Origin of the sequence: Aggregicoccus sp. 17bor-14 (assembly GCF_009659535.1) — a bacterium.
Taxonomy (GTDB): Bacteria; Myxococcota; Myxococcia; order Myxococcales; family Myxococcaceae; genus Aggregicoccus.
The window spans coordinates 444,415-502,085 of the sequence record NZ_VJZZ01000002.1; the positions used below are offsets into that span (position 1 = coordinate 444,415).

40 protein-coding genes and 1 riboswitch are annotated in these 57,671 nt (G+C 74.3%); of the genes, 23 read left to right on the top strand and 17 right to left on the bottom strand.

Going from position 1 to position 57,671, the window contains the following annotated elements; translation table 11 throughout:
• Nucleotides 1–29 precede the first annotated feature (29 nt).
• Both FGE12_RS05820 and FGE12_RS05825 read left to right on the top strand, forming a co-directional pair.
• The gene (locus tag FGE12_RS05820; RefSeq protein ID WP_153865271.1) at nt 30–1,952 is read left to right on the top strand and encodes a clostripain-related cysteine peptidase; all 1,923 of its coding nucleotides are present in this window, start codon (nt 30–32) and stop codon (nt 1,950–1,952) included.
• The gene (locus FGE12_RS05825; protein WP_153865272.1) at nt 1,949–2,746 is read left to right on the top strand and encodes a hypothetical protein; all 798 of its coding nucleotides are present in this window, start codon (nt 1,949–1,951) and stop codon (nt 2,744–2,746) included. Before FGE12_RS05820 ends, FGE12_RS05825 begins: the two co-directional genes overlap by 4 nt.
• A gap of 52 nt (nt 2,747–2,798) precedes the next feature.
• Here FGE12_RS05825 and FGE12_RS05830 read toward each other — a convergent pair whose 3' ends face one another.
• The 9 genes from FGE12_RS05830 to FGE12_RS05870 form a co-directional block, all read right to left on the bottom strand.
• On the bottom strand, nt 2,799–3,500 hold the full coding sequence (locus tag FGE12_RS05830) for a glutathione S-transferase N-terminal domain-containing protein (protein ID WP_153865273.1): 702 nt from the start codon (nt 3,498–3,500) through the stop codon (nt 2,799–2,801).
• Between the two features lie 48 nt (nt 3,501–3,548).
• The gene (locus tag FGE12_RS05835; protein WP_153865275.1) at nt 3,549–5,270 is read right to left on the bottom strand and encodes an AMP-binding protein; all 1,722 of its coding nucleotides are present in this window, start codon (nt 5,268–5,270) and stop codon (nt 3,549–3,551) included.
• A gap of 32 nt (nt 5,271–5,302) precedes the next feature.
• Nucleotides 5,303–7,087, bottom strand: a complete 1,785-nt coding sequence (locus tag FGE12_RS05840; RefSeq protein ID WP_194797618.1) for a tetratricopeptide repeat protein — start codon at nt 7,085–7,087, stop codon at nt 5,303–5,305.
• A complete protein-coding gene (locus tag FGE12_RS05845; RefSeq protein WP_194797619.1) occupies nt 7,084–10,296 on the bottom strand; it encodes a DUF4175 family protein in 3,213 nt (1,070 codons plus the stop codon). The genes FGE12_RS05840 and FGE12_RS05845 overlap by 4 nt, the downstream gene beginning before the upstream one ends.
• 128 nt (nt 10,297–10,424) lie before the next feature.
• Nucleotides 10,425–10,970, bottom strand: a complete 546-nt coding sequence (locus FGE12_RS05850; RefSeq protein ID WP_153865277.1) for a MarR family winged helix-turn-helix transcriptional regulator — start codon at nt 10,968–10,970, stop codon at nt 10,425–10,427.
• A gap of 289 nt (nt 10,971–11,259) precedes the next feature.
• Nucleotides 11,260–11,988 (bottom strand): histone H1-like repetitive region-containing protein, encoded by a 729-nt coding sequence (locus FGE12_RS05855; protein WP_228530587.1) that lies wholly within the window; start codon nt 11,986–11,988, stop codon nt 11,260–11,262.
• 180 nt (nt 11,989–12,168) lie between these two features.
• Nucleotides 12,169–14,256 (bottom strand): ATP-binding protein, encoded by a 2,088-nt coding sequence (locus tag FGE12_RS05860; protein WP_153865278.1) that lies wholly within the window; start codon nt 14,254–14,256, stop codon nt 12,169–12,171.
• A gap of 148 nt (nt 14,257–14,404) precedes the next feature.
• Nucleotides 14,405–14,767 carry a ComEA family DNA-binding protein gene (locus FGE12_RS05865; RefSeq protein ID WP_370458893.1) on the bottom strand — a complete coding sequence of 121 codons (363 nt, stop codon included), beginning with the start codon at nt 14,765–14,767 and terminating at the stop codon, nt 14,405–14,407.
• Nucleotides 14,764–15,003, bottom strand: coding sequence for a hypothetical protein (locus tag FGE12_RS05870; RefSeq protein ID WP_153865524.1), 240 nt, complete (start codon nt 15,001–15,003; stop codon nt 14,764–14,766). Before FGE12_RS05870 ends, FGE12_RS05865 begins: the two co-directional genes overlap by 4 nt.
• Before the next feature lie 357 nt (nt 15,004–15,360).
• Here FGE12_RS05870 and FGE12_RS05875 point away from each other — a divergent pair, with 357 nt between their 5' ends.
• Genes FGE12_RS05875 through FGE12_RS05885 form a run of 3 tightly spaced genes read left to right on the top strand, consistent with a single transcriptional unit; the run spans nt 15,361 to nt 17,744 of the window.
• Complete coding sequence (locus FGE12_RS05875; RefSeq protein WP_153865280.1) at nt 15,361–16,932, top strand: FAD-dependent oxidoreductase; 1,572 nt, start codon at nt 15,361–15,363, stop codon at nt 16,930–16,932.
• Entirely contained in the window at nt 16,929–17,279 is a 351-nt protein-coding gene (locus FGE12_RS05880; RefSeq protein WP_153865282.1) for a hypothetical protein, read from the top strand. Before FGE12_RS05875 ends, FGE12_RS05880 begins: the two co-directional genes overlap by 4 nt.
• A gap of 6 nt (nt 17,280–17,285) precedes the next feature.
• On the top strand, nt 17,286–17,744 hold the full coding sequence (locus tag FGE12_RS05885; protein WP_153865284.1) for a DUF2231 domain-containing protein: 459 nt from the start codon (nt 17,286–17,288) through the stop codon (nt 17,742–17,744).
• A 13-nt stretch (nt 17,745–17,757) separates the two neighbouring features.
• Here FGE12_RS05885 and FGE12_RS05890 read toward each other — a convergent pair whose 3' ends face one another.
• From FGE12_RS05890 to FGE12_RS05900, 3 genes are all read right to left on the bottom strand, one after another.
• Nucleotides 17,758–18,804 carry an ATP-grasp domain-containing protein gene (locus tag FGE12_RS05890; RefSeq protein WP_194797620.1) on the bottom strand — a complete coding sequence of 349 codons (1,047 nt, stop codon included), beginning with the start codon at nt 18,802–18,804 and terminating at the stop codon, nt 17,758–17,760.
• Between the two features lie 129 nt (nt 18,805–18,933).
• Nucleotides 18,934–20,862 (bottom strand): ATP-binding protein, encoded by a 1,929-nt coding sequence (locus FGE12_RS05895; RefSeq protein ID WP_370458899.1) that lies wholly within the window; start codon nt 20,860–20,862, stop codon nt 18,934–18,936.
• Nucleotides 20,863–21,006: 144 nt separating this feature from the next.
• Nucleotides 21,007–23,082 carry an MASE1 domain-containing protein gene (locus tag FGE12_RS05900; RefSeq protein WP_153865290.1) on the bottom strand — a complete coding sequence of 692 codons (2,076 nt, stop codon included), beginning with the start codon at nt 23,080–23,082 and terminating at the stop codon, nt 21,007–21,009.
• 229 nt (nt 23,083–23,311) lie between these two features.
• On the opposite strand from FGE12_RS05900, the gene FGE12_RS05905 reads away from it, so the two are divergent.
• On the top strand, nt 23,312–26,155 hold the full coding sequence (locus FGE12_RS05905; RefSeq protein ID WP_153865292.1) for a LamG-like jellyroll fold domain-containing protein: 2,844 nt from the start codon (nt 23,312–23,314) through the stop codon (nt 26,153–26,155).
• Between the two features lie 39 nt (nt 26,156–26,194).
• Nucleotides 26,195–28,270 (top strand): hypothetical protein, encoded by a 2,076-nt coding sequence (locus tag FGE12_RS05910; RefSeq protein ID WP_153865293.1) that lies wholly within the window; start codon nt 26,195–26,197, stop codon nt 28,268–28,270.
• Here the strand turns inward: FGE12_RS05910 and FGE12_RS05915 are convergent, their stop codons facing one another.
• Complete coding sequence (locus FGE12_RS05915) at nt 28,271–30,667, bottom strand: ABC transporter permease (protein ID WP_153865295.1); 2,397 nt, start codon at nt 30,665–30,667, stop codon at nt 28,271–28,273.
• Nucleotides 30,668–30,860: 193 nt separating this feature from the next.
• On the opposite strand from FGE12_RS05915, the gene FGE12_RS05920 reads away from it, so the two are divergent.
• The 5 genes from FGE12_RS05920 to FGE12_RS05940 are packed head-to-tail and all read left to right on the top strand — an operon-like array spanning nt 30,861 to nt 36,416.
• Nucleotides 30,861–33,101: a TonB-dependent receptor plug domain-containing protein gene (locus FGE12_RS05920; protein WP_153865298.1), complete on the top strand. Its 2,241-nt coding sequence runs from the start codon at nt 30,861–30,863 to the stop codon at nt 33,099–33,101.
• Between the two features lie 8 nt (nt 33,102–33,109).
• Nucleotides 33,110–33,994 (top strand): hemin ABC transporter substrate-binding protein, encoded by an 885-nt coding sequence (locus FGE12_RS05925; RefSeq protein WP_153865300.1) that lies wholly within the window; start codon nt 33,110–33,112, stop codon nt 33,992–33,994.
• Nucleotides 33,972–35,024, top strand: coding sequence for an iron ABC transporter permease (locus FGE12_RS05930; protein WP_153865302.1), 1,053 nt, complete (start codon nt 33,972–33,974; stop codon nt 35,022–35,024). The genes FGE12_RS05925 and FGE12_RS05930 overlap by 23 nt, the downstream gene beginning before the upstream one ends.
• Nucleotides 35,025–35,035: 11 nt before the next feature.
• Nucleotides 35,036–35,812, top strand: coding sequence for a heme ABC transporter ATP-binding protein (locus tag FGE12_RS05935; protein WP_153865304.1), 777 nt, complete (start codon nt 35,036–35,038; stop codon nt 35,810–35,812).
• A 19-nt stretch (nt 35,813–35,831) separates the two neighbouring features.
• A complete protein-coding gene (locus FGE12_RS05940; protein ID WP_153865306.1) occupies nt 35,832–36,416 on the top strand; it encodes a response regulator transcription factor in 585 nt (194 codons plus the stop codon).
• Nucleotides 36,417–36,419: 3 nt separating this feature from the next.
• On the opposite strand, the gene FGE12_RS30870 is transcribed toward FGE12_RS05940, so the two are convergent.
• A complete protein-coding gene (locus FGE12_RS30870; RefSeq protein WP_194797621.1) occupies nt 36,420–37,703 on the bottom strand; it encodes an ATP-binding protein in 1,284 nt (427 codons plus the stop codon).
• A gap of 145 nt (nt 37,704–37,848) precedes the next feature.
• Here FGE12_RS30870 and FGE12_RS05950 point away from each other — a divergent pair, with 145 nt between their 5' ends.
• Nucleotides 37,849–39,312 (top strand): methyl-accepting chemotaxis protein, encoded by a 1,464-nt coding sequence (locus FGE12_RS05950; RefSeq protein WP_153865309.1) that lies wholly within the window; start codon nt 37,849–37,851, stop codon nt 39,310–39,312.
• A 145-nt stretch (nt 39,313–39,457) separates the two neighbouring features.
• On the top strand, nt 39,458–41,842 hold the full coding sequence (locus tag FGE12_RS05955; RefSeq protein ID WP_194797622.1) for an ABC transporter permease: 2,385 nt from the start codon (nt 39,458–39,460) through the stop codon (nt 41,840–41,842).
• 30 nt (nt 41,843–41,872) lie between these two features.
• Here FGE12_RS05955 and FGE12_RS05960 read toward each other — a convergent pair whose 3' ends face one another.
• Complete coding sequence (locus tag FGE12_RS05960) at nt 41,873–42,667, bottom strand: SDR family NAD(P)-dependent oxidoreductase (protein ID WP_153865312.1); 795 nt, start codon at nt 42,665–42,667, stop codon at nt 41,873–41,875.
• A 123-nt stretch (nt 42,668–42,790) separates the two neighbouring features.
• Nucleotides 42,791–43,009: riboswitch (cobalamin riboswitch) on the top strand.
• A gap of 128 nt (nt 43,010–43,137) precedes the next feature.
• On the opposite strand from FGE12_RS05960, the gene FGE12_RS05965 reads away from it, so the two are divergent.
• The 7 genes from FGE12_RS05965 (at nt 43,138) to FGE12_RS05995 (ending at nt 51,535) form a co-directional block, all read left to right on the top strand.
• Nucleotides 43,138–45,114: a TonB-dependent siderophore receptor gene (locus FGE12_RS05965; RefSeq protein ID WP_228530590.1), complete on the top strand. Its 1,977-nt coding sequence runs from the start codon at nt 43,138–43,140 to the stop codon at nt 45,112–45,114.
• The gene (locus FGE12_RS05970; RefSeq protein ID WP_153865314.1) at nt 45,111–46,511 is read left to right on the top strand and encodes a hypothetical protein; all 1,401 of its coding nucleotides are present in this window, start codon (nt 45,111–45,113) and stop codon (nt 46,509–46,511) included. Before FGE12_RS05965 ends, FGE12_RS05970 begins: the two co-directional genes overlap by 4 nt.
• Before the next feature lie 23 nt (nt 46,512–46,534).
• Nucleotides 46,535–47,377 carry an ABC transporter substrate-binding protein gene (locus FGE12_RS05975; protein ID WP_153865316.1) on the top strand — a complete coding sequence of 281 codons (843 nt, stop codon included), beginning with the start codon at nt 46,535–46,537 and terminating at the stop codon, nt 47,375–47,377.
• A 54-nt stretch (nt 47,378–47,431) separates the two neighbouring features.
• Nucleotides 47,432–48,505, top strand: coding sequence for an iron ABC transporter permease (locus FGE12_RS05980; RefSeq protein ID WP_153865318.1), 1,074 nt, complete (start codon nt 47,432–47,434; stop codon nt 48,503–48,505).
• A gap of 114 nt (nt 48,506–48,619) precedes the next feature.
• On the top strand, nt 48,620–49,663 hold the full coding sequence (locus tag FGE12_RS05985; RefSeq protein ID WP_153865319.1) for a substrate-binding domain-containing protein: 1,044 nt from the start codon (nt 48,620–48,622) through the stop codon (nt 49,661–49,663).
• Between the two features lie 70 nt (nt 49,664–49,733).
• Complete coding sequence (locus FGE12_RS05990; protein ID WP_194797623.1) at nt 49,734–50,264, top strand: GNAT family N-acetyltransferase; 531 nt, start codon at nt 49,734–49,736, stop codon at nt 50,262–50,264.
• Between the two features lie 5 nt (nt 50,265–50,269).
• Complete coding sequence (locus tag FGE12_RS05995; protein ID WP_153865323.1) at nt 50,270–51,535, top strand: MFS transporter; 1,266 nt, start codon at nt 50,270–50,272, stop codon at nt 51,533–51,535.
• A 22-nt stretch (nt 51,536–51,557) separates the two neighbouring features.
• Here the strand turns inward: FGE12_RS05995 and FGE12_RS06000 are convergent, their stop codons facing one another.
• Nucleotides 51,558–52,100 (bottom strand): cupin domain-containing protein, encoded by a 543-nt coding sequence (locus FGE12_RS06000; protein ID WP_194797624.1) that lies wholly within the window; start codon nt 52,098–52,100, stop codon nt 51,558–51,560.
• A gap of 175 nt (nt 52,101–52,275) precedes the next feature.
• Here FGE12_RS06000 and FGE12_RS30760 point away from each other — a divergent pair, with 175 nt between their 5' ends.
• Both FGE12_RS30760 and FGE12_RS06010 read left to right on the top strand, forming a co-directional pair.
• Nucleotides 52,276–54,435: a M28 family peptidase gene (locus FGE12_RS30760; protein ID WP_153865326.1), complete on the top strand. Its 2,160-nt coding sequence runs from the start codon at nt 52,276–52,278 to the stop codon at nt 54,433–54,435.
• Nucleotides 54,436–54,511: 76 nt separating this feature from the next.
• A complete protein-coding gene (locus FGE12_RS06010; protein ID WP_153865328.1) occupies nt 54,512–56,926 on the top strand; it encodes a hypothetical protein in 2,415 nt (804 codons plus the stop codon).
• Nucleotides 56,927–56,954: 28 nt separating this feature from the next.
• Here FGE12_RS06010 and FGE12_RS06015 read toward each other — a convergent pair whose 3' ends face one another.
• On the bottom strand, nt 56,955–57,617 hold the full coding sequence (locus tag FGE12_RS06015; RefSeq protein ID WP_153865330.1) for a hypothetical protein: 663 nt from the start codon (nt 57,615–57,617) through the stop codon (nt 56,955–56,957).
• Between the last annotated feature and the right edge of the window lie 54 nt (nt 57,618–57,671).

Genomic DNA, 57,671 nt, shown 5'->3' on the forward strand with positions numbered 1-57,671 from the left:
GAGGGGCGCGGCGGACAAGGGGGCGGGCGATGGGGCGAGGGGTACGCGCGGCGGTGGGGCTCGCGCTGGTGTGTGGGTGGCTCGGCTGCAGCAGCTCGAGCGACTCGGGCGGCGGCTCGCCCCAGCCTGCGCCCGGCGGCGGCAGCACGCGGCAGCACCCGGCCAGCGGGCAGAGCTGGACGGTGCTCGTCTACATGGTCGCGGACAACAACCTCGAGGCGGACGCACTGCGCGACCTCACCGAGATGATGAGCGTGGGCTCCGGCCCGGGCTTCAACCTCGTCGTGCAGGTGGACCGCGCGAAGGGCTTCAGCAACGACGCCATCGGCGGCCTTCCCAACTGGACCACCACCAAGCGGCTGCGCGTGCAGACCGGGGCGCTGGAGGAGCTCGCGGACCTGGGCGAGACGGACATGGCGAGCGCCGCCTCGCTCTCGGACTTCATCTCCTACGGCGTGAAGACCTTCCCGGCGGACCGCGTGGCGCTGCTGATGTGGGACCACGGCGGGGCGTGGACCGCGTTCGGCGTGGACGAGGACGCGCCGGGAGCAGCCGGCGGCACGGACCGCATGGACCTCAACCGGGTGCGCGACGCCATCGCCGCGGGCCGCACCGCGAGCGGGCTGCAGCAGTTCGCGATGCTCGGCTTCGACGCCTGCCTCATGGCCACCTACGAGGTGGCGCGCTCGCTCAGCCCCCACGGCGAGTACCTGCTCGCCTCCGAGGAGCTCGAGCCCGGGCACGGCTGGAACTGGGCCGGGCTCGGCGTCGCGCGGCAGACGCCCTCGACCACGCCCGTCGCGCTCGGCCAGCAGCTCATCGACACCTACCTGCAGCAGGCCCAGGAGGCGAAGACGGATGCGACCATCACGCTCTCGCTCACGGACCTCTACGCGCTGGACCCGCTCATCGAGGCGGTGAAGGGGCTCGCGAACGTGTACCCCGCGCAGGACGCGTTCCTCGCCAGCGAGCTCGGCCGGGGGCGCACCGCGGCGCTGGAGTTCGGCGCCTCGCCCAATCCCGCGCAGTCCTTCCAGATGTTCGACCTGGGCAGCCTCGCCTCGAACATGGCCAACCAGGCCTCCCAGGCCGCGAGCCCGAGCAACGCCATCCAGTCCGCGCTGCGCCAGGCCGTGGTGGCGAAGACGGCCGGCGCGCAGACCTCGGCCGCGACCGGACTCTCCATCTACTTCCCGGGCTCGAAGCAGCTCTACGACCCCGCCTACGACTCCCTCGCCGAGGCCGCCGACTGGCGCGCCTTCCTGCAGCGCTACCTGCAGGGCACGGGTGCCCAGCCCGTCTTCACCAGCGATCAGGCCAACGCCCAGCTGAGCGGCAGCGACGCCACCTTCACCGGGCAGCTCGCCTCGGGCACTGGCGCGCTCGTCACCGAGGCCACGCTCTTCACCGGCTTCGCCCAGGACGACGGCTCCCTGGTGGTGGTGGGCGACCGTCCCGCCGAGGTCTCCGTCGACCAGGTGCAGGGAGGCTGGGACCTCTCCGTGCTGCAGCTGCAGCAGGGGAGGAAGAGCGGCGTCGGCTACCTGAGCCTCTCGCAGGGAGAGGGGAACACCGTTCTCGCCACCATCCCCTTCGCCTACTTCCGCAACGCCAGCGCCCAGGCCCAGCAGGCCCTGCGCGTGCTGGTCATCGACGCGAGCGGCAACGTGACCCAGGACACCTACTACCTCGAGGTGGATGGCGCGCTCGGCGGGCTCTCGCCCGCAGCGGGCTCGGTGCTGATGCCGCTCGTCGCCATCTATGACCCGACCACCGACCAGACCCGCTTCGACGTGCTCGCCACCCGGGGCGCCGCGGACTTCGATGCCACCCAGCCCATCGACCTGCGACTGGTGTCGCTCGCGAGCGGCACGACCGCCTTCGGCGTCCTGCAGGTGCAGGACTACCTCGGCCAGACGAGCAACGCCTCCGGCGTGGTGAGTGCCCCATGAGAAGAGACCTGCTGCTCGTCACGGTGCTGCTCGCGGCCTGCGCCCGCGGGCGTCAGGAGTCCCCCGCTGCGGCGCAGACGCCGCCGCCCGCCGCGGCACAGAGCGCCTCGGATGCGCCGGGGACTTCGGCGAGGGAAGGGGAGGGCGTTGCGCCCGCGGAGGCGCAGTCGACGGAGGCCTCGGGAGGCTCGGGCGCGGCGCGCGATGGCGCGGCGACAGGCGCGCCGGCGGAGGGCGACGACAGACAGGTGGGCGCCGAGGCCTCGCGCGCGATGGCCGATGGCGGTCAGGCGGGCGCTGCGGCCGCCTCTCGCAGCTCGCGTGCGATGGCCGATGGTGGGGCGGGCTCCGTGCACGGGCCCTCGTTGCCCACGGGGCTGGGCGCCGTGCTCGTGCCTCCCTCGACGCCCGGGCAGTCGCGCGTGCGCATCGAGGGGTGCCTCGCCGCTCCGGAAGGCTCCGCGGATGCGGGGACGCAGTTCCCCGTGCCGCCCACGACGCGCTCCACTGCCAGTGCGGAGCCGCCCGTGAGCCTGCGCACCTTGAGCACCGGCGTGCTCGTGGAGCACCGGCTCGATCACGGCTGCTGCCTGAAAGGGCAGGTGACCTCGAAGCTCTCGGGCCACGTCCTCACGCTGACGGAGGCGCTCTCCGGGGCCTCGTGCCGCTGCATGTGCCGCTCCACCGTGCGCGCCGCAGTGGGGCTGAAGCCCGGCGCGTACACCCTGCGCGTCGTCACGGATGACCACGGCGAGCGGCGCACGGCGTACGAGGGGAAGGTGACGGTGAAGTAGACGTTCATCCCTCACCCCGTCCCTCTCCCAGAGGGAGAGGGGACAGCTTCGCCTACTTCTTCAGCGTGTCCGCGGACTGGCCGAAGAGGATCTTCTTCGCCTCGGGCGTCATCAGGCCTCCGGGCTGGCCGAAGCCCTCGCCCTTCGCGTAGGCGCGCTTCGTGGCGGGGCGCTCGCGGATGGCCTCGAACCAGCGCTTCACGTGGGGAAAGCGCTCGAGCGACTGCTGCTGCGCCTCGTGCGGCACCACCCACGGGTAGGCGGCCATGTCCGCGATGGAGTACTCGCCGGCGATGAAGTCGCGGCCCTCGAGCCGGCGGTCCAGCACCGCGTAGAGCCGGGACGTCTCCTTCACGTAGCGCTCGATGGCGTAGGGGATCTTCTCCGGCGCGTAGCGGTTGAAGTGGTGGTTCTGCCCCAACATCGGCCCGAACCCCGCCACCTGCCAGAACAGCCACTCGAGGGTCTGCATCCGGGCGCGCGGCTCGCGCGGCAGGAAGCGCCCCGTCTTCTCCGCGAGGTAGAGCAGGATGGCGCCGGACTCGAACACGCTGAGCGGCCCGCCGCCGCCCGCGGGCTCCGGGTCCACGAGCGCCGGCATCTTGTTGTTCGGCGAGATGCGCAGGAACTCCGGCGCGAACTGCGCCCCCGCGCCGATGTCCACGGGCACGAGCCGGTAGGGCAGCCCTGCCTCCTCGAGGAACATCGTGACCTTGTGACCGTTCGGCGTGGGCCAGTAGTAGACGTCCAGCATGCGTGAGCCTCCTTGGCCGCAGTGACTAACCGCGCCCTCCCGGCCGCGCTACTGGCGCAGCTCGGGGAAGTCGTCGTCGCGGTACTCGCCCTCGGGGCGCGCGTCGGGGTTCTTGTAGAGCTCTGCCTCGCGGCCGCGCAGGTCCACGCGGCGGATCTTCCCGCTGATGGTCTTGGGCAGCTCGGCGAACTCGAGGCGGCGGATGCGCTTGTAGGGCGCGAGCTGCTCGCGCGCGTAGCGCAGGATGGACTTGGCCGTCTCGGCGTTGGGCGCGTGGCCCGGAGCGAGCACCACGTAGGCCTTGGGGACGCTGAGGCGCAGCGGGTCGGGGGAGGGGACCACGGCGGCCTCGGCCACCGCGTCGTGCTCGATGAGCACGCTCTCCAGCTCGAAGGGGCTGATGCGGTAGTCGCTCGCCTTGAACACGTCGTCTGCGCGGCCCACGTAGGTGATGTAGCCCTCCGCATCGCGGCTCGCGACGTCTCCGGTGCGGTAGAAGCCGCCGCGCGTCACCTCCGCGGTGCGCTCCGCGTCGTCGCGGTAGCCGCGCATCAGGGCCACCGGGCGCTTCGAGAGGTCGATGGAGATCTCCCCCTCCTCGCCCACCTTGTCGGTGAGCGGGTCCACCAGCGCGATGGCGTAGCCGGGCAGGGGCCGGCCCATGCTGCCCGCCTTGAGCTTCTGGCCGGGCGGGTTGCCGATCTGCGCGGTGGTCTCCGTCTGCCCGTAGCCGTCGCGCAGCGTGAGGCCCCAGGCCTTCTGCACCTGCTCGATGACCTCGGGGTTGAGCGGCTCGCCGGCGCCCACCACCTCGCGCAAGGCTCCGCGGCGCCCCTCGAGCTTCGCCTGGATGAGCATGCGCCACACGGTGGGCGGCGCGCAGAAGGTGGTGACGCCGCAGCGCTCCATCTGCGCGAGCAGCTTCGGCGCATCGAAGCGCGCGTAGTTGTAGATGAGCACCGTGGCCTCGGCGTTCCAGGGCGCGTACACGTTGCTCCACGCGTGCTTCGCCCAGCCGGGGGACGAGATGTTCAGGTGCACGTCCCCGGGCCTGAGCCCGATCCAGTACATGGTGGAGAGGTGGCCCACCGGGTAGCTCAGGTGCGTGTGCTCCACGAGCTTGGGCTTCGCCGTGGTGCCCGAGGTGAAGTAGAGCAGGAGCGGGTCGTCCCCGCGGGTGATGGTCTCCAGCTGCAGCTGGGTGGAGGCCTGCAGGCTGTCCGCGTAGCTCACCCAGCCGGGCACGGGCGCACCCACCGCGATGCGCTGGTAGCCTCCGGGCACGGCGTCGAACTTGGAGGCGTCCGCCGAGCGCACGATGACGTGGCGCACGCCACCGCGCTCCACGCGGTCCTGCAGATCCGAGGGACCGAGCAGCGGCGTCGCGGGAATGACCACCGCGCCCAGCTTCATCGCGGCGAGCAGGCACTCCCACAGCTCCACCTGGTTGCCCAGCATCAGCACCACGCGGTCGCCGCGCAGCACGCGCCGGTTGTGCAGCCAGTTGGCCACCTGGTTCGAGCGCGCGCTGAGCTCGGCGAAGCTCAGCTTCTGCTCGCTGCCGTCCTCCTCCACGATCCACAGCGCGGTGCGGCTGTTGCCGTGGGCGATGACGTCGAACCAGTCCAGGGCCCAGTTGAAGTCGGTGAGCGGGGGCCACTGGAAGCGCCGGTACGCCTCCGCGTAGTCCTCGCGCAGGCTCAACAGGAGGTCGCGCGCGTCACGAAAGGTCCGGGTCGCACTGCGCCGCTGGGAAGCTCCGTCGCTCATCGCTCTGTCCCCCTGCTGCTGTGGTCCTGCGTCTACTGGCCCCCGTCACGCCCCATGCCGAAGGCGTCCACGTCCTCGCGGCCGCCCTTGCCGGCGGGCTGCGGCTTCGGGGCCGGGGGGCTGGGGCGGGTCTCGGTGCCGGGCACGTCCATGCCGCCCAGCGCGCCCTCGTCCTGCACCAGCGCCTGCGCCACCTTGTCCACCTCCTCGGGCTTGAGGCCGGTGAGCACGCTGCTCGCCTTGCGCGTGCGCTCGGCGAGCGCCTGCTCCCCCAGCGCGCCGTGGATGCGGGTGAGGGCGAGGTGGATCTCCGGGTCGAAGGGGTCCGCCGCGAGCGCCTCGAGGTAGGCGGTGCGCGCCTTCGGGTAGTCCTTGCGGAAGAGCAGGATGCGGCCCAGGTGCACGTTGGTCTGCGGGCTACCCGGGTGCACGCGCAAGGAGCCGCGCAGCACGCGCTCCGCCTCGTCCAGGCGCTTGAGCTCGAGCAGCGTGAGCGCGTACTTGTTGGAGACGCTCTCGTACTTGTCCCCGACGAGGGCGTGCGCGCGCGAGAGCTCCTCGCTCGCCGCCTTCGTGCGGTTGCGCTCGCGCATCAGCTCGCCCAGGTGCGCGAACTGGCGCGCGGGCACCTCGGTCACCTCGGCGAAGTCGCCGAAGGAGATCTCCTTGCCCTTCTGCTTCTTCGCGTCCGCCTTGCCCTCTTCTTTCAGCACCACCTGCTCGCGCGGCAGCAGCTCCTTGGGGAAGGGCTGCTGCTTGATGTGCGCGAGCCAGCCCTTCTCGAACTGCGCGAAGGGCATGCCCATGGCGCTCTCCACCGCCTTCTTGTCCGTCTGCCCGCCCTTGAGCGACGCGATGAGCGCGCGCATCCCGGCGGTGCCCTTCTCGCCGTGCAGGTAGTCGATGGCGAAGAACACCTCGGCGAAGGCCGTGGCCGCGTCCTCCGCGGTGGGCAGCATGGCGATGGAGGGGTGCATCTTCTCGAAGGGGACCAGCGTGTTGCTCTTCACGCGCCGGCCCAGCAGCGCGAGCGTGGAGGGCGTGAGCGCAAGGCCCCCCTCGCCGCGCCAGCGGCTCTCCTGGTACTTCGCGAGCCCCTCGTGCAGCCAGATGGGCACGGTGTTGTGGCTGAGCTGGCTCACCACCAGGTGCACGTACTCGTGCGCGAGCGTGTCCTGCCAGTCGTAGCCGCGCGCCACCGCCTTGGGGCTGGTCACCATCAGCTTGTTGAACTTGCAGATGGCGATGGTGCCGGTGGTCTGGATCTGCTTCAGCGTGAGCGTGCTCACCTTGGAGAGCTCGCGCGCGCTGTTCACCAGCTCCACGCGCACCTTGCCGGGCGGCGCGTAGCCCAGGTCCTGCTGCAGCGCGCGGTGGATGGCCTCCAGCGTCTCGAGCGCGTAGGGCGCGAGGATGGCGTCCTTGCCCGGGGGGTAGAGCAGGATGAAGTGCTCGCTCTCGGCTTTCTGGTGGCCCTTCACGATGTCGCGGGTGTCGCGCGCGAGCCGCAGGTAGCTGCCCGGCTTGTCGTCCACCTTCGCGCCCTCGAGCAGCCCCACCGCCTCGTCGTAGCGCCCCTCCTCGAAGGCGATGCGGCCCTGGAAGTACTTGAGCGGCTCGATGTCCGCGGGCACCAGCTTCTGCAGCGCCTCCAGCTCGCGGCGCGCCGCCGGCACGTCCCAGTCGTCCAGGTACTGCTCCACGCTGGAGAGCCGTGCGCGCACCTCGCCGCGCGGCTCGGGCGTGGAGGAGGCCGGAGGCGCCGCGAGCGCGGAGGTGGCGAGCAGCAGCGCCGAGAGGAGGACAGGCAGTCTCACTTCACCAGCTCCTCGTAGTAGCGCTTCACCTGGTCCTTGTACTTCTCCGGAGCGCCCTGCTTCATCGCGTCGAGCAGGTCCTGGCGGAACTCCTTGGGCGCCTGGTAGGCGTCCGCGTCCGGCAGCTCCACCTTCTCCTGGCTGCTGTCGCGTCCGTTGCCCTGGCGCCGCTGGCCGCCGGCCATGGGCAAGGGCAGCCCCTTGCCCTTGCCGCGCCCGCGCTGGCTCTCCTTCATCGCCTGCTGGAACTGCTTGAGCGCCTCCATCGCGCCCTGCTGCTCGCCGTAGCCCTTCTGCGGGTCCTGGCCGGCCATGCGCTGGGCCGCATCGCCCATCTTCTGACCGATGCCCTCCATCTGCTCGCCGGCCTCCTCGCCGAACAGCGGCGCCATCTGCTCCATCTCCTCCATCTGCTCGCGCAAGGACTGCGCCTTCTCACCCAGCTGCTGCTGCTGCCCGGCGAGCTTCTTGAGCTGATCCTTCTCGCCCGCGCTCAGCTGGCTGCCCGGCGGCGGGAAGAGGCTCTGCAGCTTGCGGCTCACGTCCGAGACGCGCTCGCCCTCCTGGCGCAGCTTCTTCGCCAGGTCCGCGGACTGCTGGCGCACCTCGGGCGGGTTGCCCCACATCACGTCCAGCTCCCGCTGCTGCTGCCCCAGCATGGACAGCTGCTCGGCGGCGCTCTGCGCGCGCTGGGCGGCCTCGGCGGCGAGGTCGAAGTCGTTCGCCTTGAGCGCGTTCTCCACGTTCTGCAGCTCGTTCTGCACCTCCTCGAGGGGGCGCGCGCCGCGGCTGCTCAGCTCGTCCACGCGCCGCTCGGCGTAGCCCTTCTGGGCCTGGGACACGTCCTTGAGCAGCTCGTCCTTGAGCGCCTGGCCCTTCTGCCCCAGCCGGTCGCGGCTGCGCTCGCGCGCGGCGTCTCGCAGCTTGCGGGTCTGCTCGCTGAGCTGCTGCTGCTTCTGGGCGGTCTCGTCCAGGTCCTTCATGAACTTGCCGTACTTCTCGGCGAGCTCCGGGTACTGCTCGCTGCCGAAGTCCTCCCCGGCGTCGTCCAGGCCCTGCATCATCTCGTCCATCTGCTGGCTGAGCTGCTGCAGCTTCGCGAGCGCCTCGTCCGCCTTGCCCTCGCGCATCAGCTTCTCCACGTCGTCGAGCGAGCTGGAGACGTCCTGCTCCTTCATCATCTCCTCGAGCGCCTCGGCGTTGAGGTGCTCGTCGCGGATGCCCTGGCGCAGCTCGCTCATGCGCTGCGCGAGCTCCTGCATGCGCTGGCGCACGCTCTCGATCTGCCGCATGACCTCCGCCTGCGCCGCCTCGCTGGGGCTCGCCTTGAACTGCTCGATGAGGCGGCTGAGCTCGCGCCGCTCGCCGGAGAGGCGCTGGGCGAGCTCCTGGATCTCCTGCAGCCGGGTGCGGTCCAGCAGGCTCTCGAGGTAGAGCACGTCGCGCTCGAGCTCGGTGACCTCCTCGTCCAGCGTGCTCGCGAGCCGGTTGCCGGTGCCCCAGTCGTTGCCGCGCAGCTTCGTGTAGCGCAGGTACAGCTTGCGCAGCTCGGCGGTGGCGCGCACGCGCTGGCCCAGCGACTGGGAGATGTTCTGCAGCGCCGTCACCAGCTCGGCCGGCGCGTCGCGCTCCTTGCCCAGCGCCTGCGAGAGCGCGCGCAGGTCCTCCACCAGGCTCTGCCCGCGCGCATCCACGCTGCTGCCGTTGCCCACGGCCGCCGGGTCCACGCCCTTCTTTGCCCGCTCGGGCGCCTCCAGCCGGTCCGCGAGGTGGTCCACCATGCGGTTCCACAGCTGCTCGGCCTTCTGCAGCGCCTCGCGCCGGTGCTCGCTCGCGCTGTACACGCGCAGGGTCTGGGTGCGGCTCACTCCGCGCTTGGGCCCCTCCACCGCGTCGTTGTCCTTCGCCTCCACGTAGTAGCTGATGCGATCGCCGGGCTGCAGCTTGCGCCCGCCGGGCAGCTGGCCGAGGTCCCACGTGTACTGGCCGCGCGCGCGCCGGGAGTCCTCGCGCGGCAGCGCCACGCGCGTGTCCTCGGGGCGGCCCGGCAGCCGGTACACGAGCGCGAGCCCGCCGGAGAGCCCGTAGTCGTCCGTGGCCTCGTACTTCAGCGTCACCTTCTGGCCGGGGTCCACCTCCAGCTCGGCCGCCGGGGTGAGCAGCGTCACCTGGGGCGGCGCGTCCGCCTCCACATTGAGCGCGATGTCCGGGCCCACCGCGAGCGGCTCCGAGGCGCCGGCCGCGGAGAAGACGAAGTGGTAGTGGCCCGCCTTCTTCGCCACGAAGCTGCCGGTGAGCTCGCGCCCCCCGGAGACCTGGAGCGGCAGCGCCTCGCCGTTGACCACCAGCTCCGCGCGCGCCACCGGCCGGTCGCTGCGCGTCTTCAGCGCGACCTCGGTGCCCGCCGGCGCGCTCACCTCGCCGGTGGTGCCCGGCACGGTGCGCGGCGCGAGCCCGGTGTACGCGGGGTAGCGGTAGGTGAGCTCGATGTCTCCGGTGATGGGCTCCACGGGCGCTGCCTCCGCGCCGGCGGCCCCTTGCGTCTGCAGCGCGCGCGAGAGCCCCGAGCGCACGCGCCCGCCCGCGAGGAGCACGAGCCCGAGCGCGAGCAGCAGCGCTGCCGCGAGCACCAGCCCCGCGCGCCGCGCGGGCTCCGCCTCCACGATGCCCCGCGCGTCCACCCCATCCGCCCGCGCGTCCATCTGCGCGAGGAAGGCGTCCGCGAGCGCCGCCGAGTGCCGCGCAGGCGCCTCGTCCGGGGTGGGCTCCTGTGCCGCCCGCTCGCGCTGCAGCTCCACCGCGGCGAGCACGTCCAGCGAGAGCTCGGGGCGCGCCTCACCCACCCGCCGCGCCGTGCGCGCGTCATCGCCCACCGCGCGCGCCGCGCGCCACAGCCCGAAGAGGGCCGCGAGCCCCAGCGCCGTGAGCGGGGCGAGCGCGAGCAGCGCCCTGCCCCCCGGCAACCACAGCGAGGAGAGCAGCGCCCCGGCGAGCGCGAGCACCAGCCCGGCCGCGAGCCCCAGCAGCGCGCCCTGCAGCCAGAAGATGCGGCGCTGGCGGGCGCGCACCGCCGCGAGCAGCCGCGCCACCCCGCCGGTGCGCGGTGGCACCCGGGCCTGGTTGGCGCCCGCACCCGTGCCCGGGCCGGAGGGCGGCGGGGGCAGGGGCGAGGACTGGGGCGCTGGGCTCTGCGGGGTCTCGAAGTTCACGGGGGCTCACCGCCTCGGTCGCGAGCCAACCCGCGGGCGGGTGGCGTATTTCCTCGTCCCGCGGGCCGCGCGGGGGAGGGCCTCCCCCTGTGTAGCAGCGCGCGGGCGCCGCCGCTGCCGCGCGCGGCCTAGCGGGAGGCGGAGCGGCGCGAGCCCGGGCCGCCGGGGGCCACCGGCTCCACGCCCGGCTCGGGGGCGGTGCTGCCGCCCAGCTCCTCGGCGAGCGCGGTGAGCACCTCCTGGGTGCCCACGATGCGCGCGCGGCTCATGCGCGCGAGCACCCGGGTGACGGCCGCCTCCACCGTGCCGGGCGCCTGCACGTCCAGCGGCCGGCCGGCCGGGGTGAGGTGGAAGAGGGCACGGCGCGCGTCGAGCGGGTCGCTGCGCCGCTCGATGAGCCCGCGCTTCTCCAGCCGCTTGAGCACGCCGGTCAGCGTGCTGGGGTGCACGTGCAGCAGCCCCGCGAGCCGCCCCGCGGAGATGCCGGGAAAGCGCCCCACGAGCCGCACCACGAGGCGCTGCGGCCCGGTGAGCCCCAGCGTCGACTCCATGCGCTTGGAGGTGGACTGCAGCCCGTGGTCCACCGCCCACACGAGGCGCATGAACTCGAGCGCCTCCCCGAGGGAGGGGGGCTGCTCCGCGTCCGCGCCGTTCGAGTTGCCCATCGCCTTCATGGGTTCATTGTCCCTCAAAGCACTGCTTGTTGTCCCAACCTTCTCCGGCGGGCCGTCCGGCCGCCCCTCACCCACGGTGCGCCGGTGAACAGGGGAGAGCGCCCTGTGTCCTGGGGTGGGACAGGCCCCCTGGCGCAGGGGAGGGGGCGAGCGCTCGCGGGCGGAGGGCCCTCGCGGCGCGCGGGGGCCCGTGGGCCCAGGGCGCCGGGCCGGTGAGGGCCGCGTGCCCGCTGTCCATCCCTCACCCCGACCCTCTCCCAGGGGAAGAGGGGACGGCTGCGCCTGGGGCTCAGCGCTTCTTGGCGCCGCGTCCGCCCGCGACCTTCTTCGCCACGCCGCGCACGGCCTTCTTCGCCGCGGCTCCGGCGCGCGCGAGCATCCCGCCGCGCCCAGCCGCGCTCTTCTTCGCGGGGGCCTTCTTCGCTGCGGTCTTCTTTGCCGCGGCCTTCTTCGCAGGCGCCTTCTTCGCCGCGGTCTTCTTCGCCGCAGGCTTCTTCGCCGCGCTCTTCTTCGCAGGCGCCTTCTTTGCGGCGGTCTTCTTCGCAGCGGCCTTCATCGCAGGCGCCTTCTCCGCAGCGCCCTTCTTCGCGGCGGTCTTCTTCGCCGCCGGGGCCTGCTTCGCTGCGCCCTGCGCGTCCGCGGCGGGCCTGCCCGCGGCGGCCGGCCTCGCCTCCGCGGACCGCGCGCCGCCCCCGGTGCTCCCGGTGCGCGGCTCCGCGGCCTCGAGCTCCTGCGCGTCGTCCTCGTCCTCGTGCGCGTCCCGCTCGTCGCGGTCCCCCGCGCCGCCGGTGCTCTCCCCGGCCGCCTCGGCGGCCAGGCGCGCGGCGCGGCGCTCCTGGTAGCGCTGCACGGTCTGGGCGTTGGGCTGGCGGTAGCTCTCGCCGGTGGGCGGGAGGGAGGGCGCCTGCTGCGCCAGCTTCTGGGTGTCCTCGTCGTTGCCCAGCCGCGCCCCCGAGCCCTGCATCCCCAGGGCGGGCTGCTGCTCGTGGAAGGGATACTCGCTGTAGCTGCGACCCATCGAAGCCTCCGGGTGCGGGCGGAGCGTTCCGCCCAGGTCTGTGTTCCACAAGGTGGGGCATCGCGCACCCGGTTGGCGAGCCGCCCGGCGCACTTTCGCGCCCCGCACGCCTCCCTGCTCCCTGGTGCTCAACACTCGGGGGCGCCCGGAGTCGGGCAGGCAGGCAGCCGGGGCGCGGGCCTAGGCGCGCGGGGCGAGCAGCGCGAGCAGCGGCTCGGGCGCGAAGGGCTTGGCGAGGGTGGGGTTGGGCACCCGGTCGAGGAAGTGCTGCACCTCGGCGGTGAGGGCGCCGCCCGTCATGAAGACGAAGGCGCGCTCCTGGCCAAAGCCCTGGCGCGCCACCTGCCCGTGCAGCTCGATGCCCGTCATCCCGGGCATCATCACGTCGCAGAGCACCACGTCGAAGGGCGCCGCCGAGGCCAGCTGCGCGAGCGCCTCGGCGCCGCTGGGCGCGTACGTGACGTGCGCGTGCGGCCCGAGGATGCGGCGCACGAGCGCCCCGACCGCCGGCTCGTCGTCCACCACCAGCAGCCGCTGGGAGCCGGGCGCTGCGGCGGCGGCAGCGGCCGCCGGGAGGCCGGGGAGGGCCGCCTCGGGCGAGGCCGCCGCGTCTTCCGCGGCGGGCGAGGCCGCGGGCAGGGTGACGCGGAAGGTGGTGCCCCGGCCCGGCTCGCTCTGCACCTCGATGCGCCCGCCCAGCGCGCTCACGATGCCGTGGCACACGCTGAGGCCGAGGCCCGTGCCGCTGCCCACCGGCTTCGTGGTGAAGAAGGGGTCGAAGATGCGCGCGAGGTCCGCCTGCGCGATGCCGGTGCCCGTGTCGCTCACCTCCACGCAGGCGCCGCCCTCCACCGCATGGAGCGCGATGCGCACCTCGTGGCGCTCGGGGTGGCCGGGGCTGATGGCCTGCGCCGCGTTGATGAGGAGGTTGAGGAACACCTGGCTGAGGCGCGCCTCGCTGCCCTGCACGCGGGGCGCCTCCGCGTAGGCCTCCACCACGTGGGCGCGGTGGCGCAGCTCGCTGCCGGCCATCTTCACCGCCACGCGCAGCACCTCGCGCAGGTCCACCGGGCGCTCGCGCGCGTCCTGGGGGCGGCTGAAGGTCTTGAGGTCCTGCACGATGAGCCGCACCCGGTCCGCGCCGACGTGCGCCTCGCCCAGCGCCTCGAGCAGCTCCGCGCGCTCGCCCTCCTCCAGCGCCCGCCCCTGCGCGAGCGCCTCGCGCGCGAAGCGCAGGTTGCCCAGCACGAAGGACAGGGGGTTGTTCACCTCGTGCGCGACGCCGGCGGCCAGCATGCCCACCGAGGCGAGCCGGTCCGCGAACAGCAGCTGGGCCTGCGTCTCCTTCAGCTGGCGGAAGCTCTCGCACAGCTGGCGGTTCGCCGCCTCCAGCTCCGCGGTGCGCGCGCGCACCTGCTCCTCGAGCAGCGCGCCCTCGTGCTGCAGCGCCCGCTCCACCGCCTGGCGCTCCGCCTCGCGCGCCCGCACCTCGGCGGCGAGGCTCTCGCGCAGCCCGCGCGCCATGCCGCTGAAGGCGCCCGCGAGCTCCGCGAGCTCGTCGCCGCCCGGCAGGCTCAGCTCGGTGTCCAGCTTTCCCGCGCCCACCCGGCGCGCGCCCGCGAGCAGCACCCGCAGCCCGCGCGCCAGCGGGTACACCACCCCGGCGAAGAGCGCGAGCAGCACCGCGAGCGCCACGAGCGGCCCGAGCGTGGCGAGCAGGCGGCTGAGCTGCACCACGCCCGCGTTGATCGCGGTGCGCTCCGCGCGCGTGCGCTGCTCCTCGCGCTCAGCCTGCGCGAGCCGCGGCTCCACCTTGCGCGCGAAGCCGGCGGCGAGCGCCCCCCACTGCGCCTCGGAGAGCGGCGTGTCGGAGGGCGCTTGCGCGGCCTCGCGCGCGAGCGGCTCCACGTCCTCGCGCAGCCAGCGCTCGCAGGCCTCGCGGATGGCGTGCACGTCCTGCTGCTCCTCCGCGAGCGGCTGCTCGGCCCAGCGCGCCTCCTCGCGCGAGGCGGCCTCCAGCGCCTCCAGCGTCTCGCGCATCTGCTGCTGCAGCCGGGTGAGCCGGGGCGCGAGCGGCCCTTGCGCCGCCAGCAGGCCCGCGGGGGCGGTGCGCAGCCGGGTGTACGCGTCCAGCTGCGCCGCGCCGAGGTTGGCGAGGCTGCGCAGCTGCCGGCCCCGCGCCGCGTGGTGCAGCAGCGCGCCCGCGAGCGCCCCCACCAGCAGGAGCACCGCGGCGGAGAGGTACAGCAGCTTGGAGCGGATCTTCATCGGGAGGGCGTAGGGGCGATGCTATGCCCTGCAGCGGCCGGCCCCAACCCCGGTGCGCGAAGTGGCCGCCTGGCGAGCGGACGGGCCGGCAGGGGCGGGTGTCCGCGCCCCACCGGGGTAGAGACCGCTCCTACCTCTCCCCCCATCCTCAGCGCGCCGCGCCGCGCCCTCCTCCCGCGGGCAGGCGCTCGACCCGGAAGGTGCTGGGCCCCTCGAGGGTGAGGTGGGGCCTGAGCAGGAGGAAGCGCTTCTTGCCGAAGCCCTTCACCTTCACCAGCTCCTCGACACGCCCGAAGCGCCGCTTCTCGCGGTAGGCGACGATGCTCTGCGCCGCCTTCTCGCCCACGCCGGGCAGGGCGTCGAGCTGGGTGGCGCTCGCCTCGTTGAGGTTCACCTGCCCCACGTACTGCACTGCGCGCCGGCGCGACGCGGCCGCGTGCGCGGGGGCCACCGCGAGCAGCGCCGCGCCCACCAGCAGCGCGAGCACCCACAGCCTCAGCCGCGCGCTCACGAGTGCGCCCCCGCCGCCTCGGGCTCCGGCGCGTAGCGCGCGGGCGCGGGCGCGGGCGCATCGCGCCGCTCCGCCGCCTCGCGCACGTGCAGCTTGCCGTCCAGCGGCAGCACGTCCAGCAGCAGGTTGAGCGACCCGTCCTTGTTCACGAACGCGCTGCCTGCGCGCACCCAGATGCTCCCGCCCTTGCCCTCCCGGATGGAGAACACCGCCAACCGCTTTCCCGCCATCAGCATCATCGCCCTCGCCCTTCCCCCATTTGCCCGCCAGGCCCTCATGGCCCGGAGGTCGCCTCGCTCGGCGTCGACCGCCTGAGGTCGGAAGGGACAGGGAGCAGCGCGCGTGCCAGGTGCGCGCCGAGGGGAGGGGCGCGTGCCCGCCGTCCACGCTGGCCCGCGCCGGCGCTGCGCCCGGATGGGCGTCCACGCTCCACGCGCCTCCCGGCGCGCGAGACGCGCCGCGGCTCGAGCCACGGCCCCCCCCCGACTTTTTCCACGTCACGTTTCCGGCCCCCCGCGCCTCCAACACGGGAAGGCGTGGCCTGCCCGGCCCCACGGAGGGGACCGGCGCGCACGCGCCGCGAGGGCTCCACCATGGGTGCAGGCAGCGCAGCGCTGACGGGACCGGACCTCGCCGCCGAGGGCGTGCCGGTGGACTGCGTCATCGAAGGCCAGCCGCTGCTGGGCCACGCGAACGGGGAGCCGGTGCTGCTGCTGCGCGCGGGCGAGGAGCTGTTCGCCGTGAGCGCCACCTGTCCGCACTACGGCGCGCCGCTCGCCGAGGGCCTGCAGGTGGGCGCCACTCTGCGCTGCCCCTGGCACCACGCGGCCTTCGACCTGCGCTCGGGCGCGGTGCTGCGCCCGCCCGCGCTCAACGGCCTGGGCTGCTACGCGCTGGAGCGGGACGCGGGCCGCGTGCGGGTGCTGGGCCGGAAGCCTGCGCAGCGGCCGGTGCCGGCCCCGGGCCCCACGCCGGAGTCCGTCGTCATCATCGGGGCGGGCGCGGCAGGGCACGCGGCGGCGGAGACGCTGCGGCGCGAGGGCTGCGCGGGGCGCGTGGTGCTGGTGGGCGCGGACGAGAGCCCGCCCTACGATCGCCCCAACCTCTCCAAGGACTACCTGGCGGGCAGCGCCCCGGAGGAGTGGATCCCGCTGCGCAGCGGCGAGGACTACGCGAAGGCGGGCATCGAGCTGCGCGTGGGCGTGCGGGCGACCGCGCTGGACACCGCCGCGCGCACCGTCTCGCTCTCGGACGGCACGCAGCTCGGCTACGGCGCGCTGCTGCTCGCCACCGGCGCGGACCCGGTGCAGCTGGACATCCCCGGCGCGCGCCTGCCGCACGTGCACACGCTGCGCACGCTCGCCGACTGCCGCGCCATCATCGCGCGCGCCGCCCGGGCGAGGCGCGCGGTGCTGCTGGGGGCGGGCTTCATCGGGCTCGAGGTGGCTGCGGCGCTGCGCACCCGCGGGCTGGAGGTGGACGTGGTGGCCCCCGGCACAGAGCCCCTGGAGCGCGTGGTGGGCGCGGAGGTGGGCGCCTTCCTGCGCGCGCTGCACGAGTCCCACGGCGTGCGCTTCCATATGGGCAAGCGCGCGGTGGCCATCGACCGCGGGGGCGTGACCCTGAGCGGCGGCGAGGCGCTGCCCGCCGAGCTGGTGGTGGTGGGCGTGGGCGTGCGGCCCTCGCTCGCGCTCGCCGAGTCGGCGGGCCTCGCGCTGGACCGCGGCGTGAAGGTGGACGCGCAGCTGCGCACGAGCGCGCCCGGGGTGTGGGCGGCCGGGGACATCGCGCGCTGGCCCGACCCGCACACCGGCCGCGCGCTGCGCGTGGAGCACTGGGTGGTGGCGCAGCGGCAGGGGCAGGCGGCCGCGCGCAACATCCTCGGCCGCGGCGAGCCCTTCGAGGCGGTGCCCTTCTTCTGGACCCAGCAGTACGACCTCGCGCTCAGCTGCGTGGGCAGCCCCGAGGGCTTCGAGCGCACCGAGCGGCTCGGCAGCCTCGAGGCGCGCGACTGCACCGTGCGCTTCGTGCAGGGCGCGCGCACCCTCGCCGTGCTCACGGTGGGCCGCGACGCCGAGGGCCTGCGCGCCGAGCTCGCGCTGGAGTCCACGCCCCCCGCCGCAGTCCCCATGACTTCCCCCCGCACCCCTGGAGCGCTCCGATGACCCTGCCTGCCGTCCTCTTCGCCCTCGCCGCCCTCGGCGGCGTCTTCATGGCCGCCCTCGTCTTTCGCGGGCGCGCCCACCCGCCCCTGGGCATCGCCGTGGTCCACGGGCTCGCGGCCGCCGCGGGGCTCGTCGTGCTGCTGCTCGCCGTGATGGGAGGCCAGGCGCCGGGGCTGGCCAAGACCGCCCTGGTGCTCTTCGTGCTCGCGGCGCTGGGGGGCTTCGTCCTCTTCGCGATGCACCTGCAGCGCAAGGCGCTGCCCAGGCCGGTCGTCGCAGTGCACGGCCTGGTGGCGGTGGTGGCCTTCGCGGTGCTGCTGGTCGCCATCCTCCGGCCGGGGAGCTAGCGCGCCATGCGCAAGGGCCTGCGCCTCTTCGGTCACCCGGTGCACCCGCCGCTCACGGCCTTCCCGCTGGTGCTGCTCACGCTCGCGCCGGTGGCGGATGCGGCGGGGTGGCTGCGCGCGGAGGCGCTGTTCTGGCAGCTGGGCTTCTGGTGCGTCGTCGGAGGGCTCGTCGCGGCCCTTCCCGCCGCGCTCACCGGCTTCATCGACTACAGCGCCGTGCCCTCCGAGAGCCCCGCCTCGAAGACGGGGCTCTTCCACCTCGGCGCGATGCTCACGGCCGTCAGCCTCTCGGGGCTGAGCCTCGCCTTTCGCGGAGGCCCGGTGCCGGAGCCCGACGCCCGGGCGCTCGCGCTCGGGATGGAGGCGGCCGTCGCCCTGCTCGTCCTCGGCGGCGGCTGGCTGGGCGGCCACCTGGTGTTCCACCACGCGGTGGGCGTGCAGGGCGGCCCCACGCGCGCGCCCTAGTCACCGCGGCGCTTCAGCGCTGGCGGTCGCGCCGCGCCCGCGCGAGCGCGAGCTGCTCCTCGAGGAAGGGCCGCAGCGCGGTGCCCTCCGCGGCGAGCTGCTGCGGGATGAACGAGGCCTTGGTCAGGCCCGGCAGCGTGTTCGTCTCCAGGTACACCGGCCCGCGCGCGCCCACGATGATGTCCGTGCGCGTGTAGCCCTCGCAGCCGAGCGCCTCGTGCGCGGTGACGGCGAGCGCCTGCGCGGCCTGGAACACGTCCGGGGGGACCTCGGCGGGGGTGAGCTCCAGGGTGCCCTTGCCCAGGTACTTGCCCTCGAAGTCGAAGGCGCGGCCCGGGTCCACGCGCACCTCCGAGCAGGGCAGCGCGCGCCGCTTGCCGTCCAGCGAGTCCACCACGCCCACGGTGAGCTCGGTGCCCTGCACGAAGGCCTCCGCGAGGAAGGCCACCTGCGGCGCCTGCGCCGCCACCTCGCGGGCCGCGCGCCCGGCGTCCTCGGGCCCCTTCACGTGGTAGAGCCCCACCGAGGAGCCGCCGCGGATGGGTTTCACCACGAGGCGGCCGTGGCGCGCGAGCAGCCCCTGCAGCGCGGAGAGCATCGCGCCCGCGTCCCCGGTGAGCTCCACCGACTCCACCGTGCGCACGCCGGCCTTCGCCGCGAGCGCCTTCGCCCGCTCCTTGTCGAAGCCCTTCGCGCTCGCCTCCGAGCCCGAGCCGGTGAAGGCGAGGCCGCGGCGCTCCAGCGCGCGCTGCGTGGTGCCGTCCTCGCCCTGCCCGCCGTGCAGCGCGAGGAAGAAGGTCTTCCCCCGCGCCTCGCCCGCGTCCAGCGCCGCGTCGAGGCTGGGCCAGCGCGCAGTCCCGGGCAGCTGCAGGTCCGTCGTGTAGGCGTTCTGGTGCGCGGCGAGGGTCGCGCGGGGGCAGGGCGTCACCGAGCCGTCGGGCGCCTGGAACCAGACCTCGGCCTCCGGCAGCACGGTGGCCACGTTCTGCGCCGAGGCCACGGACACCCGCCGCTCGTCCGAGGTACCGCCGAAGAGGATGATGACGTCGTTCGCGCTCATGCGCCGTCGCATACCGCTTCACTCCGCGGAGCGCCACCGCCGCCGCGCAGCCGGGGCGGCTGCCGTCTGCTGCCGTGCGTGGGGGGAGCAGGCGGGCCCCGGGCCCGGGCCCGAAGCGCCGGCCGAGGCTCAGGCCGCCGCGGCGCCGGCGCGCTCGCCCAGCTGCAGGCGCAGCACGGCGGCCCACAGCGCGTCCGGGGCGATGGGCTTGAGCACCACCGGCTGGGGCTGGCGCTCGAGGAAGCGCCGCGCCTCCTCCGACGTGGCGCCGCCGGTGAGGAAGAGCAGCCGCGCGGCGAGCGCGGGGTCTCGCGCGCGCAGCTCCTCGTAGAGGCGCTGGCCGCCGCCGGCGGGCATCATCAGGTCGCACAGCACCGCATCGGGGCGCGGGCCCTCGCGCAGCCGCGCCAGCGCCTCGTCCACCCCCGCGGCGAGCTCGAGCGTGCACCACTCGCCCAGCGTGCGCTGCAGCGCGCCGCGCACCGAGGCGTCGTCCTCCACCAGCAGCAGCCTCAGCCCCGGGAGCGCGGCGGGCACGGGCCCGCAGGCGGCCGGGGTCTGGGACACCGGCGCGGGCGGCGCCGCGGGCAGCCGCAGCCGCATCACCGTGCCCTGGCCCAGGGTGCTCTCCACCGAGAGCTGTCCGCCCAGCGCGCTCACCAGGCCCGCCGTCACCGAGAGCCCCAGGCCGGTGCCCTGGCCCACCGGCTTGGTGGTGAAGAAGGGGTCGAAGATGCGCTGCTGGGTGCGCGCGTCCATGCCGCAGCCGTCGTCCTGCACCTCGATCTGCACTTGCGCGTCGTCGTCGCCCTGCGCGGCCACGTGTGAGGCGCGCACGTCGATGCGGCCCCGGCCGCGCCCTCCGGCCGCGATGGCGTGGCCCGCGTTGACCACGAGATTGGTGAGCACCTGCTCGAGCAGCTGCGGCGAGCCGCGGGTGTGCAGCGCCTCGGGCACCTCGAAGTGCAGCTGCGCCAGGTCCGGCACCACCGCGCGCACCAGCGCGAGCGTGCGCTGCACGGTGCTGCGCACGTGCGTGCTGCCGCGGGTGCCCGCGTCCTCGGCGTCCGCCGCGCTCGTCGCCCGCCCCGTGTCCAGCAGCTGGCGCACGATGCGCGCGATGCGCTGCATGCCCGCGAGGCTCTCCTCGAGGCACTCGGTCGCATCCCGCGGCAGGCTGCCGGCCGCGAGCCCCGCGCGCAGGTACTCGAGGTTCGCGCTCACGGCGGCGGCCGGGTTGTTCACCTCGTGGGCCACGCCCGCGGACAGCTGCCCCATGGCGGCGAGCCGCTCGGCACGCGCGAGCGCCGAGTGGGCCGCGGACAGCTCGCGGGTGCGCTCCTCCACGCGCCGCTCCAGCTTCGTGCTCAGCTCCTCCAGCGCCCGCGCGCTGGCGATGAAGCGGCGCACGGTGAGCACGCTCATGGTGAGCATCACCACGAGGAAGGCGAGCGGCGCGATGTAGGGCCCGTTCACGTAGCCGAGGAACGAGAGCCCGTCCACCAGCAGCGCGGTGAGCATCGCGCCCAGCCAGGCGAGGTACAGCCGCGCGTCCGCCACGCCCTGGCGCGCCGCGCGCAGGATGTGCACCGCGAGCGCGAGCAGCGAGAGCGCGAAGAAGTAGACCAGCGCCTCGCCGAGGGCCGTGGGCGCCTTGTCCCGGTACACCACGCCCAGCCACGCCACCTCGCGCAGCTGCACCCGCTCGGACACCGCGAGCCCCGGCACCAGCGCGAGCAGCGCCGCCACCCCGTGCAGCGGCAGCAGGACCCGCGTGAGCAGCTGCAGGGAGCGCGAGGGGAAGGAGCGCAGGCCCAGCAGGTACCAGCACGCGAGCCCCGCCGAGGCCGCCGCGAAGGACATGCGCAGCGCAGGCGCGCGCCAGCCCTCGGCCACGTCGATGGTGGGCACCACGTCGCACGCCGAGTACAGCCCGCAGGCGAGCGCGAGCAGGTAGAAGGCGCGCTCGTTGCGCCAGCCGGGCGCCGACGAGAAGGCGATGCCGAAGCACGCCACCGTCAGGCCCATGCACGCGCCCAGCACGCCCACCAGGGCCACGGGGGTCAAGCGCAGACCCTCAAGCGGAGGTCCTCGGGGCGGGGAGCGGCATCTCGGGCGCAAGTCTGCCCTCAGCCCGCCCGCGTGCCCAGGGGGCCCCCCTGCGCGGGGCCCCGGAGGGAGGTGGGACGGGATGTGGGGAGATCAGCTCCCGGAGGCGTGCTGCGCGTCCTGTGCCCAGCGGGGGGCTTGGGCGAGCAGGGGCAGCTCGGTGAGGAAGCACGCGCCGCCGCCGGGGGCGTCCACCAGGCGCAGCCGGCCGCCGTGGGCCGAGACGATCTCGCTGCTCACGTACAGCCCCAGCCCCAGCCCGCCGTACCAGCGCGAGGACACCGCGCGGGCGAAGCGGTCGAAGATGTGCTCGCGCTGCGCTTCGGGCACGCCGGGCCCGCCGTCGTGCACCCGGAGGCAGGCGAAGGCGCCGTCCGGCTCCCCGGCGAGCTCCACGGGCTCTCCGGGCGCGAACTTCACCGCGTTGGCGAGCAGGTTGCTCACCACCTGCTCGAGCCGCAGCCGGTCGCCGCGCACGCGCATGGGGCGCAGCCGCAGCCGCAGCTCGCAGCCGGCGCGCGCGAGGTCCTCGCCGAAGCGCTCGGCCACCTCCGCGGCGAGCGCCGCCAGGTCCAGCTCCTCCACGCGCAGCTCCAGGTGCCCGCGCGAGATGCGCGCCACGTCCAGCAGCGTCTCCACCAGCTGGTTGAGGCGCGCCGCCTGGCGGGAGACCACCTCGAGCTTGCGCTGCAGCACGGGCTCGGCGCCGTGCTCGTGCAGGAGCGCGTCGAAGCGGCGCAGCTGCAGGTGCAGGCTGGTGAGCGGCGTGCGCAGCTCGTGGGCCGCCACGGACAGGAAGTCGTCGCGCAGGGCCACCGCCTCGCCGCGCTCCTCGTACAGGCGCATCGCCTCGAGCGCGTGCGCGGTGCGCCGGGCGATCTCCTCCGCGCTGTGCACGTCGTTCGCATCGAAGGGGCGCGCGCGCTCGGAGCGCGCGAGCAGCAGCCAGCCCAGGGCGCGCCCCCGGCTCGCGAGCGGCACCCGCAGCTCGCGCTCCCCCGGCGCGAGCTGGCGCGTGAGCGGCCGCGCCGCCTCCTCGCGCAGCCGCGTCCACAGCTGCGCCTCGTCCTGCGCCTCCGCGTGGGCCACGGCGGCCGGCGCCTCGGCGTCCTCCTGGGTGAGCAGCACCGCGCAGGCCTCGGCCCACGCGGGCACGAGCAGGCGCGTGAGCTTGCCGAGCGTGGCCTCGCGGTCCAGCGAGGCGCCCAGCAGCTCGCCCACGCGCGCGTGCAGCGCGAGCCGCTGCTCCGCCGCGCGCCGCTCCGCCAGCGAGGCGGCGAGGGTGAGCGTGCACAGCCCCAGCACGAGGAGGAAGGCCTGCAGCAGCCAGACGCGCTGGCGCGTGCCCAGCTCGAGCAGCACGAAGGGCCCCTCTCCCTCCACCGTGTGGACCACGGCGAAGCCCACGACGAGCAGGGTGGCGCTCGCCGCCCCGAGCATGCCGAAGCGCAGCGCCGCCCAGAGGGCGAAGGGGAAGACGAGGTAGGGCAGCGGCATCAGGTACGCGCCCGGCACGCGCGTGCCGAACACGCACTCGGTGGTGAGCAGCAGCCCGGCGAGCAGCAGCAGCGCCTCGAGCTTGCGCGCGCGCGGAAGGCGCAGCGGCCGCTCGGGGCCGAGGCACAGCAGCACCGGCGCGAGCGCGAGCACGCCCAGCATGTCGCTCAGGGCCCAGCTCAGGAAGCTCAGGCCGTAGGAGGGCGCGCCGAGCCAGAGCACCGAGGCGGCCGCCGCGAGGGGCGCGCCGAACAGCGGCGCCGCGAGGCCGCCGAGCACGCTGAACCAGAGCCAGTCCCCCACGCTGCCCAGCCGCACGGGGGTGCCCAGCTTGCGCTGCAGGAGCCAGGCGCCGCCGAGCGCCTCCAGGGCCGCCGCGAGCGACCAGGCCAGCGCGACCGGCGGGGGCATGCCGTGCGCGGTGACGACCCCTGCCTCGGCGAGCATCAGCGCCAGGGTCAGCAGCGGCCACCCGGAGCGCCCGGAGCGCACGAGCACCGCGAGGGCGAAGCCCTGGGGCACCCACCACAGGCCGATGCCCTCGGGCTGCAGCACGAGCCGGTAGCCCACCTCCGCGAGCGCGAGGTAGCCGAGAAAGGCGAGCAGCGGCCGCAGCGCCGGTGCGCGCCAGAGGCGTCCGCCCCCCTCTGCCCTTGCCCGCTCCACCTGCATGCCCGGGGAGTCCTCCACCTGGTCGCGCCCGCAGCAACATGGCACCCGGGTGCAGCCGCCGGCATCGTGCGCGGGGGAAGCCGCGGCGGCGCTCTCCGGTGCAGCGGGCGTGCAGCGCAGCCCTCGCCCCCTGGCGCAGCGCGGGTGCCCTCCGGGGGGAGGGGGTCTGTTGCGGGCGCAACAGTCCGTGTAGGGTCCGCACCCTCACGTCCGGAGGGGGACACACACCATGAAGATCGCGTTTCGGAGCGCCCTGGCCGCAGGCCTGGTGGCGCTGATGCTGTCGTGCGGGGGCGCGGATGCGCCGGCGGAGCCGGATCCACAGGGCACGCCGGACACGCCGGGCACGCCGGTGCTGGACCCCGCGGGGGACGAGGACCACGACGGGCTGACGAACCAGCAGGAGGCGAACGGCTGGGACATCCAGGTGGACCGCGTGGGCCTGGGCGAGAAGAAGCTCGAGCACGTCGCGAGCGACCCGCGCAAGGCGGACACCGACGGCGACGGCCTCACGGACGCCGAGGAGTTCCAGAAGACCGACCCCACCAAGAAGGACACGGACGGGGACACGCTCTCGGACTACGAGGAGGTGCGCGTGTACCTCAGCGTGCCCGTGACGGTGGACACCGACGGGGACTCGGTCAACGCGGGCACCTCCAGCACCCAGCTGTGGGACGGCGACGAGGTGAAGGTGTGGGGCAGCAGCCCCAGCCTCGCGGACACGGACGGCGACGGGCGCAGCGACTACGAGGAGATCATCGCCAACTCCACCAACCCGCTGGTGGCGCAGGTGCCGGAGCTGGAGCTCAGCTTCGTGGGCAACATGGACGTGCGCCTGGACGTCACCTACGGCAGCGGCAGCACCACCCAGAAGCAGTACGGCCAGGTGCTCGCGCTCGCGGACACCACCGAGCAGAGCCGCACCGACTCCGTGGCCAGCACCCTGTCCGTGGAGGCCAGCGTCACCGTGGGCGTGGAGGCCAGCGCCGGCTTCCCCGAGAGCAGCGTGACGGCGAGCGCCAGCGCCACGCTGTCCGCCGGCTACAGCCAGGAGAACTCCACCAGCCTCACCAGCAGCGCGAGCCGCACCGCGCAGCAGGAGTACCAGAAGTACGTCTCGGACACGCAGGACCTCACCGAGAGCACCTCCAGCGGCCGCCTCTCCGTGGGCATGAAGCTGAAGAACGCGAGCAGCAAGCCCTTCAAGCTCACCAACCTCACGGTGACCGCGTTCCAGTTCGACCCGCTCACCCGCACCTTCAAGACCGTGGCCACGCTCACCCCGGTGCTCGGTGAGTTCAACCTCGGCCCGCTCGAGGAGAAGCCGGTGGCCCAGCAGGTGGTCGCCACGGGCGTGAACGCGGGCCTCATCAAGGAGTTCCTCAAGCAGCCCTCTGCCCTGAGCTTCCGCGTCTCCAACTTCGACCTGCAGAACGCCGAGGGCACCAACTACGCCTTCCTCAACGAGGTGACGAACGACCGCACCGGCCTGCTCGTCATCGACTACGGCGACGGGCGCGTGGAGCGCTACCGCGTGGCCACCAACGTGCGCCGCAACGCGGACGGCAGCCCCGCGGGCGTGCCGCTGAAGGAGGTCTTCGAGAAGTACATCAAGGTCCCCTACGCCACCGCGCCCTGGCAGCCCGCGGCCGGCAGCACCGGCTTCGAGGACAAGGCGGGCAAGCGCGTGCTCACGCAGATCAAGGACAAGGTGAGCGCGCCGCAGGGCTCGGCGAGCCGGCGCTTCTGGGCGCTCTTCGCCAAGGATGTGCGCCTCGCGGACCGCGCGCAGGACTTCGACAACATCGTGCTGCAGCGCGGCCAGGAGCTGCACCTGGCCTACGTGTCGGACGACGACAAGGACGGCCTGCTCTCGTACGAGGAGCGGCTCTACGGCAGCTCCGACAGTGCGGTGGACACGGACCACGACACGGTGAGCGACTTCGACGAGGTGCGCACCGGCTGGACGGCCGGCACGGGGCTGCCCGCCTCGCTCGGCTACCCGCGCCAGGTGTTCAGCGACCCGACGAGCGCGGACGCGGACAACGACGGCTCCACGGACGCGCAGGAGAAGGCCGCGGGCACCGATCCCTACAACCCGGACACGGACAACGACCAGCTGCTGGACGGCAGCGACGCTGCGCCCCTGAGCCCCTTCAACAGCCCGCCCAGCATCAACCTCACGCTGACCAGCAGCGACCCCACCTTCACGCTCACCGGCAGCATCACCGACACGGTGGACGCCATCGCGAGCGCGTCCATCGCCTGGGGTGACGGCGCCACCACGCCGCTCAGCTCCGGCTACAACGCCCTCAACGCGAGCCACGCCTACGCGGCCCAGGGCACCTACACCATCACCGTCTCGGCCACGGACGCGCGCGGCGCCCCGAGCACGAAGACCTTCACCGCCACCAGCGTCTTCCCCACCGCGGGGCTGGTGGGCTTCTGGCGGCTCAACGGGAACTTCAGCGACTCGAGCGGCGGGGCCCACCACCTCACCCTCGGCGGCCAGCTCACCTCCGGCTCCTCCGGGGGCTTCGTGAACGACCGCGCCGGCAACGCGTTGCGCGCCTACGACTTCCAGGGCGACAACATCCAGCCGGACTACTCCTACGCGGCGGGCACGGTGGGGGCCATCGACACGGCCAACTTCAGCGTGGCGCTGTGGATCAACGCGAGCGGCAACACCGGCGCGGACGGCTGGGTGGTCTCGCAGCAGAACGCCTTCGCGGTGCGCCTCAACGGCGGCCGGCCCAGCCTGCGGCTCGGCACCGGTGTCACGGACCTCACGTCGACGACCAGCGTGGGCACCGGCACCTGGAAGCACGTGGCCTGGGTGAAGTCCGGCAGCACCGTGCTCATGTACGTGAACGGGACCCAGGTGTTCAGCGGCGCGGCGGGCAGCTTCAGCGCGGGCACCTGCACGAACCTCTTCCTCGGCGGCAACCGGACGGGCGGCTGCCAGAGCGCCCCCGACAGCAACTTCATGCCGCACCAGCTGGACGACGTGCGCGTCTACAGCCGCGCGCTCTCGGCCGCCGAGGTGACGATGCTGATGAACCAGGCGCCGTAGCGCGCGCCCGGTGTACGCACCGCAGCGGGGCGCGCCCACGTGCGCGCCCCGCTGGCGGCGGGCCCGCTCGCCGTGGGCTCCGGCGAGCGGCCGCGTGACAGCGCCGGAGGGCTGTGGCTCACTCGCGCCGTGCCTGCTTCGCGCCCGCTCCTCCACCACCTCGTCGTCCTGCTCTACCTCGCCGTCTGCGCCGCCGTGCTGGTGCGCGACGGGCGCGGGCGCGCCACGGGGGACGGGCACGAGTACTACGCGATGCTCTTCGCGCTGGGGGAGACGGGCCGGCCCTCCCTCACCCCGAAGAGCGAGGCCGCCTACGAGGCCTACGCCGCCACCCACCCCGCCATCGCCCTGGAGCACCAGGTGGCGCAGCGGCGCGACGTGCGGGAGATGACCCTGCCGGACGGGACGGCGGACTTCCCCCACGCCTGGTTCTACAGCCTGCTCGCGGTGCCCTTCTACGCGGCGTGCAAGCTCGTGGGGGCGGACGCGGCCTACAGCTTCACGCTGCTGCACCTGGCGCTGCTGGGGCTCGCCCTCTGGGTGGCGCAGCGCTGCTTCGGGCGCACGGGCGCGCTCGCCGCGCTGCTGCTGTGCGTCGCCTCGCCGGCGCTGTGGTTCATCAACAAGGCCCACACCGAGTTCTTCACGGTGACGCTCACGCTCGTCGTCTGCGCGCTGTTCCTGCGCGGCCGCTACGTGCAGGCGCTGGTGCCGCTCGCGGCGCTGTCCACGCAGAACCCGCCCTTCCTCGCGCTGCTGGCGCTGTGCGGCCTGCAGGCGCTGCTGCTGCAGCGAGACGTGCTGCTCACCGCGCGCGGGCTGCTCACCGCGGGCGTGGCGGCGGGGCTCGCGGCGGTGGTGCCCGCCTACTACCTGGTGCGGCACGGGGTGCCCAACCCGCTCTTCAAGACCACGGCCGTGACCCCGGTGCACCCGGACCTCAAGCGCGTGCTGGCGGTGTTCGTGGACCCGGACATCGGGCTGGTGCCGAACTGGCCGCTCGCGGCGCTGCTCGCGCTGCTCGCCGCCGTGCTCGTGGCGCGCCGCCCGCGCGCGAGCCTGCGGACCCACCTGCGCGCGCTGCCCTTCTTCGCGGCGTGGGTGGGGCTCTTCGCCTACGCGCACGCGAAGACGGTGAACCTGAACCACGGCGGCACCATCTCCATGAGCCGCTACGCGCTCTGGTACGCGGCGCTGCTCCTGCCCGCGCTGGTGGTGGTGCTGCGCGCCCTCTGGCAGCAGCCGCCGGCGCGGCGCTGGGCGCTGGGGGGCCTGCTGGGGGCGGGCTTCGTGGCCACGGCCGCGGCGGCCGAGCCGCGCACCGCGGTGCGCACCTGCGAGCCCGCGCCCCTCGCGCGCGCTCTCTACCGCGTGGCGCCGGGGCTCTACGACCCGCCCACGGAGATCTTCCTCGAGCGCAACTCGGGCCTCTGCGAGGGCCAGGCCGGGGCGCACCCCTGGGCCGTCTTCAACCCGGACTGCACCAAGCTGCTGCTCGTGCGCGAGAACCTGCCGCCGGAGGGCGGCGCGCCTCCGCCCGTGCTCGGCTGCCAGGGCTTCCTTCCGGACGGGCCGCGCGTGGCCGCCGAGGCCCGGCGCTACTTCGCCTCGCACGCCACCGGCGCGCACGGCTACGTCCCGCTGCGCGCGGGCGAGGCCGAGGAGCGCTTCGGTAACTTCCCCCTCTACCCGCTGGGCAGCGCCCTGCACTTCGGCGCCGGGCCGCAGCGCTTCGCGGGGATGGGGCAGGGCTGGTCCCACGCGGAGGAGTGGGGCACGTGGACGGACGGCGCGCTCGCCGAGCTCTTCTTCCAGCTGGACCCGCCGCCGCAGCCCGCGCCCCGGGCACTCACGCTGCAGGCGGGGGCCTTCGTCGGCCCGGGCAAGCCGCGGCTGGACGTGGTGGTGGAGCTCAACGGCTGGGAGCTGGGGCGCATCGAGGCCGAGCAGCGCGAGCCGCGCAGCTACCGCTTCGAGGTCCCGCCGCAGGCGCTGCGCGCCCAGAACCGGCTGCGCCTCCACATCGACCGGCCCCGCTCTCCGAGCGAGCTCGGCGAGAGCGGGGACGGGCGCCGGCTGGGCCTGAGCGTGCTCGGGATGCAGCTGGGAGGCTGATCAGGTCTCGGAGCGCAGGGCCTCGTGCGGCGGCACGCGCAGGGCCCTTCGCGCCGGCACCCAGCTCGCCAGCAGCGCCACGCCCAAGAGCAGCGCGGGCACGCCCCCGAAGGTCACCGGGTCCAGCACCGGCACGCCGTAGACGAGGCCCCCGAGCGTGCGCGCGAGCAGCCCGGCCACGAGCAGCCCCACGCCCACGCCGAGCCCCGCGAGCCCCAGGCCCTGGCGCAGCACCAGGCCCAGCAGCTGCTCCTGCCGCGCGCCCAGCGCCGCGCGGATGCCCAGCTCCCGGGTGCGCTGGGTCACGGAGTAGGCGAGGACCCCGTAGAGTCCCACCGCCGCGAGCAGCAGCCCCAGCACGGCGAGCGCCGTGAAGAGCGCGCCGAGCGCCCGCGTGCGCTCGAGGTTCGCGTCCACCAGCTCCGGCATGCTGCGCACCTTGAGCAGCGGCAGGTCCGGCACCACGCCCTGCACCTGCGCGCGCAGCATCGCCGTCAGCGCCGCCGGCTCCACGTCGGAGCGTACGGCGAGCACCATGCGGGGCATCGCGAACTGCGACAGGGGCATGTACACCTCGGGCACCGGCGCCTCGGCGAGGCCCTCGTGGCGCACGTCGCCCACCACGCCGACGATCTCCCGCAGCGGGCTCTCGTCGTCGAGCGCGAGGCGCGCCTGCTGCCCCAGCACCCGCTCGTGCGGGAAGTAGCGGCGCACGAAGGCCTCGTTCACCAGCATCACCGGCGGGCTGCCCGCGCCGTCCTGCGCCCCCAGCCGGCGCCCCTCGCGCAGCGGGATGCGCAGCGCCTCGAGGTAGTCGCCGTCCACGGCGCGGAAGTTCACCGGCTCGCGCCCCTTGGCCGCCTCCATCGGCTCGCCCGGGCGCAGGATGGGCGAGAAGCCGTTGCGGCCCCACAGGGGCACCGTGCTCGCGAGGCCCACGGCCCGCACGCCCGGCAGCCCCTGCACGTGCGCGCGCAGCTCCTCGTAGAGCGGGGCGAGGCGCTCGGTCGCGAAGCGCTCGGGGTCCAGCCGCAGCTCGGCCAGGACGACGCCCTGGGGCTCGAAGCCCAGGGGCGCCGCGTCCAGGCGCTGCAGCGTGCGCAGCATCAGTCCCGCGCCCACCAGCGGCACCAGCGCGAGCGACACCTGCACCACCACCAGCGCCGCCCGCAGGCCTCCGCCGCCTCCGGTGGAGCGCGCGCCGCGAAGGTCTCCCAGCGTGCCGCGCCCGTCCGCCCGCGCCGCGCGCAGCGCGGGCACCAGCGCCGCGAGCAGGCAGGTGAGCAGCGAGAGCGCGGCGGTGAGGAGCAGCAAATGCGAGGAGAGCTGCGGGCCCTCGGGCGAGACGAGCTCCGGGGGCACCAGCACGCGCAAGAGCTCGCGCCCCCACGCCGCGAGCAGCAGGCCCAAGCCGCCGCCCGCGAACGCGAGCAGCAGCCCCTCCACGAGGAACTGGCGCACCAGCTGCCAGCGCCCCGCGCCCAGCGCCGCGCGCACCGCCACCTCGCGCTCGCGCGCCGTGGCGCGGGCGAGCAGCAGGTTCGCCACGTTCGCGCAGGCCACCAGCAGCACGAAGGCCACCACGCCCGCGAGCAGCCACAGCTGCGTGCGCACGCCCTTCACCAGCAGCCCGTGCAGCGGCTCCACGCGCGCGCCTGGCGGGCCGCCCTCGCGCACGAAGTCCTTCGCCACCTGCTCCATCTCGGCGCGCGCCGCCTGCGCGCTCACGCCCGGGCGCAGCCGCCCGAGGCCGCGCAGGAAGTGGTGGCCCGCGTCCACCGCCTCCGTCGCGGGCTCGGGGGCGAGCGGCTTCCACAGGTCGATGGCGGGGTCGAAGCGGAAGTCCGCCGGCAGCACCCCCACCACCGTGTGCGGCACGCCGTCCAGCGTCAGCGTGCGCCCGAGCACCCGCGGGTCGGAGCCGAGCTGGGTGCGCCACATCGCGTGGGAGAGCAGCACCACGCGGTCGCGGCCCGGCACCTCCGCCTCCGCGCCCCACAGCTGCCCCAGCACCGGCCGCACCCCGAGCTGCGGCAGCAGGCCCGCCGTGGCGCGCGCGGTGCGCACGGGCGCCGCCGGCCCCTCGCCCGTCAGCGTCATGTCCTGGAAGCCCATCCCCTCCACCGCGCCGAGGCCGTGCACGCGCGCGCGCCACGCCGTCAGCGCGGGGTAGCTCAGGCCCCAGCCGCGATCCTGCTCCGGGCTCGCCTGGTACAGGCGCACCAGCTGCTCCGGGGCGGGGTAGGGCAGGGGACGCAGCAGCACCTCGTAGACGACGCTGAAGACGGAGGTGCTCGCGCCGATGGCGAGCGCGAGCGTGGCGACGATGACGAGGGTGAGCAGCCGCTCGCGGCGCAGCAGGCGCAGCGCGAAGCGCAGGTCTTGGCCGAGGGACATGGACCGAACCTTAGCCCGCGCGCCGGAGCCCTCCCGGGGTGTGACGTTGCAACACAGTTGCGCACCTGCGCGGCGCTCGTCCCACCCCGCAGCTGCGACAAATGACCGCATCGGAGGACTGATTCGAGCTTGGTAGAAATCTTATGTGAAAGGCGGGTTCACCAGAGTGCACTTCCGTAGGCTTTCGGTCGTAGTGAGCGGTGTCGTGGTGGCGGCGGGCGGCGGTTCGGCAGCGTGGGCGCAGGATCAGGCGCAGGACGCGGCGCAGGCAGTCCCGGCAGCAGCGGATGCAGCGCCCGCGGCGAAGGCCCCCGCGGAGGCGCAGCAGGCGGCTCAGCCCGAGCAGTCGGCCCAGGCAGCGCAGGCGGCCTCTGGCGAGGACGGTCCTGTCTTCGAGACCGTGGTCCGGGAGGACGCGGATCACGGCAAGCCGGTGCTCTCGAAGCCGCAGTCGGTGGGCGTGCTCACCACGGCGGACCTGCGCCGCAGCGACGGGCTCTTCCTCGAGGAGTCGCTCAACCTGCTGCCCGGCGTCCGGCTCGAGAGCCGCACCGTCTCCGGCGGCCAGCGCATCACCATCCGCGGCTACGGCAACAGCACGAACTTCAACGGCACCGGCTACCGCGCCTATCTGGACAACATCCCGCTCACGGACGCGGAGGGCACCACCATCCTGGATGACCTGGACCCCGCCACGCTGGGCCGGGTGGAGGTCATCAAGGGACCCGCCTCCAGCCTCTACGGCGCGGGCATCGGCGGCGTGGTGAAGTTCTCCTCGCTGCGCCCGAACGACTCGAGCAGCCGCCTCTCGCAGGAGGTGATGGGCGGCAACCTCGGCCTGCTGCGCACCAACACCCGCGTGGAGCACGGCTCGGGCAACGCCTCGCTGCTGCTCAACTACGGCCACCAGCGCGCGGACGGCTACCGCGTGCACAGCGACTCGGCCAAGGACAACGTGCTCGTCACGGGCAACCTGCGCGCGAGCTCGCGGCAGGAAATCTCGGTGGTGGGCTCCTTCAACCGCTCCGAGGACAAGCTCGCGGGCCAGCTCACCTCGGAGCAGTTCAACAACGAGGAGAACGTGGCCGAGGCGGCGTACCTGGCGAACGACGCCTACGTGCGCATCGACAGCGTGCGCTTCGGCGTCACGCACCGCTACGACGTCTCCTCCTGGCTGCGCAACACGAGCACCGTGTACGCCACGGGCTACCAGCTCGCGCAGCCCTTCGCGGCGGGGCGCACGGACAACATGGCGGTGAACCTGGGGGCGCGCACCGAGTTCGCCCTGAGCTTCGCCCCGGGCGGTCACGCCATCCACGGCGTGATCGGCGCCGAGGTGCAGCAGACCAACGCCTTCAAGAAGAGCTACGCGCTCGCCAACGGCCAGCTGGGCGCGCTGCGCGGCGACCTGCAGGTGACTTCGCTGCAGTCCAACCCGGTGTTCACCGAGTGGCAGGTGGAGCTGCCCGCCGAGTTCGCGCTCACCGCGGGCGCGAGCGTGAACCTGGTGCGCTACCACATCCGGGACAACTTCCCGGTCGGCCCCACCCACCCGAGCCAGTCCGGCATCAAGGAGTTCTCGCCGGTGGTGACGCCGCGCGTGGCGCTGATGCGCACCTTCGACCCGGGCTTCACCGTCTACGCGCAGGTGAGCGAGGGCTACACCCCGCCCGCCTCCAGCAGCGTGGTCATCGCGCAGGAGGGCCGGGTGAACACCGACCTGCGTCCCGAGCGCGGCACCCTCTTCGAGGTGGGCACCAAGGGCATCCTGCTCTCGGACCGCCTGAGCTACGAGGCCGCCGTCTTCGACATGCGGGTGAAGGACAAGCTCACGCCCGAGGCGGTGACGGATGCGGGCGGCAAGGTGCTCTACAGCATCACCACCAACGCGGGCCAGCAGACCAACCGCGGGCTCGAGCTCGCCAGCCGCTACGCCGTCGTGCGTGACCCCGACGCCGTCCTGTCCAGCGTGGAGCCCTGGGTCTCCTGGACCCTGTCGCGCTTCCGCTACACGGACTTCAAGGCCAACGCCAACGACGCCGTGAACCCGGCGGACTACAGCGGCAACCGCGTGGCAGGCGTGCCCACCTACCTGGTGAACGCGGGCGTGGACCTGGCGACCCGCTGGGGCGTGTACCTGAACACCACCTTCCAGCGCGTGGACCGCATGCCGCTCACCTACGACAACGCGCACTATGCGGACGGCTACTCGCTCGTCGGCGCGAAGCTGGGCTACCGCGCGGACCTGCCGAAGAAGTTCCACATCGACGCGGCGGCCGGCAGCAACAACATCCTGGGCGCGCGCTACTACACGATGGCCTTCCTCAACGCGAACTACGGCACGCCCACGAGCCCCGCGGATCCCAACGTGTACCTGCCGGGCTCCTACAAGCCCACGTACTACGGCGGCGTCACGCTGAGCTACACGCCGTGAGCGCGCCCATGAGCTTTCTCCGGAGGCCGCTGCTCGCGGCCTCCGGGCTGTTGCTCCTGCTCTCCGCCTGCCGCTTCAACAACGAGGACAAGGCGGAGCACCACGAGCGCATCGTCAGCCTCTCCAAGCAGTACAGCGAGATCATCTACGCCCTGGGCGCCGAGCGGGACCTGGTGGCGGTGGACCTCTCCAGCACCTACCCGCCGGCTATCAAGGCGCTGCCCACGGTGGGCTACCACCGGGCGCTGAGCGCCGAGGGCATCGCCTCGGTGAAGCCCACGCTCATCCTCCACGACAACAACGTGGGGCCCGAGCACGTGATGCGCCAGCTCGAGGAGCTGAAGCTGCCGATGAAGGTGTTCTCGAACAAGGGCACCGACGTGGCCTCCACCCAGGCGCTCATCACCGAGATGGGCGGCTACTTCCACAAGGAGGCCCGCGCCGCCGAGCTCAACAAGACGCTGGGCGAGGACATGGCGCGCGCGCTCGCGAGCGCCAAGGGCTTCGCGAAGAAGCCCAAGGTGATGGTCATCCACTTCGGCCGGGCGATGAACATCTACCTGACCATGACCCGCGGCAGCACCGCGGGGCAGATGATCCAGTGGGCGGGCGGGGAGATCCCGGTGGAGGGCAAGCAGGGCATGCTGCAGCTGTCCCCCGAGGTCATCGCCCAGGCGGACCCGGACGTCATCCTGCTCACCGACTTCGGCTACGACCGGCTCGGCTCCCCCGAGCAGGTGGCCACCCTGCCGGGCGTGGGCTCCACCCGCGCGGTGAAGAACGGCCGCGTCTACCGGGTGGAGGAGCACGACCTCGTCTACATCGGGCCACGCACCGGGGCGAACGTGCTGGAGCTGCAGAGGATGATCCATGCGGGCGACGCGGCGCTCTGACCCCTACGCGGGGGTGGTGCCGCTGCTCGCCCTGGCGCTCGCCGTGCTCGCGCTCGTGTCCACCCGCTTCGGCGCGGTGAACATCGACTTCGGGGACATGGCGGGCGCCGTCTCCGCGGCGCTGCGCACCCCGGAGCGGCTCGGGCTCACCGAGCGCATCTTCCTGGAGCTGCGCCTGCCGCGCACGCTGGCCTGCGCGCTGGTGGGCGCGAGCCTCGCGCTGTGCGGGGTGCTGATGCAGGCGCTGTTCCGCAACCCCATCGTGGAGCCGGGCCTGGTGGGCACCTCGAGCGGCGCGGCGTTCGGGGCGGCGCTCTACTTCGTGCTGGGGGCCTCCTTCCAGGTGCACGCGGGCACCTGGACGCTGCCGATCGCCGCCTGCCTCGGCGCGGCGCTCGCCACCGCGTGCGTGCTGCTGCTCGCGGGCTCGAGCAGCGGTACGGCGGTGGGTGAGCAGTCCACCACCGCGGTGCTGCTGGTGGGCATCGCGGTGAACGCGCTCTTCCTCAGCGGCGTGGGCTTCCTCTCGTACATCGCGAGAGACCCGCAGGCGCGCTCCATCACCTTCTGGAACCTGGGCACCCTCTCCGGTGCGAGCTGGAGCGCGGTGGGGCTGCTCGCGCTCGTCACCGTGCCCGGGCTGCTGCTCGCACTGCGGCTCGCGCGCCCGCTCAACGCCCTGATGATGGGCGAGGAGGAGGCGGCGGCACTGGGCGTGGACGTGCCGCGCCTGAAGCTCGCGGTCATCGGCCTCACGGTGGTGCTCGTCGCGGTGGCCACCAGCATCACCGGGGTCATCGGCTTCGTGGGGCTCATCGTTCCGCACCTGCTGCGGCTGCTGCGCGGCTCGGACCACCGCTTCCTGGTGGCCGGCAGCGCGGTCGCGGGCGGCATCGTGCTCATGCTCGCGGACCTCATCGCGCGCGTGCTCCTGCGCCCCGCGGAGCTGCCCATCGGCATCGTCACCTCCGCGGTGGGGGCCCCGCTCTTCGTGGCCCTGCTGCGCAGCCGGCGCCAGCGCTTCTTCTAGGAGACTCCGACGTGCTCCAGGCTTCCGGGCTGCAGCGGGTGGTGGGTGGCAGGCGGCTGGTGGACGGCGTGTCCGCCACCTTCGCGCCGGGGCGCATCGCGCTCATCATCGGCCCCAACGGGGCGGGCAAGTCCACGCTGGTGAAGCTGCTGAGTGGGCAGGTGCGCGCGGACGCGGGGAGCGTGCGCTACGGCGACACCGAGCTGCGCGCGCTCACGCCCGGGGCGCTCGCGCGGGTGCGTGCGGTGCTCTCCCAGAGCGTGGCGGTGGCCTTCCCGCTGCGCGTCTGGGAGGTGGTGATGATGGGGCGCTACCCGCACGGCGGGCACGCCGGCGCCCAGGACGAGCGCATCTGCCAGGAGGTGATGGAGTACTTCGGGGTCGCCGGCATGGCCCAGCGCGACTACCTCACGCTGAGCGGCGGCGAGAAGCAGCGCGTGCACTTCGCGCGGGTGCTCGCCCAGCTCTGGGCCGCACCGGGCGGCCCCACCCGCTACCTCTTCCTCGACGAGCCCCTGGCCTCGCTGGACATCCCCTACCAGCTGGACTTCATGAAGAAGCTGCGCGAGCTCACGCGGCGCGAGCAGCTGGTGGTGGTGGGCGTGCTGCACGACCTGAACCTGGCTGCCCGCTTCGCGGACGACCTGCTGCTCATGCACGAGGGGCGGGCGCTGGTGCGCGGGCCGCAGGAAGAGGTGCTCACCCCCGGGCACATCCGCAGCGCCTTCGGCATCGAGCCGCGCGTGCTGCGCCTCGAGGACGGCAGCGTGCACCTCGCCTTCGAGTAGGTGTGCGAGACTCCCGCCCATGTCCGCCGCGTCCGAGACTCCCGCCCCGCCCTCCGCGCCCCTCCTGATGGTGGTGGACGACGACGAGCGCTTCCGTGAGCGCATGGCGCGCGCACTGCGCGAGCGCGGCTACGAGGTGATGACGGCGGACGGCTACGCGAGCGCCGTGGCGCTCGCCGAGCAGCAGTCCCCCGAGTACGCCGTGGTGGACCTGCGCATGCCGGGCAAGGGGGGCCTCGAGCTGGTGCGCGCGCTGCGCGCGGTGGACGCCAACACCCGCATCGTGGTGCTCACCGGCTACGGCAGCATCGCCACCGCGCTGGAGGCGGTGCGCCTGGGCGCGGTGCACTACCTCACCAAGCCGGCCACCGCCGAGGACGTGCTCGCGGCGCTGCTGCGCGGCAGCGCGGACGCGCCCGCGGCGGACGCCGCGCCGCCCCCGGACGGCGCCGAGCCTGAAGTCCCCTCGCTCGCGCGCGCCGAGTGGGAGCACATCGAGCGGGTCCTCGCGGACTGCGGGGGCAACATCTCCGAGGCGGCCCGCAAGCTCGGCATCCACCGCCGCTCCCTGCAGCGCAAGCTGCAGCGCCCGCCGACCTTCTAGGCCTCAGCTGCGCGCGCGGGCTGGCTCGGCGGCCGGCTCCAGCAGCGCGTCCGGGAGCACCAGCCGCGCGCGGGTGCCCTGTCCCGGCGCCGAGTCCAGCTCCAGGCGGCCTCCGAGCTGCTCGAGCACGGAGCGGGTGAGGAACAGCCCCAGCCCCATCCCCTGGCCCGGCTGCTTCGTGGTGTAGAAGGGCTCGCCCGCGCGCGCGAGCGTCTCGGGGTCCATGCCCGGCCCCGCGTCCTGCACCTCGAGCTGCAGCGCGTCCCCGGCGGCGCGCGCGCTCACCGCGACCGGCAGCTCGCCCGAGGCCTGCAGCGCGTTGTTGAGCACCCCGTGCAGCGCCTGCACGAGCGGGCGCGAGGGCACGACGAGCCGGCGCCCGGCGAGCAGCGGCTCCAGCGTCACCTGCACGCGCTGCGGCTGCTCCACGGCCGAGGCCGCGCGCCCGACGAGGTCCGCGAGCGTGATGGGCGTCGCCGCCTCGCCCTGGCCCAGGCCCGCGTCCACCGCCATCTGGCTGAGGATGCGCTGGCAGCGGCCCACCTCCGCGCGGATCAGCTCCACGTCGGAGAGCGCGTCGTCCAGGTGTTCTCCCCGGCGCAGGTGGCGCTCGAGCTCCGAGGCCACGAGCGCGATGGTGGAGAGGGGGGTGTTCAGCTCGTGCGCGGCGCCGGCGGCCAGTGTGGCGAGCGAGGCGAGCTTCTCCTGGCGATCCACGCGCTGGCGCGCCGCCTCCATCTCCTGCTCGCGCGCACGCAGCATGCGGGCCGAGCGCTGCAGGAAGTACACGAGCAGTCCCGCGGCCACGCCGAAGGCGATCCACGCCTCGCGCAGCTGCCATTCCAGCGGGTCCGCCGCCTCGGCGGTGTTCACCGGGTCGAACACGAAGAGGAAGGCGAGCGCCCCCACGGAGAGCCCCGTGAGCACCCACGTCCACAGGGGCGTGGCGAGGATGCCCGCGAGCGCGATGTTGACCAGGTAGAGCACCGCGAAGACGCGTGCGTCGTGGCCGCCGAGGAAGAGCAGGGCGGTGAGCACCGCGCAGTCGAAGGCCGTGAACACCGCCACCGCCCGCTCCGGCACGCGCCGCGCACGGCGCGCCCAGAGTGCACCCGCGACGTTGCTCGCCACCTGCAGGGCGAGCAGCGCGAGCACCGCGCCGAGCGGCAGGGTGGCCTTGAGGCTGCGGTCCCCGGCGAAGAAGACCACCGCCTGCGCGGCGATGCCGCCCCAGCGCAGCTTGAGGTACCAGGACAGGTTCGAGGGGCTCGAGAGTTTGCGCTCCACGGGGCCGAGTCTAGTGCGCGGGGCGGGGCCCCGAGCACCCGGCCGCGGCCGCCTGCCTGGAGTGCCTGCCGGGTGTGGGCCTGGCGCGGGCCGTGTGCCCCTCGCCGCCACGTGCGGGCACCCGCTAGTGTGTGCCTCCACCTCCATGGGCTCACCCTCCACCCTCTCTCCGAGCGAGCGCTACGCGGCGCACCGGCGCGGCCGCTGGCCCAAGCGCGTGCGGCTGCTCGCGTACACGAGCTTCCTCGTCACCCCCTGCTACGTGGGCTTCGACTGGGCGTTCGCGCGGCAGCTGGGGCTGTGGCGGCTCGGGGGCGTCCTGGTCGCGCTCGGGCTCTTCCTCGTCCAGCAGCTCGCGCCGCGCTGGCGGGGGCTGCCGGCCGCCGCCACGCTGGCCACGGTGCTCTGGGTGGTGGGCAACGACTGGGTCTACTTCCGGCTCGGGCTCGCGGGCACGCTGCCGCAGCTCATCACGCTGCTGCTGGGCATCATCTGCACGGCGAGCTTCCTGCCGCTGGGGCCGGGGCCGCGGCGCGCCACCTTCGCGGCGATGCTCGCGGGGCACTTCCTCCTCGGGCTGCTGCACCCCGGAGTCCTGGACCTGGGGCTGCCCTCGGTGTTGCTGCTGCTGGCCATCCCGCTCTCGCTGGGCTTCACCTTCGACGGCATCGACGCCTCGGACCGGCGCAACTTCGCGCTGCGCGAGCAGCTGCAGGCCTCGGTGCAGGAGCTGGAGCTCAACCGCGGGCGCATGAGCGAGACCGCGCTGGGCCTCGCGGCGAGCGTGGTGGAGCTGGAGGGCAGCGCCACCAGCCTGAGCGAGCGCGCGCGGGCGTCCGGCAGCGAGGGCGAAGAGATGGCGAGCGCGAGCCGGCGGCTCGCGGAGGGCGCCCGCTCGCTGCAGCAGCGCAGCCGCGCGAGCGCGGAGGCGGCGCTGGGGGCGCGCGACAGCGCCGGCCAGGTGGGCGCGCTGCTCGACCAGATCGAGGCCGGGGTGCGCGACATCGACGCGGCGGTCGCCCGCAGCGAGGCGAGCTTCCACTCGGTGCAGGGGCGCGCGGACGCCATCAGCGCCTACGCGGAGACGGCGCAGGAGATCGCCGCGCAGACGCACATGCTCGCGGTGAACGCGGGCATCGAGGCCGCGGGCGCGGGCGCGAACGGCCAGGGCTTCGCCGTCATCGCGCGCGAGGTGCGCCAGCTCGCGCAGGACAGCGGCAAGGGCGCGCTCGCCATCAACACGGTGGTGGCGGACCTGCGCCGGCAGATGGGCGCGCTGCTCGCGGCGATCGAGCGCGTGCGCGAGCACACCCACCACTTCACCAGCGTGTTCGGCGAGGCGCGCTCCACGCTGCAGGGCATCCACGACATCGTGCACGACCTGGGCGAGGCGATGCGCGCGAACGCCGAGGACGCGGACCTCCAGGCGGACGCGAGCAGCCGCCTCAACGAGGCCATCGGGCGGCTGCTCCGGCAGCTGCAGGAGCAGGCCCAGACCAGCGTCACGGTGGCCAGCACCAGCACCACGCTCGCCCGCCACGCGGACGGCTTGCGCTCCCTGCTGCCCGCGGATGGCGAGGAGCCGCCCCGCCGCAGCGCGGGCTCGTAGCGTCCGGCCGTGGGACGGCGCTTTCCCACGGGCGCACAGGTGGGGTGTCCGGCCGTGGGACGCGCGCCCGCAGAGGGGGCGTGGCACGCGCGAAGCACTCCTCGCGCGCATGCGCGAAGGCTGGCTCGGACGGACGTGGGATGACGTGAGGCTGACGCTGCGGGCAGCGCGCAAGGCGCCCGGCTTCACGCTCGGCGCGGTGCTCACGTTGGCGCTGGGCATCGGCGCCAACAGCGCCCTCTTCAGCGTGCTGGACGCCGTGCTGCTGCGGCCGCTGCCCTACGCCCAGCCCTCGCAGCTGGTGAGCTGGCAGGGCAACCAGTCCGCGCTGGACGTGGAGGACTTCGGCGCGGGCGCCCCGTCGCTCGCGTCGGTGGGGCTCTACGCCGAGTGGCCGCTGGACCTGGTGGAGGGGGCGCTGCCCGAGCGCGTGGACGGCGCGATGGTGACCGGCGGCCTCTTCCCCACGCTGGGCGTGCCCGCCGCGCTGGGCCGCACCCTGGGCCCCGCGGACGACCGGGCCGGCGCGCCGCCCGTGGTGGTGCTCAGCCACGCGCTGTGGCGGGGGCGCTTCGCCAGCGCGCCGGACATCCTCGGCCGCACGCTGTCCCTCGGAGGCCAGGCGTACACCGTGGTGGGCGTGCTGCCCGAGCGCTTCCGCCTCCCCGAGGGCGAGGCCGAGGCCTTCGTCCCCGCGCGCATCGTCTACCCGGAGGGCGCCACCGCGCGCGGCGCGCACTTCTTCTACCCGGTGGCGCGGCTGCGCCCGGGCGCGGAGCTCTCGCGCGCGCAGGCGGAGGTCGACACCGTGGTGGGCCAGCTGCGCGAGGCGCACCCCGAAGAGGTGAAGGAGATGCGCTACGTGCTGCAGAGCCTGCACGAGCGCGTGGTGGGGCCGGTGCGCCCCGCGCTGCTGGTGCTGCTGGGCGCGGTGGGCCTGGTGCTGCTCGTGGCCTGCTCCACCTTCGCGAACCTGCTGCTCGCGCGTGCGAGCAGCCGGCAGCACGAGCTCGCGGTGCGCAGCGCGCTGGGCGCGAGCCGCGGGCGGCTGGTGGTTCAGCTCCTCATCGAGAGCGTGGTGCTGGCGCTCGCGGGCGCGGCGGCGGGGCTGGTGCTCAGCCTGTGGGGCGTGGACGCGCTGCGGGCGCTCGCCCCCGAGGGGATGCCGGGGCTCGCGGAGGCGCGCGTGGACGCGGCCACGCTGGGCTTCACTGCCGGGATGGCGCTGCTCACCGGGCTGCTCGCGGGGCTGGTGCCTGCGCTGCAGGCCTCGCATCCGGCCCTGCGCGCGACGCTCGGTGAGGGCGGACCCACGCAGGCCGGCGGGCGCAGGGCAGCGCGGGCGCGCCAGGCGCTGGTGGGCGCGCAGCTCGCGCTCGCGCTGATGCTGCTGGTGGGCGCGGGGCTGCTGCTGCGAAGCCTCTGGCGCCTGCAGTCCGTGGACCTGGGCTTCGAGCCCGCGGGGGCGCTCTCGCTGCGCCTGGACCTGCCGCCCGCGCGCTATCCCACGCAGGCGCAGCAGACCCCGTTCCTGCGCGGCCTGCTCGAGCGCACGCGGGCGCTGCCCGGCGTCGCCTCCGCGGGGCTGGTGAGCGAGCTTCCGCTCTCCGGCGGGAGGCTCACGCACAACATCGTGGTCGAGGGGCTGCCGCCGGTGGCCCCTGGCGAGGAGCCCTCGGCCGAGGCGCGCACCGTGAGCGAGGACTACGTGGAGACGGCGCACATCCCGCTCCTGCGGGGGCGGTCTCTCGAGGCGAGCGACGATGCCGCAGCGCCGCGCGTGGCGGTGGTGAGCCGCGCCTTCGTGGAGCAGTTCCTCCCCGGCCAGGACCCGCTGGGGCGCCGCGTGCGCTGGGCGCGCGGGCCTGCGGACGCGTGGATGACCATCGTGGGCGTGGTGGGGGACATCCGCCACCGCTCGCCGGACAAGGTGGAGGGGGCGGCCGTGTACGTGCCCTTCGCGCAGAACGACGCGCCGTGGAAGCGCTGGACGCACCTGGTGGTGCGCGGCAATGGCGCCGTCGACGTGGCCTCGCTCGCGCCCGCGCTGCAGGAGCAGGCGGCGGCCTTGGACCCACTCCTCCCGCTGACGAAGGCGCGCACGCTGGAGCAGGTGGTGGGCGCGGCGCTCGCGGACCGCCGCTTCCAGCTCGCGCTGCTCGGCGCCTTCGCGGTGCTCGCGCTCGTGCTCGCGGGGCTGGGCGTGTACGGCGTCACCGCCTTCCTCGTCACGCAGCGCACGCGCGAGTTCGGCATAAGGCTCGCGCTGGGCGCGCGCGAGGGCACGGTGCTGGGACTGGTGATGCGCCAGGCGCTCTCCGTGGTAGCGACGGGGTGCGCGCTGGGCCTCGTGGGCGCAGCCGCGCTCTCCGGAGGGCTGCGCGCCTTCCTCTTCGGGGTGCAGCCGCTGGACCCGCTCACCTTCGCGGGCCTCACGCTCGCGCTCGCGGCGGTGTCGCTCGCGGCGAGCCTGCTGCCCGCCTGGCGCGCCACCCGGGTGGACCCCGCGCTCGCCCTGCGCGCGGAGTAGCTCGACGCGCGGCAGGGAGAGGGGACGGGCCTACAGCACCGAGCGCAGGAGGCCCCCGTCCACGCGCAGCGCCGCGCCGTTGGTCGCGGCGGAGAGCGGGCTCGCGAGGTAGGCGACGAGGCTCGCGACCTCGGACGGGTCGATGAAGCGCTTGAGCAGGGAGCTGGGGCGCATCTTCTGGAAGAACTCCTTCTCCACCTGTGCGCGGCTCACGCCCTGCTGCTTTGCAAGCCCCTCCACGAAGCCCTCCACGCCCTCGCTCGCGGTGGGGCCGGGCAGCACGGTGTTCACCGTCACCCCCGTGCCCACCGTGGTCTCCGCGAGACCGCGCGACACGGCCACCTGCGCCGTCTTCGTCATCCCGTAGTGGATCATCTCCGAGGGGATGTGCACCGCCGACTCGCTCGAGACGAAGAGGATGCGGCCCCAGTTCTGCTCGCGCATGCCCGGCAGGTACGCGCGCGAGAGGCGCACGCCGCTCAGCACGTTGGTCTCGAAGAACTGCAGCCACTCCTCGTCGGGGATCTCCTCGAAGGGCTTGCTCGCGAAGATGCCCAGGTTGTTCACCAGCACGTCCACGCGCGGGACCTGTGCGACCACCTGGCGCGCGCCCTCGGCCGTGCCCAGGTCCGCCGCCACGCCAGAGAGCTTCGCGCCGGGCACCACCTTGCGCACCGCCGCGAGCGCCGCCTCCACGCGCGCCGGGGTGCGTCCGTTGAGCACCACCTGGGCACCCTCGCGCGCGAGCGCCGTGGCGATGGCGAGCCCGATGCCCGCGGTGGATCCGGTGACGAGGGCCTTCTTGTCCTGGAGCTGCAAGTCCATGTGTGTCCTCTGGGGGAAAGCCCTCTAGATGCGCAGGCCCCCGGCGCGTCGCCACCGTTCGCCGGGGAGCCCCGGGCTGCCGGGCGGGCAGGGGAGCGTTTGACAAGGCCCCGCCCGCGCCGTATTCCGGCCGGCGCCATCGGTGCCCTCCGCTCTGTGTAGCGGCGGGCTCCAAGGGAAGCCGGTGAGAGTCCGGCACTGCCCCGCAGCGGTGAGCAGGAACGAACGCCGTCATCTGAAGCACTGGTCCGAAGCTGGACTGGGAAGCGACGGCCAGTAGGTGGGAGGACGCTCCTCCCGCGCCTGTGAGTCCGAAAACCTGCCGATGGCCCGCGGCGTGCCCTCACGGGCGCGCGCAGCGGACAGGACCGAGACCTCCGAGGGGAGGTGGCGGGCGGCGCACGGCCGGACTTCACCCTCTCCGCGCACCTCCCCTGCCAGCCCTCCCTCCGGCGCGCGAGGAGTGGACGTTGAAGGGGAGTCGTGAGCAGAGGGCCGCGAGGGCCACCGCCGCTGCGGCCGCGCTCGCGCTCGCCCTGCCCGCGCACGCCCAGGCGCCCGAGTCCCCGCAGGTGCCGGAGGACGTGCAGCAGGCCGAGCAGCTCGGCGAGCTCATCGTGGTGCAGGGCCAGCCGCTGCCCCTGCCGCGCCTGCCCGCGCCCCACACCGCGCAGCAGCGCGACCCCACGGCGGCCGTCACGCTCTTGCCGGTGGAGGCGCAGCGGCTGGAGGCGCGCGACACGGCGGAGGTGCTCGCCACCGCGCCGGGCGTGAGCGTGCAGGACCTGGGCGGCTATGGGCAGGCGAAGAGCCTGAGCGTGCGCGGCGCGGCCTCCAACGGCGTGCTGGTGCTGCTGGACGGCATCCCGCTGCAGGGGGCGGGCGGCATCGCGGACCTCTCGCGCATCCCGCTGCCGCTGGTGCAGCGCTTCGAGCTGCTGCGCGGAGCGGCCGGCGCGCGCTACGGCACGGGGGCGCTGGGCGGCGTGGTGAACGTGGTGACGCGCGAGGCGGGTGAGCACCCGTGGGCGGGCCTCACGCTCACCGGTGGCAGCTTCGGCACGCTGCAGGGAGAGCTCGCGGCGGCGGGCAGCGCGCTGGGCGGCACGGGGCTGCTGCTCGTGCACGCGGGCGGCTCGCGCGGGGACTTCCCCTACCTCTTCGACCCGGCGCCCTCCCTGCCGGGCAACGCGCTCGAGGAGCGCAAGCGGCAGAACAACGACGCGGGCGGCGGGGGCGGCCTCGCGAAGTACCGGCGCGAGCTGTCGCCGGGCCTCGCGCTGGACGTGCTCGCGGAAGGACAGGCGGACGAGCGCGGGCTCGCGGGCTCGGCGCAGAACCCTTCCTCGACGCGCGAGCGCTCGCGCCACGGCTCCCTCGCGCTCGCCCTCACCCGCAGCGAGGGCGCGCACACGCAGCTCTACGCGCGCGGCTACGCACACGCCGAGCGGCTCGAGCAGTCGAGCGGCGGCGAGAGCCTCGGCGCGCAGACGCACGCGGTGGGCGGAGTGGAGCTGGATGCGCGCACCCGCGCCGGCCTCCACGGCCTCTCGGCGAACGCGAGCGTGGGGGCGGAAGGCGTGCCGGGCGCGGCCACCTGGCTGCGCCTCAGCCTCATGGCCCAGGACGAGCTGCAGCTGCTCGGCGAGCGCCTGCTGCTCGCGCCCAGCGTGCGGGTGGAGCGCGCCGGGCCCTACACGCTCTTCTCCCCGAAGCTGGGGCTGCTCGCGAAGCTCTACGGCCCCCTGCGCCTGCGCGCGAACGTGGGCCAGGCACACCGCGCCCCCTCCTTCTACGAGCTGTACGTGCGCGCCGGCACGCTGCTGCCCAACCCCTCCTTGCGCCCCGAGCGCGCGCTGCACGCGGATGCGGCGCTCGTGTACGAGGGCACGCGCGGCTCGGCCGCCGTGGGGCCCTTCGTCGCGCTCTACGAGGACCTCATCGCCTACGAGCTGTACCCGCCCTTCGCCGCGCGGCCCGTGAACTTCGCCTCCGCGCGCTCGAGCGGCCTGGAGGCCGAGGGCGAGCTGCGGCCCTGGGCCGACTTCCTGCGCCTGAGCGCGAGCTACACGCTGCTCTTCAGCACGAACCTGAAGGATGACCCGCGCTACTACCTGAAGGACCTGCCCTACCGCCCGCGCCACGCGCTCAGCGCGCGCGTCTCGGGCGGCCCCCGCTGGCTCTCGGCGAGCCTGGAGGTGGCGGCGCAGTCCAAGCAGTACTTCAACCGCACCGAGGAGCTGGTGCTGCCCGCGCGCGCCTTCGTGCACGCCGGAGTGCACACCACCCTGGGCCGCGCGCCCGAGGTGACGCTGGGCCTCGCGGTGAAGAACCTCTTCGACGTGCGCACCCAGGACTTCGACGGCTACCCGCTGCCCGGCCGCTCCGTGTACGCGACCCTCGCGCTCGCGCTCGGCGGACGCACGGCCCAAGGAACGGATCGATGACCCGACTGCTGCCATTGCTGCTGCTCCCGCTGCTGCTCACGGGCTGCCCCGACTCGGGCGTGCTCTGCTCCGAGGGGCTCACCGCCTGCGGCAACACCTGCGTGGACCTGCAGAGCGAGAGCGCCCACTGCGGCGCCTGCGGCCAGGCCTGCGCGCAGGGAGAGCTGTGCTCGGAAGGGGCCTGCCTCGCAGCGCCCGAGGCCTGCGCGGGCGGGGTGTGCGGCTACGACGTGGTGGCCACCTGCTTCAACGCGGGCCAGGTGGTGGGCGTGCAGGCGGAAGCCGCGCTGCGCGGGCGGCGCACCCCGGTGGGCAGCAACCCGCAGACGGTGGCGCGCCTGCAGGACGTGCTGGTGGTGGTGGACGGGCTCAGCCGCAAGCTGCGCCAGGTGCGCCTCGGCGACTTCAGCGCGCTGCCCGAGGAGGACAGCGCGGGCGCCGCTCCCAACCAGCTGCTCGCGGCAGACCCCTACCTCTACGTGCTCAACTCCACCTCCAACACGCTGCAGGTGCTCAAGCGCACGCGCGAGCCGCTCGCGGCGCCCGAGGGCGGCACCCGCTTTCCGCAGGGCCTCGGGCTCGAGACGGTGGACGAGCTGAACTTCGGCCCCAACACCAACCCCTACGCGATGGCGCCGCTGGGTGACGCGCTGTGGGTGAGCCTGCTCGGAAACCTCGGCGAGGACCCGGGCGCGGGCGGGCGCGTGGTGCGCGTGTCGCTCGCAGACCCCGCGCACCCGGTGAAGACGGGCGAGGTGCAGCTCCCGTCCGGCGCGGCGCTGCGGCCCTTCCCGGGCAAGAGCAGCCTCGCGGCGCCCAACGGGCTCGCGGCCTTCGGCGACGCGCTCTACGTGGCCCTGAGCAACATCTCGCTCGACACCTACCAGGCTGCGGGGCCCGGGCTGCTCGCGCGCGTGGACCCGGTGCGCATGGCGGCGGAGACGGTGGACCTGGGGGAGGGCTGCCTCGGGGCCTCGTGGGTCGCGCGCCTGGGAGAGCGGCTGCTGGTGAGCTGCGGCGGCCTCACCACGTACACGAAGGACTACCAGCTCGAAGCGGTGCAGAAGACGGGCCTCGTGCTCCTGGGGCCGGACTCGAGTGGCGCGCTGGCGCCGCGGGCCACCTGGAGCCTCGGGTGCGCGGCCGGCACCAGCTGCCTGCTGCCCAGCGCGGGGCGCTTCGCCACGGTGGGCGAGCGCGTCTTCGTCGGCGACGTGAGCTACGGCCGACTCTTCGTGGTGGACGTGGTGCAGGACGCCTTCGTCGAGCGGCGAGGGCTCTCGGGAAGTGCCCAGCCTCCGCTCGACCTCTGCTCGCGGCCCGACCCCGCCTGCGCGGGCCAGGCCTCCTGCGGCCAGCTGCCCTCGCTCGTCGGGGACGTGGTGGCCGTGCCATGAACCCCCGTCACCCTGGATTCGCCATGCGCGCTGCGCTCGCCCTGCTGCTCCTCGTCGCCTCCACGCCCGCGCTCGCGGCGCGCCCCGCGGGGCCCTATTCCCTGGGGCCGCAGCGCGCGGCGCCCGTGCGGCGGGTGGTGACGCTCGCGCCCTCGCTCACCGAGATGGTGGTCGCGCTCGGGGCAGGGGAGCGGCTGGTGGGTGTGTCGCGCTTCGACCAGCAGCCCGAGGTGGCGAAGCTGCCGCGGGTGGGCGGCTTCACGGACCCGTCGGTGGAGGCGGTGCTCGCGCTCAAGCCGGACCTGGTGCTGGTGTTCCCCGGGCCCGGCAACCAGCGCCCGGTGGAGAAGATGGCGCAGCTGGGCCTGCGCGTGCTGGTGCTGCCGCTGCAGACGGTGCAGGACACGCTCGCGGCGATGCGCGCTGTGGGAGACGCGCTCGGGCGCGGTGCAGAGGCGCAGGCGCTGGTCTCGCGCATCGAGGCCACCCGCGCACGCGTGCGGGCCGCGGCGGCAAAGTCGAAGCGGCCTCCGCGCGTGCTCTTCGTGTACGGCTTCGAGCCGCTGGTGGTGGCGGGGCCGGGCTCCTTCGCGGACGAGCTGCTGCACGACGCAGGCGGGGTGAACATCGCGGCGGACGCGGGTACGCCCTATCCGGTGTACTCGCCCGAGCGCGCGGTGGTGGCGAAGCCGGACGTGGTCATCGACGCGGCGGACGTGGACGTGGGCAAGGACAAGCTCCGAAACCTCCCCGGGCTGCGCGAGGCGCGCTGGGCGCAGGTGCCCACGCGTGCGCTCCTCCAGCCAGGGCCCAGCCTGGGCCGCGGCCTCGAAGAGCTCTACGCGTTGCTCCATCCCGAGAACTGAGTGTCCCATCTCCCTCTGGGAGAGGGCTAGGGTGAGGGAAGAAGCCTTTCGCAGATGACCACCACGCGTTCCCAGCACCTCACCCGCGGTCACTTCTCCACCGCGCGCCTCTACGCGCTGTGCGGGCTCTTCCTGCTGCTCGCGGTCGCAGCCTTCCTCGTCGCTGCGCGCTTCGGCGAGCAGCCCATCTCGCTCACCGCGGCCTTCTCCGACCCCACCTCCACGGATGCGACGATCTTCTGGTCGCTGCGCCTGCCGCGCGCGCTCCTCGGAGCGCTGGTAGGCGCAGGGCTCGCGGCCTCGGGCTCCACGCTGCAGGGACTCTTGCGGAACCCGCTCGCGGACCCCTTCGTGCTGGGCGTCTCGGGAGGCGCGGCGCTGGGGGCCACGCTCGCGCTCGCGGTGGGGCTGGGCACGGTGGGCGAGCTCGCGCCGGGCGTGCACGAGAGCGTGGCGCAGCTGTCCGCGCCCAGCCTCTTCGCGTTCCTCGGGGCGGGGGCGGCGGTGGCGGTGGTGCTCGCGGGAGGCCGCGCGCACGGCTCGCGCGCGCCCTACGCGGCGCTGCTCACGGGCGTGGTGTTCAACTCCTTCGCGTCCGCGGCCATCACGCTGGTGAAGACGCTCACCAACCCGGACCGGCTCGCGGAGATTCTGTACTGGCTCGCGGGCACGCTCGGCTACGAGCGCCCCGCGGTGCTCGGGCTCGCGGCCGCGCTGCAGGTGGGCACGCTCGCGGTGATGGTCGCGCTCTCCGGGCGGCTCAACCTCCTGAGCCTCGGAGACGACGACGCCGCGGCGCTCGGCGTGCCGGTGGCCTCCACGCGGCGCTGGCTGCTCGTCGCGGCGAGCGCGAGCGTGGCGGGTGCGGTGGCGCTCACCGGGCTCATCGGCTTCGTGGGGCTCATCGTGCCGCACCTGCTGCGGCTCGCGTTCGGGCCGGACCAGCGGCTGCTCATCCCGCTCTCGGCGCTGGGGGGCGCGGCCTTCCTCACGCTGGCGGACCTGCTCGCGCGGCTCGCCTTCCCGCTCTTCGGCACGGAACCGCCGGTAGGCGTCATCACCGCGATCCTCGGAGGCCCGCTCTTCCTCCTCCTGCTGCACCGCCGGCAGCGGCAGGGGGCTGCGTAGTGGGCGCCGGTCGTGGCGTGCTGCACTGCCGCTGAGTGCGGCGCGGCGCGTCGAAGCGCTCAGACCGGGGTCCATGGAGCACCGGGCCCGCAAGTAGGGCACACTACCCAGGCCATGCCGACGCTGCCTCCGCTGCTGCTCTCGCTCGCCGTCGCTGCCGCCGCTCCAGCGCCCTCCGCCACCGTCGCCCCCGTCGGCCCCGCGGCCAACGAGGTGCGGGTGGGGGGCTCCTCCAGCATGCTGCCGGTGACGCGCATCATGGAGGCGGGCTTCGAGTCCCAGGCGCGCAGCCTGCACCTCAAGGTGCTGCAGGCCACGAGCACGGGCCGCGGCTTCAAGCAGCTGTGCGCGGGCGAGGTGGACGTGATGGCGGCGAGCCGCCCCATCGAGGACGCGGAGGTGCGCGCGTGCACCGGCGCGGGGCAGGCCTTCGTGGAGCTGCCGGTCGCGCTCGACGGCGTGGCGGTGGTGGCGCACCGCGACGCCTCCTGGCTCTCGTCCATCACGGTGACGGAGCTGCGCCGCCTCTGGACTCCGGACGCGAAGAAGCGCGTGACGCGCTGGAGCCAGCTGCGCAAGGGCTGGCCGGACGTGCCGGTGAAGCTGGTGGCGCCCGGCGTGGGCTCGGGCACCCGGGACTTCTTCGCGGAGGCGCTGGGGCTGACGGCGGGCAACCACAAGCTGCGGCCGGACGTGCGCGAGGTGGAGAGCGGTGAGGACATGGTGCGCGCGGTGGCCGCGCAGCCTGGCGCGCTCGGCTTCCTCAGCACCTCGTACCTGGAGTCGAAGCAGGACGCGCTGCGCGTGGTCGGCGTGGACGACGAGGACGCGCGCACGGGCGCAGGGCCCATCCTGCCGGGCGAGGACACCGTGCGCAGCGGCAAGTACCAACCCTTCACGCGGCCGGTGATGCTCTACGTCTCGGCGCGCGCGCTGGAGCGCGAGGGCGTGGCGAGCTTCGTGCGCTTCTACGTGGACAGCGCGGAGCGGGTGACGCGCAAGGGGGGCTACGTGCCGCTGCCGGCCGAGGTCTACCGCCTGGACCAGGCGCGCCTGCGGGCGCGGCGCACCGGCAGCCTCTTCTCCGGCAAGGTCGCGGGCGTGCCCATCGCGGAGCTGCTGCGGCGCGAGGCCGCGGACGTGGGCGCGGGGCACTGAAGCCCCGCAGCGGCCTCGCCCGGCACCGCGCCGGCTGCGCAGCGCTGCCGGACGGTGCTACGACGGAAGGGTGAACGTCCCCGTCCTGACCACCGAGCGCCTCGTCCTCCGCCGCCACCAGCTCGAGGACTTCGAGCCCGCCAGCGCCATGTGGGCCTCCCCGGACGTCGTCCGCCACATCGGCGGCCGGCCCTTCACGAAGCAGGAGACGTGGTTCCGGCTGCTGCGCTACGTGGGCCACTGGGAGCTGCAGGGCTACGGCTTCTGGGCGGTGGAGGAGCGGGAGACGGGGCGCTTCGTCGGGGAGCTCGGCTTCGCGGACTTCCAGCGCGAGCTCACCCCGCCGCTGGGGGCGGGCACCCCGGAGATGGGCTGGGCGCTGGTGCCCTCGGCGCACGGCCGGGGCTACGCGACGGAGGCGCTCTCCGCGGCGCTCGCGTGGGGTGACGCGCACTTCGAGGTCGCGCGGTCGGTGTGCATCATCGACCCCGGGAACCTCGCCTCCGTGCGGGTGGCGGAGAAGCTCGGCTTCCGCGCCTACGCGGCGGCCACGCTCGGCGGCGCGCCGACGCGCCTCTTCGAGCGCCCCTTCGTTCGCTGAGCGCCATGGCCCCCGCGCCCTCCCGGCTCCGCGCCACCTTCCACGCGCACGCAGGCGGCCTGCCGCGCCTGTACTGGGTGCTGTGGTGGGGGACCTTCATCAACCGGCTCGGCTCCTTCGCGGTGCCGTTCATCGCCCTGTACCTCACGCGCGAGCGAGGGATGGGCGCGGCCGCCGTCGGGCTGGTGGCGAGCCTGCACGGGCTGGGAGGGCTGCTCGCCGCGTACCTGGGCGGCGCGCTCGCGGACCGCATCGGCCGGCGCCCGACGCTCATCGGGGCGCTGTGCTGTGGCGCGGGCTCCATGGTGCTGCTCGCCCTCGCGCGCCAGCCCGCGCTCATCGCGCTCGCGGCCTTCTCGCTCGGCCTGCTCGGGGACATGTACCGGCCCGCGGTCTCCGCGGCCATCGCGGACGTGGTGCCTGCGGACAGGCGCGCGCAGGCGTTCACGCTCTTCTACTGGGTCGTGAACCTCGGCTTCGCCGTGGCGCTGCCCACCGCGGGCCTGCTCTCGCGCGCGGGCTTCTCGGTGCTCTTCTTCGCGGACGCCACCACCACGCTGCTGTACGCCGCCGTGGTGTGGCGCCTCCTGCCCGAGACGCGGCCCCGGCAGGCGGCAGCGGCGGCGCGCGGCGGCCTGCGCAGCGTGCTGCTCACCCTGGCGCCCTTCCGGGACCGGGCCTTCCTCGCCTTCGCGCTGCCCGTCTTCCTGCTGGTCATCGTCTTCTTCCAGCACATGGTCGCGCTGCCCCTCACGCTCGAGGCGCGCGGGATGAGCGACACCGCGTGGGGCCTGGTGCTGGGCACCAACGGCGCCCTGATCGTGCTGCTGCAGCCCTTCGCGGGGCGCTGGGTGGAGCGCCTGCCGCGAGGCGCCGTGCTCGCGGGCGCCTGCGTGCTGACGGGGGCGGGCTTCGGCCTGCACGGGCTCTCGGGAGGCGTGGCGCTCGCGGTGCTCGCGGTGGCGGTGTGGACCGCGGGTGAGATCATGCACGCGCCCGTGGCCTCCAGCGTCGTCGCGGACCTCGCGCCGCCGGCGGTGCGCGGGACCTACCAGGGCGCGTACTTCATGCTCTGGGGGCTCGCGGCCTTCCTCGGGCCGCTGCTGGGCGGCTGGGTGCTGGGGCACGCTCCGGCGAGCGCACTCTGGGCGGGCTGCCTCGCGCTGGGGCTGCTCGCCGCCGCGCTGCAGGCCGGGGCGGCGGCGGTGCGCAGGCGCCAGCTCGCGGCGCTGCGGCAGGTGCGCCCGGACATCTCCGCCGCACTGGACTGACGCAGCCCCCGCCCCGACCGCATCACTGCGCCTTCTTCGCCGTGGCCTTGCCCGTGCGCGGGTCATCCGCCTTGTCCACGTAGACGATGTCGAAGGGGCCGTTGGAGTTGAGCTGCAGCACCGTCTCCTCGGACGTGGTGAGGAAGTGCTTGTGGCCCTTGGGCATGGAGAAGTAGCCGCCCGCACTCAGCGCGGTCATCTTCGACGCGTCGAACTTCGCGCCCATGCCGATGCTCGCGTTGCCCGACAGCACCGTGAGGCGCTCGTCCTGCGAGTGGTGGTGCGGCCCGATGCGGTAGTTCGCCGGGAACTTGATGCGCATCGCGAAGGGGCCGGGCTTGCCGGGGTCTCCCTCGAGCACCGCCACCTTGGCACCCGGCGGTAGCGACGGCGGCCCGTCTCCCCACTTCAGGTCGTTCGCGGTGACGACCACGTCCTGGCCCGCGCCCATGTGCTTCGCGGCCGCGTGGCCCTCGTGGGAAGTGGGGGTGGCCTGCGCGAAGACGAGCGCGGCGGGCAGGCAGAGTGCGCCGGTCAAGAGTGTGCTGCGGAGTGTGCGGATCATGCGGACCTCCTCTGGGGTCGACTCCGGAAGCTGGGAGGGTGCGCGGGGTGTTTCCATCGCGCCCGGGTCGCAGGGCAGAGGTCGACCGCTCGCGGCGGAGGCGGCGCTGCGCACCGCTCCCCGACCGCCCAGCGGCGGGTGGAACATTCGCCTCGCCCGTCGGGTGGAGGGCAGAATGCCTCCCTCTCCCCGAGGTGCTGCCCTGAGAACCCGCCTGCTGCTGCCGCTCGTCCTCCTCGCCCTCCCCGCCGCCGCTGCTGCGCCCTCGCCCCTGGGTCCCATCTCGCCCGAGACCGGCCTGGTGCTGCGCGATGACGTCGTGCGCGCGTACATCCAGGAGAGCTCGGGGGACCGCATCCACGACAGCGTGGCGCGGCTCGCCTCGCAGGCGCGCGACGCCCAGGGTGACTACGCGCGGGCGGCCGACTGGATGAAGGGCGCGGCGGAGGCCGCGGGGCTGAAGGACGTGCACCTGGAGGCCCTGGAGGACGGGCCGCAGTGGCGCGCCACCCGCGGCGAGCTGTGGCTGAGCGCGCCGCAGCGCTTCAAGGTGACGAGCTACGCGGACCAGCCGATGAGCCTCGGGATGGGCAGCGGCGCCTTCGAGGGCCAGGGCCTCGAGCTGGTGGACGTGGGCGAGGGCAGCTCGGACGCGGACTACGCGGGCAAGGAGCTGAAAGGCAAGGTGGCCTTCACCTCGGGCATCCCGTACCCGGTGCTGACGAAGGCGGTGAAGGAGCGCGGCGCAGTGGGCGTGGTGAGCGCCTACTCCACGCCGCCGTGGAACCTGCGCAACCGCCTGGACGGCGACTTCCCGGACGAGATCGGCTGGGCCGCGGTGCCGGACGCCATGTTCCCCGAGGGCATGCGCCGGCCCTTCCTCTTCATGCTCTCCGACCGCCGGGCGCGCGAGCTGCGCACGCAGCTGAAGGCCGGCCCGGTGAAGGTGGACGTGAGCGTGCAGGCGGAGATGTACCGGGGGCACTTCGACATCGTCAGCGGCGTCATCCCGGGCAGCTCGCGCGCGAACGAGGAGGTGGTGCTCACCGCGCACCTGGACCACTACAAGCCGGGCGCGGACGACAATGCGTCGGGCTCGGCGACGCAGCTCGAGCTGGTGCGCACCTGGACGGAGCTCATCCGCCGCGGCGTGGTGCCGCCGCCCGCGCGAACGCTGCGGGTGCTGTGGGTGCCGGAGCTCGTGGGGACGCGCAGCTGGCTCGCGCACCACGCCGCGGACCCGGTGAAGCGCGTGGCCAACTTCAACTTCGACATGCTCGGCGCGAGCCTCAGCCGCATGCACTCGCGCTACGTGGTCTCGTACGCGCCGGACTGGAACGCGAGCTTCGTGAACGCCGTCGCCGAGTCGACGCTGGACTTCATGAACCGCTTCAACGCCGTGGCCTACCCCGCGCGCAAGGACCTGCACATCATCTCCGTGACGGGCTCGCGCGACCCGCTGGATGGCGTCATGGAGCGCTACACGCGCGGCTCCGACCACCAGCTCTTCAACGACCACGGCATCCCCGCCGTGTCCTTCACCACCTGGCCGGACGACGGCTACCACACCAGCGGCGACCGGCCGGAGAACGTGGACCCCACGCAGCTGCACCGCGCCGCCGTCCACGGGCTCGCCTCGGTCACGGTGGCCGCCTGGGCGGAAGGGGAGGGCGCGCTGCAGGTGGCGCGGCTCGTCTCCCTGTACGCGGTGAAGCGCCTCGCCCAGGACGAGTTCGAGGCGCGCCAGGCGCTCGCCGCCGCGCCGCTCGCCTCGCTGCCCGAGGTGTACCGCCTCACCCGCGCCGACGTGCGCGCCGCCCACCAGCGCGAGCGCCAGGCGCTGCTGTCCTGCATCCCGCTGGGCGCGCCCGAGGCCCCCGTGCAGGCGATGGTGAAGGCGCTGGGCACGGCCGAGGCGCAGGCGCTGGAGCGGCTGCAGAGCGATGCGCGCGGGCGCGACCCGAAGGTGAAGGAGCCGCGCCCCACGGAGCTCGAGCGCCAGGCGCAGCGGCGCATCCCGCGGCGCGTGAAGGGCAAGGAGGAGGCCGCCTTCGCCGAGGTCACCGAGAAGCTGCCGAAGGAGGAGGCGCCCCGGGTGGCCGCGGTGAACGCCGCGATCGACGCGGCGATCGCGGCGCTGCGCGCGCGCGGCGAGGGCGAGCTGCGCTTCTTCGAGGTGCACGAGGCCATCGCGAGCTACGCGGACGGCAAGCGCTCCGTGGCCGACATCCGCGACGCCCTCTACGCCGAGTACGGCTACGCCTTCCCCGTCCCGGCGCTGATGGACCTCTTCGACGTGCTGGAGAAGGGCGGGGTGATGACGCAGGCGCGCTGAGCCGGCGGGCATGGAGGTGCGGGGCCGGGGCGCACCTACATTCGGCCCCGGCGTGGGCGGCGCTATGGTTCTGCCCGTGAAGCCCCTCCGATTCCCCGCCCCCCGCGCCGTGACGGGCCTCGTCGCGGCGCTCGTCTCGCTCGCTGCGCGTGCCGACGAGTGCGCTCCCCCTGCGCCCCGGGACCCGCAGCCCCTGCTGCAGGCCGCACAGGCCGACGAGCTGTACGCGAAGGCCCTGACCGAGGCGGCGAATGCCTGCCGCATCCCGGGCGAGCTGTGTGACGGCGCGCTGCAGCGCTGCAATACCCACGCGACTGCGCTGAACGCCCACGCCTCCGAGCACGCCGAGGACGCGCTCCGCCAGGACCTCGCGCGCGTCCTGGGTGACGAGCACTTCGCTGCACAGCTCCCGGCCGCGCTCGCCGAGGCCCCTGCCTACTGCGCCGTCACGAACGTGGACCTCGCGGCCGCGCAGGCGAGCAAGCGCCGCGCGCAGGCGGCCTCGCACCGCCAGGTCCACGCAGAGCACACCCGGTGGAGCGCGTGGGTGCAGGCCGCCCTCACGCGCTGTGCGCAGAAGGCGCAAGGGGGCAACGCGGTCGCTGCAGCGGGAGCTGCGGGCGCCGCAGCCCCCGTGTCCCAGCCGCAGGTTGTGTCCGCTCCGACCTCGGCGACGTCTGCTCCGTCCGCCACGCCCGCCGCAGCGAGCGGCTCGGCCACTGCGGGCGCGCCCGTCGTCTCGCAGCCCAGCGCTGCTTCCACTGCGAGTGCCCCGGTGTCGCCGCAGCCCAGCGCTCCTCCGGCGCAGCGAGGGGTGTCCACCCGCGCAGCGGCTCCGGCAGCGGCGATGGCAGCCGTCCCGACGCGCGCCACGGCTGCGGTGTCGACCGTCAGCGCAGCGGGCAGCACGGCGGCTGCGACGGTGGTGAAGGCGGGCGGCGAGGCGGCACCTGCCGCGGCGGTCGCCGCTGTCGCCAGCACGAGCACCGGGAGCGCGACCCCGACGGCTGCTGTGGCAAGCAGCAGCACGAACGTGCCGACGGCGACTGCCTCGGTCCCGAGGAGCTCGCCGTCCACGAGCACTGCTCCGGCCTCCAGCAGCCCGGCACCGGCAGTGGCCGTGTCGCTCGGCACGAGCGCTGCGGCCGCGGCGCCGGCCGTCATCAAGGCGTCGGGGACGGCGCAGGCGGCTGCAGTGCCTGCGGTGAGCACGCCGCAGGCTTCTTCCTCCGCGCATACGGAGTCGCGTGCCACCGCCGACGCCCGCGCGCAGGAGGCGCGCCGCAGCGAAGACGAGGCGCTCGCGCGCGAGGAGGCGGAGCGCCGCCGCGCGCGGCTGCAGCGCGAACAGGCCGAGCAGCAAGCCCGCGCCGAGGCCGCAGCGGAGCGCCGCGAGGAGCTCGCGCGCCTGGAGGCGGAGCGCAAGCGGGCAGCGCAAGAGCGCGAGCAATCCGAGGCGCGGCTCGCGAAGGCGCGCGAGGAGCGGGAGGAGCGCGAGCGACGCGAGAAGCTCGAGGCCAGGGCGCGGGCCGAGGAGTCGAAGCGCGACGAGGCCCGCCAGCGCGCAAAGGACCTCGAAGAGGCGGCTGAAGCAAAGCAGCAGGCGCACGAGCGCGCCGTCGCAGAGCTGAAGGCGCAGCAGCAGGCGCGGCTCGAGGCCCTTCGCGCCGAGCGCGCGTCGCTGCAGGCCGCGGAGCAGCGCGCGCGCCAGGGGAAGTCGCAGTCCCTGCAGGAGCAGCGCGAGGCGCAGGCGCGCGCGGCGCGGCTCTCGGCCATCGCGCGCGAGGAGCGCGAGACGCAGGCCGCGAGCGAGGCGCGCCTGCAGCAGCTCACCGAGCAGGAGGAGCAGCGCAAGACCACGGCGGAGCAGGAGCTCGCCGAGACGCTCGACGCCGCCGAGGACCCGCACGTGCGCCCGCGCGGCGAGCTCTCGCTCGCGGCGAGCGGCGGGCTGTCCTCGGCTTCGCCCTCCGCCCCCGAGCGCGCGTACCTCGCGGGCGGAACGTTGGGCGTGCGGCTCGGCCTCTTCGGCTCGGCGCCGCTCGAGGGCGGGCTTGCCTCCGGGCTGGAGCTGCAGGCACAGGGGCAGTACCTGCGGAGCCTCGCACGCAGCGCGCGCGAGGAGCGCTTCCGCGTGGTGCCCGGCGCGCGCTACTGGCTGGGCTCGGTGGGCCTCGGCGTGTCTGGCGAGTGGCAGCGCACGACGGTGACGAACCCGGCGCTCGGTCTCTCGTCCTCGGACAGCGCGCTGCTCGCGGGGCCGCAGGTGGCCTTCGCGCTGGCGGACGGCCCGCGGCGGCGCCTGGTGCTGAGCGGCCGCTGGCTCCCGCTGCTGGATGGCGCGAAGGGTGCGTTCGGCGCGAACCTGGAGGCAGGCGTGGGGCCGCTGCTGCTCGGCGCGGAGCTGCTGCGCTGGCGCACGTCCGCGCTGACGGTGCCGCAGGACGGCTGGGTGGCCTCGGCCTCGGTGGGCTACCGCGCGCGGTTCTGACGCGCGCCCGGGCTCGCGGGGCCTGCGCCTAGAACCAGGCTCCCGCGAGGAGGCCGAAGCCGCTGCCGTCGATCGTCTCGAGGCCGCTCCCCGAGTACTTGACCCGCGTGTACCGGGCGCCGAGCTCGAAGCCGCCGTTGTTCCCGATGCGGAAGCCGTACGCGTACTGGGCCAGCGCGCCGAACGCGGTCCCGTACCGGGTGGACGTGTCGCAGAGCCCGTCCACCGCGCAGGAGAACTTCGGCGAGAGGTGCGCGGTGAGGCCCGCTCCGAGCCGGTGGCCGCGGTTCGCGTACGAGACCACCACGTCGACCGGCAGGCGCGTGAACTTGATGGAGCCGTTCGAGCCGTTGACCTGGTCGAACTTGTAGCCGAGCGTGCCCTCCACCGCGAAGGGCAGCTCCGGGCGGTACAGCACGCCTGCCGCGAAGGTCATGAGCTGACCGGCCTTCAGCTTGCCCTCGCTGCCGTCGCTCCACTGCACGCGCGCGAGCTCCTTGCCCCCGAACGCGAGGTCCATGCGGACCAGGAAGGCGACGCTGCGCGAAGGAGGCGCCGGCGCTGCGACGGCCGGCTCGGAGGGCTCGGAGGCCGCGGGGGCGGGCGCTGCGGTCTGGGCGTGCGCCTTCGGAGCAGAGGCCGCGAGCGCGAGCGCCGCAGCGGTGCACAGCCACTTCGAGTCCACCTGCATGTCCCCTCCCGGAGTGCGCGGGCCGCGGGCCCTGCGCTGTTGGGTGGCTGCCAG

Coding starts and splice junctions, on each gene's coding strand:
- FGE12_RS05820 (WP_153865271.1), top strand. CDS start 30: ATGGGGCGAGGGGTACGCGCGGCGGTGGGGCTCGCGCTGGTGTGTGGG.
- FGE12_RS05825 (WP_153865272.1), top strand. CDS start 1,949: ATGAGAAGAGACCTGCTGCTCGTCACGGTGCTGCTCGCGGCCTGCGCC.
- FGE12_RS05830 (WP_153865273.1), bottom strand. CDS start 3,500: ATGCTGGACGTCTACTACTGGCCCACGCCGAACGGTCACAAGGTCACG.
- FGE12_RS05835 (WP_153865275.1), bottom strand. CDS start 5,270: ATGAGCGACGGAGCTTCCCAGCGGCGCAGTGCGACCCGGACCTTTCGT.
- FGE12_RS05850 (WP_153865277.1), bottom strand. CDS start 10,970: ATGAAGGCGATGGGCAACTCGAACGGCGCGGACGCGGAGCAGCCCCCC.
- FGE12_RS05855 (WP_228530587.1), bottom strand. CDS start 11,988: ATGGGTCGCAGCTACAGCGAGTATCCCTTCCACGAGCAGCAGCCCGCC.
- FGE12_RS05860 (WP_153865278.1), bottom strand. CDS start 14,256: ATGAAGATCCGCTCCAAGCTGCTGTACCTCTCCGCCGCGGTGCTCCTG.
- FGE12_RS05870 (WP_153865524.1), bottom strand. CDS start 15,003: ATGCTGATGGCGGGAAAGCGGTTGGCGGTGTTCTCCATCCGGGAGGGC.
- FGE12_RS05875 (WP_153865280.1), top strand. CDS start 15,361: ATGGGTGCAGGCAGCGCAGCGCTGACGGGACCGGACCTCGCCGCCGAG.
- FGE12_RS05880 (WP_153865282.1), top strand. CDS start 16,929: ATGACCCTGCCTGCCGTCCTCTTCGCCCTCGCCGCCCTCGGCGGCGTC.
- FGE12_RS05885 (WP_153865284.1), top strand. CDS start 17,286: ATGCGCAAGGGCCTGCGCCTCTTCGGTCACCCGGTGCACCCGCCGCTC.
- FGE12_RS05890 (WP_194797620.1), bottom strand. CDS start 18,804: ATGAGCGCGAACGACGTCATCATCCTCTTCGGCGGTACCTCGGACGAG.
- FGE12_RS05900 (WP_153865290.1), bottom strand. CDS start 23,082: ATGCAGGTGGAGCGGGCAAGGGCAGAGGGGGGCGGACGCCTCTGGCGC.
- FGE12_RS05905 (WP_153865292.1), top strand. CDS start 23,312: ATGAAGATCGCGTTTCGGAGCGCCCTGGCCGCAGGCCTGGTGGCGCTG.
- FGE12_RS05915 (WP_153865295.1), bottom strand. CDS start 30,667: ATGTCCCTCGGCCAAGACCTGCGCTTCGCGCTGCGCCTGCTGCGCCGC.
- FGE12_RS05925 (WP_153865300.1), top strand. CDS start 33,110: ATGAGCTTTCTCCGGAGGCCGCTGCTCGCGGCCTCCGGGCTGTTGCTC.
- FGE12_RS05930 (WP_153865302.1), top strand. CDS start 33,972: ATGCGGGCGACGCGGCGCTCTGACCCCTACGCGGGGGTGGTGCCGCTG.
- FGE12_RS05940 (WP_153865306.1), top strand. CDS start 35,832: ATGTCCGCCGCGTCCGAGACTCCCGCCCCGCCCTCCGCGCCCCTCCTG.
- FGE12_RS05950 (WP_153865309.1), top strand. CDS start 37,849: ATGGGCTCACCCTCCACCCTCTCTCCGAGCGAGCGCTACGCGGCGCAC.
- FGE12_RS05960 (WP_153865312.1), bottom strand. CDS start 42,667: ATGGACTTGCAGCTCCAGGACAAGAAGGCCCTCGTCACCGGATCCACC.
- FGE12_RS05970 (WP_153865314.1), top strand. CDS start 45,111: ATGACCCGACTGCTGCCATTGCTGCTGCTCCCGCTGCTGCTCACGGGC.
- FGE12_RS05975 (WP_153865316.1), top strand. CDS start 46,535: ATGCGCGCTGCGCTCGCCCTGCTGCTCCTCGTCGCCTCCACGCCCGCG.
- FGE12_RS05980 (WP_153865318.1), top strand. CDS start 47,432: ATGACCACCACGCGTTCCCAGCACCTCACCCGCGGTCACTTCTCCACC.
- FGE12_RS05985 (WP_153865319.1), top strand. CDS start 48,620: ATGCCGACGCTGCCTCCGCTGCTGCTCTCGCTCGCCGTCGCTGCCGCC.
- FGE12_RS05995 (WP_153865323.1), top strand. CDS start 50,270: ATGGCCCCCGCGCCCTCCCGGCTCCGCGCCACCTTCCACGCGCACGCA.
- FGE12_RS06000 (WP_194797624.1), bottom strand. CDS start 52,100: ATGATCCGCACACTCCGCAGCACACTCTTGACCGGCGCACTCTGCCTG.
- FGE12_RS30760 (WP_153865326.1), top strand. CDS start 52,276: ATGCCTCCCTCTCCCCGAGGTGCTGCCCTGAGAACCCGCCTGCTGCTG.
- FGE12_RS06015 (WP_153865330.1), bottom strand. CDS start 57,617: ATGCAGGTGGACTCGAAGTGGCTGTGCACCGCTGCGGCGCTCGCGCTC.